The sequence below is a fragment of the Micromonospora sp. C81 genome (assembly GCF_018070425.1).
Lineage (GTDB): Bacteria > Actinomycetota > Actinomycetes > Mycobacteriales > Micromonosporaceae > Micromonospora > Micromonospora zamorensis.
Genome location: NZ_JAGPXS010000032.1, coordinates 1 through 40,661 on the forward strand (window position 1 = coordinate 1; position 40,661 = coordinate 40,661).

At 71.3% G+C, this 40,661-nt stretch carries 41 protein-coding genes; 24 read left to right on the forward strand and 17 right to left on the reverse strand.

What is annotated here, in order from left to right:
• Positions 1–615, forward strand: a 615-nt coding sequence (locus tag KBX46_RS31260) for a hypothetical protein (protein WP_210795605.1), incomplete at its 5' end; no start/stop codon positions are given.
• A gap of 196 nt (positions 616–811) precedes the next feature.
• Here KBX46_RS31260 and KBX46_RS31265 read toward each other — a convergent pair.
• Complete coding sequence (locus KBX46_RS31265; protein ID WP_210795607.1) at positions 812–1,114, reverse strand: hypothetical protein; 303 nt, start codon at positions 1,112–1,114, stop codon at positions 812–814.
• A gap of 116 nt (positions 1,115–1,230) precedes the next feature.
• On the reverse strand, positions 1,231–1,608 hold the full coding sequence (locus KBX46_RS31270) for a DoxX family protein (RefSeq protein ID WP_210795609.1): 378 nt from the start codon (positions 1,606–1,608) through the stop codon (positions 1,231–1,233).
• 179 nt (positions 1,609–1,787) lie between these two features.
• On the opposite strand from KBX46_RS31270, the gene KBX46_RS31275 reads away from it, so the two are divergent.
• A complete protein-coding gene (locus KBX46_RS31275; protein ID WP_210795611.1) occupies positions 1,788–2,672 on the forward strand; it encodes an RNA polymerase sigma-70 factor in 885 nt (294 codons plus the stop codon).
• 24 nt (positions 2,673–2,696) lie between these two features.
• Here KBX46_RS31275 and KBX46_RS31280 read toward each other — a convergent pair whose 3' ends face one another.
• The gene (locus KBX46_RS31280) at positions 2,697–3,899 is read right to left on the reverse strand and encodes a low temperature requirement protein A (RefSeq protein ID WP_210795613.1); all 1,203 of its coding nucleotides are present in this window, start codon (positions 3,897–3,899) and stop codon (positions 2,697–2,699) included.
• Between the two features lie 190 nt (positions 3,900–4,089).
• Here KBX46_RS31280 and KBX46_RS31285 point away from each other — a divergent pair, with 190 nt between their 5' ends.
• Positions 4,090–4,713: a TetR/AcrR family transcriptional regulator gene (locus tag KBX46_RS31285; RefSeq protein ID WP_307871442.1), complete on the forward strand. Its 624-nt coding sequence runs from the start codon at positions 4,090–4,092 to the stop codon at positions 4,711–4,713.
• Between the two features lie 43 nt (positions 4,714–4,756).
• On the forward strand, positions 4,757–5,467 hold the full coding sequence (locus tag KBX46_RS31290; protein ID WP_210795615.1) for an HAD family hydrolase: 711 nt from the start codon (positions 4,757–4,759) through the stop codon (positions 5,465–5,467).
• Positions 5,468–5,895: 428 nt separating this feature from the next.
• Here the strand turns inward: KBX46_RS31290 and KBX46_RS31295 are convergent, their stop codons facing one another.
• The 5 genes from KBX46_RS31295 to KBX46_RS31315 all read right to left on the reverse strand — a co-directional run bounded on the left by KBX46_RS31295 (position 5,896) and on the right by KBX46_RS31315 (position 8,545).
• Positions 5,896–6,174 carry a hypothetical protein gene (locus tag KBX46_RS31295; RefSeq protein ID WP_210795617.1) on the reverse strand — a complete coding sequence of 93 codons (279 nt, stop codon included), beginning with the start codon at positions 6,172–6,174 and terminating at the stop codon, positions 5,896–5,898.
• A 47-nt stretch (positions 6,175–6,221) separates the two neighbouring features.
• Complete coding sequence (locus KBX46_RS31300) at positions 6,222–6,653, reverse strand: hypothetical protein (protein WP_088949126.1); 432 nt, start codon at positions 6,651–6,653, stop codon at positions 6,222–6,224.
• A gap of 186 nt (positions 6,654–6,839) precedes the next feature.
• Positions 6,840–7,544 (reverse strand): VOC family protein, encoded by a 705-nt coding sequence (locus KBX46_RS31305; protein WP_099855597.1) that lies wholly within the window; start codon positions 7,542–7,544, stop codon positions 6,840–6,842.
• Positions 7,545–7,553: 9 nt separating this feature from the next.
• Complete coding sequence (locus KBX46_RS31310) at positions 7,554–7,736, reverse strand: DUF397 domain-containing protein (RefSeq protein ID WP_141912837.1); 183 nt, start codon at positions 7,734–7,736, stop codon at positions 7,554–7,556.
• A complete protein-coding gene (locus KBX46_RS31315) occupies positions 7,730–8,545 on the reverse strand; it encodes a helix-turn-helix transcriptional regulator (RefSeq protein WP_210795619.1) in 816 nt (271 codons plus the stop codon). Before KBX46_RS31315 ends, KBX46_RS31310 begins: the two co-directional genes overlap by 7 nt.
• On the opposite strand from KBX46_RS31315, the gene KBX46_RS31320 reads away from it, so the two are divergent.
• Positions 8,517–8,708 (forward strand): flavin reductase, encoded by a 192-nt coding sequence (locus tag KBX46_RS31320; RefSeq protein ID WP_210795621.1) that lies wholly within the window; start codon positions 8,517–8,519, stop codon positions 8,706–8,708. The two genes, KBX46_RS31315 and KBX46_RS31320, sit on opposite strands and share 29 nt — an antisense overlap.
• 18 nt (positions 8,709–8,726) lie before the next feature.
• Here the strand turns inward: KBX46_RS31320 and KBX46_RS31325 are convergent, their stop codons facing one another.
• A complete protein-coding gene (locus KBX46_RS31325; protein ID WP_210795623.1) occupies positions 8,727–9,125 on the reverse strand; it encodes a hypothetical protein in 399 nt (132 codons plus the stop codon).
• On the reverse strand, positions 9,122–9,445 hold the full coding sequence (locus KBX46_RS31330) for a hypothetical protein (RefSeq protein WP_141910344.1): 324 nt from the start codon (positions 9,443–9,445) through the stop codon (positions 9,122–9,124). The genes KBX46_RS31325 and KBX46_RS31330 overlap by 4 nt, the downstream gene beginning before the upstream one ends.
• 439 nt (positions 9,446–9,884) lie before the next feature.
• Between KBX46_RS31330 and KBX46_RS31335 the strand changes: the two genes are divergently transcribed.
• The 5 genes from KBX46_RS31335 (at position 9,885) to malQ (ending at position 16,347) form a co-directional block, all read left to right on the forward strand.
• On the forward strand, positions 9,885–11,171 hold the full coding sequence (locus KBX46_RS31335; RefSeq protein ID WP_210795625.1) for an ABC transporter substrate-binding protein: 1,287 nt from the start codon (positions 9,885–9,887) through the stop codon (positions 11,169–11,171).
• Entirely contained in the window at positions 11,168–12,163 is a 996-nt protein-coding gene (locus tag KBX46_RS31340; RefSeq protein WP_308159754.1) for a sugar ABC transporter permease, read from the forward strand. Before KBX46_RS31335 ends, KBX46_RS31340 begins: the two co-directional genes overlap by 4 nt.
• Position 12,164: 1 nt before the next feature.
• Positions 12,165–13,007 carry a carbohydrate ABC transporter permease gene (locus KBX46_RS31345; protein WP_088949122.1) on the forward strand — a complete coding sequence of 281 codons (843 nt, stop codon included), beginning with the start codon at positions 12,165–12,167 and terminating at the stop codon, positions 13,005–13,007.
• A gap of 10 nt (positions 13,008–13,017) precedes the next feature.
• The gene (locus KBX46_RS31350) at positions 13,018–14,226 is read left to right on the forward strand and encodes an ABC transporter ATP-binding protein (protein WP_210795627.1); all 1,209 of its coding nucleotides are present in this window, start codon (positions 13,018–13,020) and stop codon (positions 14,224–14,226) included.
• Between the two features lie 114 nt (positions 14,227–14,340).
• Positions 14,341–16,347 carry a 4-alpha-glucanotransferase gene (gene malQ / locus KBX46_RS31355; RefSeq protein WP_210795629.1) on the forward strand — a complete coding sequence of 669 codons (2,007 nt, stop codon included), beginning with the start codon at positions 14,341–14,343 and terminating at the stop codon, positions 16,345–16,347.
• Between the two features lie 10 nt (positions 16,348–16,357).
• On the opposite strand, the gene KBX46_RS31360 is transcribed toward malQ, so the two are convergent.
• Entirely contained in the window at positions 16,358–17,467 is a 1,110-nt protein-coding gene (locus tag KBX46_RS31360; protein WP_210795631.1) for a winged helix DNA-binding domain-containing protein, read from the reverse strand.
• Between the two features lie 154 nt (positions 17,468–17,621).
• Here KBX46_RS31360 and KBX46_RS31365 point away from each other — a divergent pair, with 154 nt between their 5' ends.
• The 4 genes from KBX46_RS31365 (at position 17,622) to wrbA (ending at position 20,158) form a co-directional block, all read left to right on the forward strand.
• Positions 17,622–17,996 (forward strand): hypothetical protein, encoded by a 375-nt coding sequence (locus KBX46_RS31365; RefSeq protein ID WP_210795633.1) that lies wholly within the window; start codon positions 17,622–17,624, stop codon positions 17,994–17,996.
• Between the two features lie 119 nt (positions 17,997–18,115).
• Positions 18,116–18,874, forward strand: coding sequence for a HipA family kinase (locus KBX46_RS31370; protein ID WP_141910337.1), 759 nt, complete (start codon positions 18,116–18,118; stop codon positions 18,872–18,874).
• Complete coding sequence (locus KBX46_RS31375) at positions 18,871–19,239, forward strand: DUF3037 domain-containing protein (RefSeq protein WP_141910336.1); 369 nt, start codon at positions 18,871–18,873, stop codon at positions 19,237–19,239. The genes KBX46_RS31370 and KBX46_RS31375 overlap by 4 nt, the downstream gene beginning before the upstream one ends.
• A 301-nt stretch (positions 19,240–19,540) precedes the next feature.
• Positions 19,541–20,158: an NAD(P)H:quinone oxidoreductase gene (gene wrbA, locus KBX46_RS31380; protein ID WP_088949114.1), complete on the forward strand. Its 618-nt coding sequence runs from the start codon at positions 19,541–19,543 to the stop codon at positions 20,156–20,158.
• 85 nt (positions 20,159–20,243) lie between these two features.
• Here the strand turns inward: wrbA and KBX46_RS31385 are convergent, their stop codons facing one another.
• Positions 20,244–22,166 (reverse strand): anthranilate synthase family protein, encoded by a 1,923-nt coding sequence (locus KBX46_RS31385; RefSeq protein WP_210795635.1) that lies wholly within the window; start codon positions 22,164–22,166, stop codon positions 20,244–20,246.
• A 205-nt stretch (positions 22,167–22,371) separates the two neighbouring features.
• Here KBX46_RS31385 and KBX46_RS31390 point away from each other — a divergent pair, with 205 nt between their 5' ends.
• The 3 genes from KBX46_RS31390 (at position 22,372) to KBX46_RS31400 (ending at position 26,840) form a co-directional block, all read left to right on the forward strand.
• The gene (locus tag KBX46_RS31390) at positions 22,372–23,784 is read left to right on the forward strand and encodes an FGGY family carbohydrate kinase (protein WP_210795637.1); all 1,413 of its coding nucleotides are present in this window, start codon (positions 22,372–22,374) and stop codon (positions 23,782–23,784) included.
• 99 nt (positions 23,785–23,883) lie between these two features.
• Positions 23,884–26,421 carry a nitrate- and nitrite sensing domain-containing protein gene (locus KBX46_RS31395; protein ID WP_210795639.1) on the forward strand — a complete coding sequence of 846 codons (2,538 nt, stop codon included), beginning with the start codon at positions 23,884–23,886 and terminating at the stop codon, positions 26,419–26,421.
• Positions 26,422–26,426: 5 nt separating this feature from the next.
• Positions 26,427–26,840 carry a roadblock/LC7 domain-containing protein gene (locus KBX46_RS31400; RefSeq protein WP_197699692.1) on the forward strand — a complete coding sequence of 138 codons (414 nt, stop codon included), beginning with the start codon at positions 26,427–26,429 and terminating at the stop codon, positions 26,838–26,840.
• An 82-nt stretch (positions 26,841–26,922) separates the two neighbouring features.
• On the opposite strand, the gene KBX46_RS31405 is transcribed toward KBX46_RS31400, so the two are convergent.
• Positions 26,923–28,266: a GH1 family beta-glucosidase gene (locus KBX46_RS31405; RefSeq protein WP_088949110.1), complete on the reverse strand. Its 1,344-nt coding sequence runs from the start codon at positions 28,264–28,266 to the stop codon at positions 26,923–26,925.
• 844 nt (positions 28,267–29,110) lie between these two features.
• Here KBX46_RS31405 and KBX46_RS31410 point away from each other — a divergent pair.
• Entirely contained in the window at positions 29,111–32,017 is a 2,907-nt protein-coding gene (locus KBX46_RS31410) for a glycoside hydrolase family 48 protein (RefSeq protein ID WP_210795641.1), read from the forward strand.
• A gap of 333 nt (positions 32,018–32,350) precedes the next feature.
• On the opposite strand, the gene KBX46_RS31415 is transcribed toward KBX46_RS31410, so the two are convergent.
• A complete protein-coding gene (locus tag KBX46_RS31415) occupies positions 32,351–32,974 on the reverse strand; it encodes a DUF3159 domain-containing protein (RefSeq protein WP_374223705.1) in 624 nt (207 codons plus the stop codon).
• Positions 32,975–33,159: 185 nt separating this feature from the next.
• Between KBX46_RS31415 and KBX46_RS31420 the strand changes: the two genes are divergently transcribed.
• A complete protein-coding gene (locus KBX46_RS31420; protein ID WP_210795645.1) occupies positions 33,160–34,047 on the forward strand; it encodes a phosphatase PAP2 family protein in 888 nt (295 codons plus the stop codon).
• Positions 34,048–34,055: 8 nt separating this feature from the next.
• A complete protein-coding gene (locus KBX46_RS31425) occupies positions 34,056–34,724 on the forward strand; it encodes a maleylpyruvate isomerase N-terminal domain-containing protein (RefSeq protein WP_308159755.1) in 669 nt (222 codons plus the stop codon).
• Between the two features lie 5 nt (positions 34,725–34,729).
• On the opposite strand, the gene KBX46_RS31430 is transcribed toward KBX46_RS31425, so the two are convergent.
• Together KBX46_RS31430 and KBX46_RS31435 are read right to left on the reverse strand one after the other, a co-directional pair.
• Positions 34,730–35,593: a DUF1028 domain-containing protein gene (locus KBX46_RS31430; protein WP_210795647.1), complete on the reverse strand. Its 864-nt coding sequence runs from the start codon at positions 35,591–35,593 to the stop codon at positions 34,730–34,732.
• A gap of 51 nt (positions 35,594–35,644) precedes the next feature.
• Positions 35,645–36,865 (reverse strand): low temperature requirement protein A, encoded by a 1,221-nt coding sequence (locus KBX46_RS31435; protein ID WP_210795648.1) that lies wholly within the window; start codon positions 36,863–36,865, stop codon positions 35,645–35,647.
• Positions 36,866–37,019: 154 nt separating this feature from the next.
• Between KBX46_RS31435 and KBX46_RS31440 the strand changes: the two genes are divergently transcribed.
• Complete coding sequence (locus tag KBX46_RS31440; RefSeq protein WP_088949105.1) at positions 37,020–38,003, forward strand: LLM class F420-dependent oxidoreductase; 984 nt, start codon at positions 37,020–37,022, stop codon at positions 38,001–38,003.
• A complete protein-coding gene (locus tag KBX46_RS31445; protein ID WP_099855557.1) occupies positions 38,000–38,791 on the forward strand; it encodes an SDR family oxidoreductase in 792 nt (263 codons plus the stop codon). Before KBX46_RS31440 ends, KBX46_RS31445 begins: the two co-directional genes overlap by 4 nt.
• Positions 38,792–38,861: 70 nt before the next feature.
• Here the strand turns inward: KBX46_RS31445 and KBX46_RS31450 are convergent, their stop codons facing one another.
• Positions 38,862–39,665 carry a class I SAM-dependent methyltransferase gene (locus KBX46_RS31450; protein WP_210795650.1) on the reverse strand — a complete coding sequence of 268 codons (804 nt, stop codon included), beginning with the start codon at positions 39,663–39,665 and terminating at the stop codon, positions 38,862–38,864.
• Between the two features lie 137 nt (positions 39,666–39,802).
• On the opposite strand from KBX46_RS31450, the gene KBX46_RS31455 reads away from it, so the two are divergent.
• Both KBX46_RS31455 and KBX46_RS31460 read left to right on the forward strand, forming a co-directional pair.
• A complete protein-coding gene (locus KBX46_RS31455; protein ID WP_210795652.1) occupies positions 39,803–39,952 on the forward strand; it encodes a hypothetical protein in 150 nt (49 codons plus the stop codon).
• A gap of 182 nt (positions 39,953–40,134) precedes the next feature.
• The gene (locus KBX46_RS31460; RefSeq protein WP_210795654.1) at positions 40,135–40,596 is read left to right on the forward strand and encodes a hypothetical protein; all 462 of its coding nucleotides are present in this window, start codon (positions 40,135–40,137) and stop codon (positions 40,594–40,596) included.
• Positions 40,597–40,661 lie beyond the last annotated feature (65 nt).

Sequence of the window (40,661 nt, forward strand, 5' to 3'; positions counted from 1 at the left end):
CGCAAGATCCGCGCAACTTCCCTGATGTTGCTGTCTCGGAGCCGCCGAAGGCAGCAACATCAGGGAAAGTGCGCGAATCTTGCAGGTGCATCCGAGCCCCGCCGCTCACGGCGCGAATATGCGCTTCCTTCACTATCGTCATCGGCTGTGGGGGAGTCGGTGAAACCGGTGGGTGAAGTCCACGTCCTCGGGCAGTCGCGGGCCTGGCCCGCCATCGCGATCCCGAGCGCGGCCCTGGTCGTGATGATCGTCGTCGGGGTGCTCTTCGACCTGGTCAACTGGACCGTCATGGCGTTTGGCGCCGCCTCGATCATCGTCGCCTTCACTCGTCGGCGAAACGCGGTGTTCGCTGACGATCTGGGGTTGCTGATCCGCGATCGCGGTGGCCTGCGCCGCTCGTACGCCTGGAATGAGATCGAGCGCATGGGCTGGATGGACGCGGGGATGTGGGGGAGCAGCCTGTCGGTCTACCCCCGAGGCGGTCCCTACGACGTGCCGGGGCCGAACGCGTCGATCAACGTGGGGCGCATCTGGCGGCCCAGGCGTCGGCACCTCGCGGACCCGCTGCCCACGTTGCTCGAAACCCACGGCATCAAGACACTGTTCGACCGCTGACCCCCGCGCACCCCGGCAGGCTCACCGGTAGCCGACGTGGATCGTCGGCTTGCCCTCCTTGGCGCGGGCTCCCACGTAGACGAACCCGGGGTCGAACAACGTCGGAGACAGGCTCTACTCCTCGGTGAGGCCCGTCTCGTGTGCCAGGTTCTCCGGTCTGCCCCACCGCGAACTCGCGTGCAGAACGCGAAACGCGCTAGTCGTCCCTAGCAACCTGCCCGGCGCTCCATCGGTGGCGGCGGAATGCCGCGACTGCGACAGCCACCGCGACGAGCAGTGCGGTGGCGCCCTTCCAGGCACGCTCGAACCACGGTCGGTCGTCGCCGAACGCCGCCTCACCAGCTGTCATGAGCCAGAGGCCCACCCACGCCCACTGCCAGCCGCGTGGCCGGGAGAAATGTTTCGGTGAGTCGGAGCTTGCGCCGTACACAGCAACCGAGGCGCCGATGACGATGAGCAGCGGCGGCCCGAAGCGCGAGACGGCCTCCCACAGGGACACCGAGCGATCATGGCAGCCGTCCCATCAATCCACCAGGGCCGATTCTCGCTGAGGTCTGGGAGGAGCGGGCGCGGATCTGGCGGCCGGGAACGGGTCTCCCGGGTCAGGTCATTCCGTTAGAAGGGCTCGGGTCCGAGTCGGCCCCAGGCCACGAAGGCGGCCAGGGCGAGGTAGAACAGATTCAGCACGATGAACTTCGCCTCGTTGTGACGCAGGTGGGTGATCATCGCGCCGATCATCAGCAGCACCCAGCAGACGGCGGTCACCGGCACCAGCACCGGTGCGATGTCCAGCACGGCGGGCAGGGTCAGACCGACCGCGGCCAGCATTTCGAGGACTCCGAGGGTCTTGACGAAGCCGACACTCGCGGTCGCCGTCCACCCTCCGCCGTTGGCCCGGGCCAGCTTCTCCTTAGGTACGAACGTCTTGGTGATGCCGCCGGCCAGGGCGACTGCGGCCAACAGTCCGGCCGCGATCCACAGAGCCAGGTTCATGATCTTCCTTCCGGTTCGGGTCGAACACGAGACACCGCCGGCCCGCTCGTTGTGACGGCTCGACACGTGACGCGGCGCACGGCGCGGCGGTGTCACACCAGGCGGGGGAGCGGTGTCCTGTGGGCGGCGCAGCCGAGATCGACGAGACTGGAGGCGGCATGGAAGCCGGGGGAGAAGTCATGAGTGAGGGCGGCCCTGCTGTCGACGCGTTCGTCGCACACCGGAACCTGCTCTTCACTGTCGCCTACGAGATGCTCGGCTCGGCCGCCGACGCCGAGGACGTACTCCAGGAGACCTGGCTGCGGTGGGCGGACGCCGACCTCGCGATGGTGCGGGATCAGCGCGCCTACCTGGTCCGGATCACCACCCGCCAGTCGCTCAACCGGCTGCGGACGGTCGGCCGGCGCCGGGAGTCCTACGTCGGCTCGTGGTTGCCCGAGCCGCTGCTGACCACCCCCGACGTCGCCGACGACGTCGAACTGGCCGAGAGCGTCTCGATGGCGATGATGCTGGTGCTGGAGACGCTCGCTCCGATCGAGCGGGCGGTGTTCGTACTCCGTGAGGTCTTCGACCTGGCCTACGACGAGATCGCCCAGGCTGTCGACAAGAGCCCGGCCGCGGTCCGCCAGATCGCCCACCGGGCGCGGGCGCATGTCGCCGCGCGTCGACCCCGGGGAGTGGTTTCCGCGGCCGACACCCGGCGGGTGCTCGACGCGTTCCAGCGGGCGATCGAGACCGGCGACGTGCAGGGCCTGCTCGACGTCCTCGCGCCGGATGTCGTGCTCGTGGGCGACGGCGGCGGTATCAGACAGGCGCTGCTGCGGCCGGTCGCCGGGGCTGACAAGGTGGCCCGACTGTTGGCCAGCAGGCAGTTCCAGGTCGCTGCCCTGTCGCTGCACCCGGCCCAGGTGAATGGCTTCCCGGCGCTGGTGTTCCGATCCGACGGCGAGATCGACACGGTAGTGGCACTGCGCATCGACGATGGCCTCGTCAGCGGGCTCTACGCCGTGCGTAACCCGGAGAAGTTGTCGCACATGCGGAGCGAGAACGCGCTGCGCCGGTGAGCCGCGGCCCTCGGCCCTCGGCAACTAGAACGGAGGCGTGGGCGTCTCCGCTGGCTGTCGACGTGAGCGCCGTGTGTCCGCTGTGACGACGCCGAGCAGCACCACGGCGGCCGCGGCGCCGGCGGTGAGTGGTGCGAGGTGCACCGTCACCGGCACCAGCAGGCCGAGGGCCAGCAGGCCGGCTGTCCGGGAGCGGGAAACCCGGGCGAACACCTGGTATTCCAGGGCCGAGCGTCCGGCGAGGAAGAGCGCGGGGCCGCCGAGGATGGCGATGAGCCAGACCGCCGGGAGGTGCCCGAGCGGTTCGGTGATGAACAGTTCGAAGCCGACGCCGGTCAGCACTATCCCCGCGATCATGACCATGTGGGCGAACGCCATCTCGGTAGCGAGCCGTGCGGCGTTGCGGGAGCGGTCGATGGCCGCATCCAGCACCCCTCCCGCCGCATGGAAGTAGATCCGCCAGAGCAGGACGGTGCTCGCCAGCGCCAGGACGAATCCGCCCGTCTGGTCGGCGTGGAACTCGCTGCCGCTGAAGGCGAGCCCGATGACGAAGATCGCCTCGCCGAGCGCGATGAGGAGGAACTGCTGGTAGCGCTCGGCCAGGTGCTCGGCCGCGATCATCTGGACGCCGAGCCGTTGCGCGCCGAGCCGGGGGGTGGGCCACCCGAGCAACAGCCCGGTGTAGTCGATCAGCACGGCGGCGGTCCAGAGAGCCGCGCGAACCGTGCCGTCGTTGACCAGCCCGCCGACCACCCAGAGCGGTGCGCTCAAGCCGAACCAGAACAGGATCCGGATGGACTGTTGCGGATCCGGTCGGCCGTGCCCGGCGACGTGGAAGTAGACCACTCGGCCGATCTGGAGGGTCACGAAGGTGATGGCGAACAGTGCGGCCCGCGTGCCGAAGCCGTTGGGCACCGCGACGGCCATCGTCATGGAGCCGACCAAGGTCATGACGATCACGGTCTGGACGACCGGTGCCTCCGGGTCCAGCCAACTGGTCGACCAGACCGTCACCGACCAGACCGCCCACAGCGCCAGGAACAGCAGCAGAGCCTGACCGAGGCCCGCGTAGACGCCGCGCTGGCCGTCGGTGAAGTCGGCGATCAGGCGAGCGGAGATCCGGGTGAGGGCGAAGACGAAGACCAGGTCGAGGAAGAGCTCCAGAAAGGTCGCCCGCTGCCGAGTGGCCCCGCTGCGCAGCAGCCCGTCGCTGGACTGCCTCCTCATCGGCCTGCCAAGGGCCGGTGCCGTCGAACGACCACGTGCCCTCCCGTCCCGGTGATCTCCTCGCTCAACGAGCAACGGGTGGGCTGTGGCACGCGGAGAAAGAGCCCGGCCGCAGGGCCTTCCACCCCCCAACAGTCACCAATCCGTCACCGGGCAGCTACGAGGGGTGTGCACCCTTACGCTCGTGGGCGTGCCCGGACCTGCCGAGAAGGCCACCGAACAGGACCGGCGCGACCTCATCGTCGCGGTCGCGCGAGAGCTGGCCGAGGCGGAGGGCTGGGCGGGGGTGACCACCCGACGGCTGGCCGAGCGGGCCGAGATCGACGTCGGAGACCTCTACCGGCACTTCGCGGATCTGGAGGCGTTGCTCGCCGCCGTCGCCGTGTGCGCCTTCGCCGACCTGGCCGCCGACCTGGCGGAGGCGCACGCGGAAGCCGTCGACGGTCCCGAGGGGGCCTGGCCAGCGGTGGCGACCGCGTACCTCGACTTCGCGTACACGAATCCCGAGGTCTATGACGCGATGCTCGCGCTGACCCCCGACCTGGCCCTCGGCGTCGATGGCGTGCCGGCCGCGCCCAGGGCGGTCTTCGCCGAGCTGCGGGCGGCCCTGACCCCGCTGGCCGAGGGGCGTGACCCGGACGTGCTGGCCGAGATGGGCTGGAGCCTGCTGCACGGTGTGGTGATGCTGACCAGGGGTGGGCGGCTGCGCCCCGACGCGCAGGAGGAGCGGGAGACGATGATCGCGGAACGGTTGCTGCGGTGGCCCCGACCGGTGGGCGGAAAGTCGCTGGGTACGTCGGACGATCTGCCCTAAAGTCCCCGATCGTCGGAGGAGTTGATCACGAGGAGCTGGCGGCATGACGGTGGACGCGACGGGGCGGCGGCAGGCGAAGGTGCTGATCTTCGATGCGGACGACACGTTATGGGAGAACAACGTCGTCTTCGAGCGGGTGATCGACGACTTCCTGGCCTGGCTGGACCACCCCACCCTGGACCGGGCCGAGTTGCGGGCCGTTCTCGACGACATCGAGCGGGCCAACGCGGTGGCGCACGGCTACGGCAGCAAGGTGTTCCTGCGCAGTCTGGCGGAGTGCCTGGAGCGGCTGCGCGAACGGCCCGCGACTGAGTTCGAGCGTCAGGAGATCGACCGACTGGCCGTGGCACTCGTCGAACACCGGGTGGAGCTGATGCCCGGTGTGGCCGAGGCGCTCGACGAACTGGCCGTCCGCCACGAGCTGCTGCTGCTGACCAAGGGGGATCAGGCGGAGCAGCAGCGCAAGCTCGACGCCTGTGGCCTGCTGCACCACTTCCGGGCCGCGCACATCGTCGCCGAGAAGAACGTCGAGACCTACCGGTGGCTGGTGCGAGAGCACGGCTTCGACCCGTCCGGTGCCTGGATGATCGGCAACTCCCCGAAGTCGGACATCCTGCCGGCACGGGCTGCCGGGCTCAACGCGGTGTTCATCCCGAACGAGAACACCTGGGTGCTGGAGGACGACGAACTGGACCCGACCGACACCGGCGTCCTGCGGCTGGCCTCGTTCCGCGACCTGCTGCGGCACTTCTGACCCCACCGAAGCCGAACAGCGCCCGCGATCATGATCGTGTTACGCCCACATGCCGGTTTTTCACCCTGGGGTAAGTCACGCCCCGGGCCGTACGGCTCGGCTTGTCCGGCCGTCGTGGCCCCGCCTAGCCTGGGCCGGCGTCCACGACCCTTCGAGGTGTGTCGGGGCGCACCGGCGTTCGGCGGGTGGGCACCGTGGAGCTGAGTGCAGAGCGGCCGGCTGTCCCCGTTGCCGCGCGTGGCCCCGTGCCACGCCCGAGCGGCGGGGCGCCGTAGCTGTTCGCTCCTCTGCCGGACAGCCGGGGGTCAGGGCCGGGTAGTTGCGGACCCGGTCCTGATCCGGCCCACGAATCGGTGCCGGAGCTCATCGGTCAGGCGGACCCAACCGCACCGTTGTGGAATGAGGGGTTCGCGTCGCGGCGCACCAGCTCAGGAAACCTCGCCTCCCCGGACGATCGCCACCGCCACTTTGCAGAACTCGTCCATGTCCGGGTTGAACCCGGCCGCGATGTCGGGATGCAACCCGGAGCGGGTCTCCTCCAACAGTCGCTGGCAGACTTGCTCGACCGGTTCACCGGCGTAACCGCTGCGGATCCGGTCGGTGGCCGCCTGAAGCGCCGAGGTCAGCTGGTCCTCCAGCGGGCCCCGCAGCTTCTGCTGCACAGGGTCGAGCCCGCGGGGGTCGAGCGTGACATGTGGCTCCGACATCGGTGCTCCCTTCGTCGGCGTCCGCGGTACCCCACCGCGGACGTCCGTCAAACCCCGGTCGGTACGGCGGCGACCCGCACCTGGTACGAAAAGTCCTCCGCCGGCTCCTCGTGGTACGACAATCGGCGGATCTGCCGGTCGTCGGTGTAGAGGGCGACGTCCACCAGGACGCCGAGGTGGGTGAGGCCGATGGACGACACCCGCTTCTTGTCCTGCAGGACCGCGCAGACGCCGCCGAGCAGGGTGCTGGCGTCGGCCGTACGGTGCCCGGGCGGGCAGCGCAGGACCAGGTCCACCTCGATCGGCCCGGGCAACGGCGTCCAGCCGGTGCGCTGGGCCGCGGTGAGAGCGGCCTGGAGCAGGGTGCGGACCCTCGTCGCCTGCCGATGCCCGGCGGCGAAGATGGACAACGCTTCGGTCTTGACCGGTGGCAGGCCGCTCACCTCGAACGTCAGGGCGAGAGCGCGGGTGTCCTGCACGACGGCACCTCCTCGTTGGGACGATCCTGCCGAACCGGGGCAGCGGCGGTGGGACGTTCCCGCGATTACCAACCGATCGGGCAGGCTGGGGGTCGGCCGGAGGCGTGTCGACGGCGGCGGCGAACGCGCTGACTGCGGCGCTAGGAAAACGCTAGCTGACGTCGCCCGCGCTCGGTAGTCGGTCGTTCACCCGGTTGGGCGCGGCGTGAAGGCGCAGAACTCGTTGCCCTCCGGGTCGGCCAGCACCCACCACCAGTGGGCCTTGTCGACCGGCTCCCGCAGCAGTGTCGCACCTGCGGCGAGCAGCGCGGTCGGCTCCGGATCGACCAGGTCGACGTCCCAGTGCAGCCGGTTCTTGACCGTCTTCGGCTCGGGCACCCCGGCGAACACCCAGTAGTCCCAGGGGAACCCGGACGCGCCGACCACCCCCGCGTGGGTCCCCTCGTCCTCGACGGTGCCGCCGACCACCCCGGCCCACCAGGTCGCCTGCGCGACCGGGTCGATCGAGTCGACGACCAGCTCGAACGGGCCCGGCCGGGCGCCGTCGCGGGCCGGGAACGCACAGAACGGGTTGCCCTCCGGGTCTTCCAGCACCCACCAGGTCACCTCGCCGCTCGGCTCGCGGACCAGTCGGGCGCCGTCCGCGAGCAGCGCCGCCGGGTCCGCGTCGGCCAACCGCAGATCCAGGTGTACGCGGGTCTTGCCGACCCTCGGCTCGGGCACCCGGTTCACCCAGATCGACTCGGCGTTCGAGCGCGCCGAGCGCGGGTCCACCCGGGTATCGCCGTCGCCGGCATCGGCCACGTCACCGTCGAGCATCCGGGCCCAGAAGGCGCCCAGGGCGAGTGGGTCGGCGGCGTCCAGACAGAGGTCCTTGAAGCGCGCGATCATGTCTGTGGCTCAGTGCTGCTTGGCGTAGCGGATGAACGCCTTCCAGGCCGTCGGATCGACGTGCAGGGTGCCGCCGTCGCGGTCCTTGGTGTCGCGCACCAGCACCACGCTCGGCAGGTTGTCGGCGACCTCGACGCAGGACCCGCCGTTGCCGCCGGACCGGGTCGACTTCCGCCACTGTGGGGTCAACATGCCCATGACTTCGCCACTCCCTTGATCAGCTCGGTTGACTGCCGGCGGGGGAGCGCCTCATTCCGCACGATCTCCCACGTCTTCGCCAGCTTAGCGACGTCGGTCGGTGCATCGACGAACTGCGCCGTGAGCTGGTTGTCGGCGTGAGCCACCCGCTCACCGTCGGGCATCTCGGCGATGATGAACTGACCGGCGAGCCCCAGGTACATCCCAGCATCCACCGGCACGATGTGCACCTGGATATGCTCCGCCGTCGCCAACTGGACCAGGTGCTCGCACTGCTCGACCATGAGACCCGGCTGGTCGAGCACCGGCCGGCGCAGCACCGCCTCGTCCAGCACGGCGATGAGCTGCGGCGGGCGCGGCCGTTGCAGGATCGCCTGGCGCTCCAGCCGGGAGGCGACGATCCGGTCCACATCCTCGGCGTCGAACCGGCCACCGGCCAGCGTCGCACGGGCGTACCGCTCGGTCTGGAGCAGGCCCGGCACGTACGCCAGCTCGAACCAGCGCAGCGTGGTCGCCTCCCGCTCGAACTCGATCCACTCGCGCAGCCAGGCCGGCTCGGCGTCGAGCCGGGCCAACCCGTCCAGCATGCGGAGGAAACGTCCCGCGGTCTGGTGGTGGGTGTCGACCGCCCTCATGTACTCCTTCGTGGGCGGTCGCCCGCCGGTCTCCACCGAGCTGACGTGCGAACCCGAATAACCGATGCCCCTGCCGAAGTCGTCCTGACTGAGCCCGAACCCCGTCCGGAACAGACGCAGTTCCTCCAGTACGTAGTCGGTGACGGTCCCGCCCTGCCAACCGGCCAAGCTCGCTCTGCTGACGGAGTACCGGGCCAACCGGACCGCACTGCTGATCTACCTCGGCACTCTGATGCACGAGGCGACGAACCAGCTCACCCAACTCCACCCGGATCATCCACCGACCAGGATGACCGAGCGCTTCCTCTCCTGGGCCAGAGCCCGGGGCTGACGCTCGGCCCGCTGTTGTTCATCCCGGAAAGTGGATCAGAGGCACCCCGTCGGAGTATCCGGGCCCCTCGCCGGTGAGCACCGCGGCATCGTGGGTCAGGCCCGCAACGGCGGCCGCTGCAAGGTCGAAACGGCGGGTCCTGCGCTGCCAGAAGGTCAGCTCCGGTAGATCCTCCGCCCGCTCGGGCAGCAACGCGCAGGAAGTCAGGGCCAGCAGCTTGTGCAGCAGGGCCAGGTCCTTGCCGGTCGCCATGGTCAACGCCTCGGTCGCTGCGACCACCGGCACCCCGAACCGCACGCCGTCCTCAATCACCTCGTGGACGGGCTCGCCCACGTGCACCGTCCGGAGGACGGCGTATCCCAGCAGGGCCGACCGGTCCAGGATGAGCCGGACAGGTGGTGTTGTCTCTGATGTCATGCGGCGTCGGCGCGGGGCGCAGTGTCGTCGCCGTTCATCTCGGCCTCCATGGCGGCGCGGATCTTGGCGCGCTCCGCCTCGAACCGCTCCGAGGACCATTCGGCCTCGACGCCCAGGCGGCGGGCCCGAGACTCCGCGACACCCTGCTCAGTAACGTGAATGCCGGCGGCGAGCAACAACTCCTTGTGCTGCTCCACCCGCCTGCGCCGACGCACCGACTCGGTGACGTAGGCACTGGCCATGCGGTTGCCCTGGCTCTCCAGGATCTGACTCACGTCCGGGGGGACGGAGATCGTGAAGCGGCGCTGAGGCTCTGTCATACGCGCAGCATACACCTGTCATACTCTTGCGCCTTCTGCCGTCAGGCAGGCCCGCCGTCTCAGCGTGTGATCGACTCGCCTTTCTGAAAGGCGGGGTTCTCTGGCGCGCTGATAGCGCGACTTTCAGGAAGGCGAGTTGATCGTGCGCTGGTAGGGCTGTCGGTCCAGGAAGCCGAGTCGATCACGCCCGGCTGGGGCGGTTCGTTCATGCGGCCGAGTCGATCATGAGCGGTGTCGGGGCGCAGGGCACACAGGGCCGGTCGCTGTGCGCACTCTCGGTGTGACAGCCAGGTTTCGCGACTCCGCAGGTGGGGCAGAGTAGCCGCACGGAGCATCCGGGTCGGGGTGTTTCCGCAGCTCCCTGGCCCGGAATCGTCTCGCCGTGCGCCGGGGCACGGATGGCCCCTCCCCGGTTTTCGCCGAAGAGAGGGGGAGGGCGATGACGGACCCCGAAACGGCTCGACACCGACGCCGGCCGATTGTTCGGCTTGGGGCGGCGGCTGCCACGCTGGCGCTGGTCGCACCGCTGGCCGCGTGCGGCGCCGACGACGCTGGTGGCCCACCGACGCTCAACCTGTACTACCCGCCGGAGCAGAACCTGCAGAAGGTCGTCGACGACTGCAACGCGCAGGCCCAGGGGCGCTACGAGATCGCCTACCGGGTGCTGCCCCGGCAGGCCGATGACCAGCGGGTGCAGATGGTGCGCCGGCTGGCCGCCGAGGACAGCGGCATGGACCTGCTCGGCCTGGACGTCACCTGGACCCAGGAGTTCGCCAGCGCCGACTGGATCCGCGAGTGGACCGGCCAGGACAAGGCCGAGGTCGAGCAGGGCACCCTCGCCGGGCCGTTGGACACCGCCCGCTACGAGGACAAGCTGTACGCGGCACCGAAGAACACCAACGTGCAGTTGCTCTGGTACCGCAAGGACCTCGTGCCGCAGCCGCCGACCACCTGGGACCAGATGATCAGCGCGGCCCAGCAGCTCAAGGACCAGGACAAGCCGTACCGGGTGCTCACCATGGGCGCCCAGTACGAGGGTCTGGTCGTCCTCTACAACACCCTGGCCGAGAGTGCCGGCGGAAAGATCCTCAGCGACGACGGTAAGCAGGCCGTGATGGACGACGGCACGGTGCGGGCGTTGGAGCAGTTGAAGAAGTTCGCCACGTCGGGCGTGACCTCGCCGTCGTTCAGCAACGCCACCGAGGACCCGGTCCGGTTGGAGTTCCAGTCCGGCTCGGGCGCGTTCCAGGTGAACTGGCCGTTCGTCTACCCGGCCATGCAGGAGGCCAACCCGGAGCTGGCCAAGCAGGTCGGCTGGGCGCGGATCCCCGGCATCGACGAGGGCACCCCCAGCAAGGTCACCATCGGTGGCGTCAACCTGGCGGTCAGCTCCTACTCCAAGCACCCGGAGATGTCCTTCGAGGCGGCGCGGTGCATCCGCAGCGCCGAGCACCAGAAGTTCTCCGCCATCAACGACGGTGTGCCACCCACCATCGAAGCCGTCTACGACGACCCGGAGATGACCGAGGCGTACCCGATGAAGGACACCATCCTGGAGGAGCTGAAGGACCCGGCCACCCGGCCGTTGACCCCCGCCTACCAGAGCATCTCCACAGTGATGTCGGCGATCCTGTCGCCACCGTCGGCGATCAACGCACAGAAGACCGCCGACGAGCTGCGTGGCGCCATCGCCGATGCCCTCCAGTCGAAGGGGGTGCTGCCGTGAGTATCAACGCCACACCGACCGGCGCTGATGTCGCCGCCGACGAGACCAGGGAATCCACTGGCCAGCGCGCCACTGTGCCCACCCAACGCGGCGGCCGTGGCAAGGGGCCGTTGAGTGAGAACAAGAAGGCCGAACGCCGGTTGGGTCTGCTTCTCTGCGCACCCGCCGCGTTGGTCATGGTCCTGGTGACCGCGTACCCGATCATCTATTCGGTCTGGTTGTCGTTGCAGCGTTTCGACCTGCGCTTTCCCGACCAGCGCGAGTTCATCGGACTGGACAACTACGTCACTGTGCTCACCAACGAGTTCTGGTGGACCGCGTTCGGGGTGACGGCGTTGATCACGGTGGTCACCGTGGCGGTCGAGCTGGTGCTCGGCATGGGCCTGGCGATCATCATGCACCGCACCCTGATCGGGCGCGGCCTGGTCCGGACCTCGGCGCTCATTCCCTACGGGATCGTCACCGTGGTCGCCGCGTTCTCCTGGCGGTACGCCTGGACGCCGGAGACCGGTTACCTGGCCAACCTGTTCAGCGAGGGCGCGCCGCTCACCGAGCGGGCCAGCTCCTTGGCGATCATCATGCTGGCGGAGATCTGGAAGACCACCCCGTTCATGGCGCTGCTGCTGATGGCCGGGCTGGCGCTGGTGCCGGAGGACCTGCTCAAGGCTGCGTCGACCGACGGCGCGACCGCCTGGCAGAAGTTCACCAAGGTCATGTTGCCGGTGATGAAGCCGGCGATCCTGGTCGCGCTGCTGTTCCGCACCCTGGACGCGTTCCGGGTCTTCGACAACATCTTCGTGCTGACCGCCGGCGGCAACGAGACGTCCTCGGTGTCGATGCTCGCCTACAACAACCTGATCCGGGGTCTCAACCTCGGCATCGGCTCGACGATGTCGGTGCTGATCTTCATCACCGTGGCGATCATCGCCTTCGTCTTCGTGAAGCTGTTCGGCACCGCTGCCCCGGGCAGCGACGACGGGGAGAGGCGCTGACATGGCCACCGGTACCGAAACCACCACCCGGGCGAAGGTGCGCTGGGGGCTGCTGGACGTCCTGGTGGTCGTCTTCGCGCTCGTCCCGGTGCTGTGGATCGCGTCGTTGTCGTTCAAGACGCCGGCCACCCTCACCGACGGGAAGTTCATCCCCCGGGAGTGGACGCTGGACAACTACAAGACCATCTTCGACACCGACCAGTTCGTCCGGGCCCTGGTCAACTCCATCGGCATCGCGCTGATCGCCACGCTGATCGCGGTGGTGCTCGGGGCGATGGCCGCGTACGCGATCAGCCGACTGGACTTCCCGGGCAAGAAGCTGCTGGTCGGCGTCTCCCTGCTGATCGCGATGTTCCCGCAGGTGTCGCTGGTGTCGCCGCTGTTCGAGATCGAGCGGCAACTCGGCCTCTTCGACACCTGGCCCGGGCTGATCCTGCCGTACATCACCTTCGCGCTGCCGCTGGCGATCTACACGCTGTCGGCGTTCTTCAAGCAGATCCCGTGGGACCTGGAGAAGGCCGCGAAGATGGACGGGGCCACGCAGGGGCAGGCGTTCCGGCGGGTGATCGCGCCGCTGGCCGCGCCCGGGTTGTTCACCACGGCGATTCTGGTCTTCATCTTCTGCTGGAACGACTTCCTGTTCGCCATCACGCTGACCTCCACCGAACGCGCCCGTACGGTGCCGGTCGCCCTGTCGTTCTTCACCGGCGAGTCGCAGTTCGAGGACCCCACCGGGGCGATCTGCGCCGCCGCCGTGGTGATCACCGTTCCGATCATCCTGTTCGTTCTCTTCTTCCAGCGCCGCATCGTGTCCGGTCTGACCTCCGGCGCAGTCAAGGGATAGGTGAGTAGTCATGGCTGACATCGTGCTGGACAAGGTGAGCAAGAGTTTCCCGGACGGGACCGTCGCCGTGCAGGACGTCGACCTGGAGATCGCCGACGGCGAGTTCGTGATCCTGGTCGGCCCCTCGGGCTGCGGAAAGTCCACCACCCTCAACATGATCGCCGGGTTGGAGGACATCAGCTCCGGTGAGCTGCGCATCGCGGGGCAGCGGGTCAACGACAAGGCGCCCCGGGACCGGGACATCGCCATGGTGTTCCAGTCGTACGCGCTGTACCCGAACATGACAGTGCGGGAGAACATGGCGTTCCCGCTGCGGCTGGCGAAGATGGACAAGGAAACCATCAACCGGAAGGTCGACGAGGCGGCGAAGGTGCTGGAGCTGACCTTCCTGCTGGACCGCAAGCCGGCCAACCTCTCCGGCGGTCAGCGCCAGCGGGTCGCGATGGGTCGCGCGATCGTCCGGCAGCCCAAGGCGTTCCTGATGGACGAGCCGCTGTCCAACCTCGACGCCAAGCTACGGGTGCAGATGCGCACTGTGGTGTCCCGGTTGCAGAAGCAGCTCGGCACCACCACCGTCTACGTCACGCACGACCAGACCGAGGCGATGACCCTCGGCGACCGCGTGGTGATCATGCGCGGTGGCGCGGTGCAGCAGGTCGGGCCACCGCAGGAGCTGTACGACCACCCGCGCAACCTGTTCGTCGCCGGGTTCATCGGCTCGCCGTCGATGAACTTCCTGCACGCCGCCCTGCAGGACGGCAGCCTGCACACTGCCCTGGGTGACGTGCCGATCGGCGACCGGATCCGTCGGGAACTGGAGTCGGCCGACGCGCCCCGAGAGCTGATCCTCGGCATCCGCCCCGAGCACTTCGAGGACGCCGAGCTGGTCGACGACGACACCCGTCGCCGGGGCATGGAGTTCGAGGCGCCGGTGGACATCGTCGAGTCGATGGGCTCGGACAAGTACGTCTACTTCACCGTGGAGGGCGAGAAGGCCAGCGCCGCCGAGTTGGAGGAGTTGGCCGCCGACGCCGGCGCCGCCGACTTCGCCGGAGGTGGCGGCAACCTGGTGACCCGGCTGTCCGCGGAGTCGGCGGTCGCCGAGGGGCAGTCGCGACGGGTCTGGTTCAACCTGGAGAAGATCCACCTGTTCGACCCGGCCACCGGGCGCAACCTGACCCTGCGCGACGGTCGGGCGGCGGGGGCGCTCGACGACTGACAGCGTCCAGCGAGGTGGGCCGGCGGGTTCGCCCGCCGGCCCTCGCCGTGTCCTGCGCCGCGTGCCCGGTCGTGGCAAGGTGGTCGGAGGTCGAGTCGTGAGGCGGGGGGCGGGATGAACCGACGACTGGCCGCGCTGGCGAACGCGCACGGCGTGTCCACCTGGTACGAGGACTGGCGGCACCGCCGTGTCGAGGTCGCACCGGAGACCGTGGTGGGCGTGCTCGGGCTGCTCGGTGTGGACGCCACCAGCCCGGCCGCCATCGCCGATGCGCTCACCGCCGCCCGTGCCGTCGACCGGGGCGCACTGCCGGAGACGGTGGTGCTCGCCCACGGCACGACCCGGGCACTGCCCGGCCCGGGTGTCGTCACCCTGGAGGACGGCGGCCGCCGCGCGGTCGACAGCGAGCTGCCGGGGGACCTGCCGTTGGGCTGGCACCGGTTGGCCTGCGCCGGCCGCGAGGCGACGCTGGTGGTGGTGCCCCGTCGGCTGCCGGTGCCGCCACGCACCTGGGGTTGGATGCTCCAGCTCTACGCGCTCACCTCGGAACGCTCGTGGGGCATGGGCGACCTCGGCGATCTCGCCGAGTTCACCGGTTGGGCCGGTGACACGGGCGCGGGGCTGGTGCTGCTCAACCCGCTGCACGCGGTCGGGCCGGCGCACCCGGTCGCCGCCTCGCCCTACTCGCCCGCCAGTCGACGCTTCGTCAACCCGCTGTACCTGCGGGTCAGCGACACGGCCGCGTACCGTGCGGCGGACCCGGCCACCCGGGCGGTGGTCGACGCCCTGCGCCCCGACCGTGGGGATCTGATCGACTACGACCAGGTGTGGACCGCCAAGCGGCACGCCCTGGAGCTGCTGCACCCGTACGCCCAGCCGGTCGACCTTGCCGCGGACCCGGCGCTCGCCAGCTTCGCCACCTGGTGTGCGCTCGCCGAGCGGCACGGCAACGACTGGCGTGCCTGGCCGGAGGACCTGCACCACCCGGACGCCCCGGCGGTCGCCGAGCAGCGTCGGCAGCTCGCCGACCGGGTGGCCTTCCACGCCTGGTTGCAGCACCTGTGCGACGAGCAACTGGACGCCGTGACGGCGGCGGCCCGGGCGGCCGGAATGCCGGTCGGCGTGGTGCACGACCTGGCCGTCGGCATCGACCCCGGAGGCGCGGACGGCTGGCAGCTCGCCGACGTGCTGGCCCAGGGTGTGCGGGTCGGCGCGCCGCCGGACGACTTCAACCAGCTCGGCCAGGACTGGGGGCTCGCCGCCTGGCGTCCCGACCGGCTCGCCGCCACCGGGTACGCGGCCTACCGGGACATGCTGCGCCGGACCCTGCGACACGCGGGTGGTCTGCGGGTCGACCACGTCGCCGGCCTGTGGCGGCTGTGGTGGGTGCCGCCGGGCGCCGGCGCGGCCGAGGGCACCTACGTGCGCTACGACGCCGAGGCGATGCTCGGCATCCTCGCGCTGGAGGCGCACCGGGCCGGCGCGGTGGTGGTCGGGGAGGATCTCGGCACCGTCCAACCCGCGGTGACCCGTGGGCTGCGCGGGCGCAACATGCTCGGCTCGACAGTGCTGTGGTTCGCTCGCGACGACGATGGCGGGTTCGTCCCGCCGGCCCGTTGGCCGCGCAACGCCCTCGCCACGATCTCCACACACGACCTGCCCACCGCGCCGGGTTTCCTGACCGGCGAGCACGTCCGGGTGCGCGACGAGTTGAAGCTGCTCGGCACCGACGTGGCGGTGGAGCAGGCCCGGGCCGCCACCGACCGGGAGCGGCTGCTGGACATGCTGCGTGCCGAGAGCCTGCTGCCCGACCCGGCGCCGACCGCCGACCCGGCGTCGCCCGGTGCGGCTCCGACACCCGACGACGGCGAGGTGGTGGTGGCGATGCACGCCGCGCTCGCGGCCAGCCCGACCCGGTTGCTCGGCGTCTCCCTCTACGACGTGCTGGGCGAAGTGCGCCAACCCAACATGCCGGGCACTGTGGACGAGTATCCGAACTGGCGGCTGCCACTGCCGAAAACCGTGGCGGAGATCCGCTCGGATCCTCGGGTGACCCGGATCGTCGACCTGCTCAGCGCCGCCCGCCCACGACGGGCCAACAGGGCCCCGACCGAGGATTGACGCGGCGCGGTCAGGTCAGCCAGTCGAAGCGGGGAGGCAGCCCGAGGAAGTCCGCGTACCGTCCGAGCGCCTGCTCCACCCGAGCCCGTGCCGCGGCGTCGAGCGTCGTCAGCGGCTGGACCGTCACGGTGACTGCGCGGCGGCCGACCTTGCGCTTCCACACGCCCACCACCCGCCCGGAGCGGACCACTGTGGCCTGGAAGATGCCGTTGTTGCCGGGCACCACGGCCGCCTGGTGCGCGGGGTCGAGCATCAACGAGCGGTCCCGGTAGCCGAGCAGGTATTCGTCGAAGCCCGGCAGCACGATCATGTCGTCCAGCGGGGGAGGGGCGGTGTCGGCCAGCGCCGCGTCGACGTGCATCGGCTCGCCGTCGACCCGTACCGTGCTCAGCAGGTCACCGGCGGCGGCCAGGCCGCGCCGCGCGTCGGTCAGGGTGAGGCCCGTCCAGCCGGCGAACTCGCGGGCGGTGACAGGCCCGTGCCCGCGGACGTAGCGGTGGGCGAGCAGGGCCAGCGCCTCGTCCCGTTCCAGGTGGCGTGACTCGGGCGCCCACTCGTCCAGCAGCGCGAAGGTCTGTTCGGTGCCCAGGTTCGGTGCCACGCAGGTCACCCCGCGGACACTCGCGTACCACAGCAGGTGGTAGCCACGCTGGCCGTCGGTCCCGATGCCGGCGGCGCGCAGGGCGGCGAGGCACTGCGCGCGGGTGAGCCGGCCGCCACCGGCCAGGGCGCTGCCGAGGACATCCACCGCCCGGTCCGCGTCGGTCTCGGTGAGCCCGAGCTGCGCGCGCCGGGTCGCCGCGCCAGCCAGCGAGCGTACGCCGGTCAGCTCCAGCATCCAGCGGGCGTCGGCGGGAGGGACGAGGTGAACGGTGCCCCGCATCGGCCAGGTGCGCAGTGCCTCGCGTCGCTCCAGCGCCGCCTGCACGTCGGCGACGCTCTGCCCGGGCAGCCGCGCGCCCAACGACCACAGACCGCTCGCCAGATCCTGCGCCTGCATCGCGCCGAACCACTGGACCACCCCGGCGACGTCGCCGGGCAGGATGCTCGGGTGCGGGCGTAGCAGCAGACTCGTCATCCGCAGATCAAGCGCCTCGGACGCCGTCAGCTCCCTGGTCATCGGACTCCCTTCCCCGCAGGTGGTTGCGCCAGGTTAGGGCACCCGACCGACAGTGGGCCTGCGGCGATGGCCCGGCTGGGCTGGCATAACGGCCCAGGCAGTGGGAAGGCGGTCACCCGGAAGTGCGCGCGCCGCGCGTACGGAAGGGAGTCCCATGACTGCCGCAAGCGAACCGGCCGGGTCGCGGACCCACCGGGCGCCCACCACCGCCGCCAAGACCAGCGCGGCCGCCACCTTCGCACTGGTCTTCGGGGTGGCCGGCCTGCTCAGCGTGCTGACCGCCATCCTCGCCTGGATCGGGCTGGTGCTCGGCATCATCGGCATCATCCTCGGCATCGTCGGGCTGAAGATGGCCCGCCGGCCAGGGGTGACCGGTCGGGGCGTCGCCATCGGCGGCCTCGTGTTGAGCATCCTGGCCGTGCTGATCGGCCTGGGCCTGGCCGCGGGCATCACCACCTTCGTCAACAACGACAGCGCGGTGAATCGCCTCCAAGAGCAGGTCGACGACCTACGCGACAAGCTCGACTGACCCGCCCGCTTCGGCGGGCACGCACCGGTGAGCGTGATGACTGTGAGGCATTTTGATGACTCAGAGGTATCGCGCTCACCGGTGCGGGCCGGGCAGCCGGTCCCAGTAGGGTGGGCGTCGTGCTCCGCCAGGTCACCGCGATCCGCTACGTCACCCCGCTGCGCGAGGGTGGGTCGCTGCCTGGCGTCGTGGAGGCCGACGACCTGGGCACGTACGTGGCGAAGTTCCGAGGCGCCGGCCAGGGGCCCAAGGCGCTGATCGCCGAGGTGATCTGCGGTGAGCTGGCCCGCCGCTTGGAGCTGCGGGTGCCCCCGCTGGTGGTGCTCGACATCGACCCGGTCATCGGTCGGGCCGAGCCCGACCAGGAGGTGCAGGAGCTGCTGCGCAACAGCGGCGGCGCCAACCTGGGGATGGACTTCCTGCCGGGAGCGCTCGGCTTCGACCCGATGGCGCATCCCGTCGACGCGGCGCTGGCCTCCCGGGTGCTCTGGTTCGACGCGTACGTGGAGAACGTCGACCGGAGTTGGCGTAACCCGAACCTGCTGGTCTGGCACCGGGAGCTGTGGTTGATCGACCACGGGGCCTCGCTGTACTTCCACCACAACTGGCCCCGGGCCCAGGCGGCAGTGCACCGCGCCTACCGAGCTGAGGACCACGTGCTCGCCCCGTACGCGTCACTGTTGGCCGAGGCCGACGCCGAGCTGGCCCCCCGGGTCACCCCGGAGCTGCTCACCGAAGTGCTCGCCCTGGTGCCAGCGGACTGGCTGACCGCTGCCGATTTCGAGACGGCCGACGCCGCACGGGCCGCGTACCTGGAGCACCTGTCCCGCCGCGTCGCCCGCACGGCCGACTGGCTGCCGCAGGGGAGCGCCGCATGAGGCATCCCTTCGAGTACGCGCTGATCCGGCTGGTGCCCCGCATCGAGCGCGGCGAGCAGATCAACGTCGGGCTGTTGCTCTACTGCCAGCAACGTGACTTCCTGGCGGCGCGCACGCACCTCGACGCCGACCGGGTCCGCGCACTGGCACCCGACGTGGACCTGCCGGCGGTGGCCGCGGTGCTCGACTCCCTGAACCGGACGTGCGCCGGCGACGGGCCGGCGACCCGGATGCGACTCGGCGAGCGGTTCCACTGGCTGGCGGCTCCGCGCAGCACGATGATCCAGACTGGGCCGGTGCACACCGGGCTCACCGCTGACCCGGCGGCCGAGCTGGACCGGCTGATGGCGGCCCTGGTCCACTGAGCGCGTCCGCCATCCGGTCTGAGCACGCTGGACGGCCCCTGATCGCGCTACGCCAGCGTCGTTGGTGGCGGAGCGCGATCCCCCGTTCAGGTGCCCGGTGCGGGGCGGCGGCTGGTTCCCGCCGGCACCGATGGCATCAGGATCGTCGTCTATGCGGGGCGCAGGGCGAAAACCACCGGGAAGTTGCGGAAAAATTGAGCCCCGCCGATCGGCGGGTGGGATCGTCCGGGCGCCGCCGTTAGAGATCGCGCGCGACGGGTAGTCGCGAGAGCTGACCCGAGACGAGATAGGGGAACATCTGATGGCTGCCCAGACCAAGGTAGCGGTGATCTACTACAGCGCCACCGGCATCACGTACCAGATGGCTCAGGCGGCCTGCGAGGCCGCCGGGGAGGCCGGCGCCGAGGTGCGCCTGCGCAAGGTGCGTGAGCTGGCGCCGGACGAGGCGATCCGCTCCAACTCCGGCTGGCAGGCGCACCGTCTGGAGACCCAGGACGTGCCCGAGGCGATGGTCGACGACCTGTCCTGGGCCGACGTGGTGATCATGGGGGCGCCCACCCGGTACGGCATGGTCGCGGCCCAGCTCAAGCAGTTCATCGACACCACCGGCCCGCTGTGGGCGCAGGGCGCGCTGGCCAACAAGGTCTACTCCGCCTTCACCTCCACGGCGACCTCGCACGGCGGGCAGGAGACCACGCTGACCTCGCTCTTCAACGTCTTCTACCACTGGGGCGGTGTGGTGGTCACCCCCGGCTACACCGACACCAGCCAGTTCATCGCCGGCAACCCTTACGGCGCTTCGCACACGAGCAACAACGGGGAGATCGCCCCGGACGCTGTGGCACTCGGCGCCTGTGCGCTGACCGCGCGGCGTGCGGTGCTGCTGGGCACCGCGCTGAAGGCGGGCATGGCCGGCTGACGGCGGAAACGACCGGTGGCGCGGGCGGGGGCTCTCGGCCCGTCCGTGCCACCGGTCGTTCCAGCCCTACCCTCCGGCGGAGCGACTATGCGCGCCCGCCGGTGGTGGACAGCTCGTCGGCGCGCGGTGCCGGCAGCAGGTCGGTCAGCAACTCGGTCAGCACGGCGAGCCCGTCCGGGCTGAGCACCGACTCGGGGTGAAACTGCACCCCGGCGAAGCCACGTCCCCGGAGGGCGTGCACGGCCCCGTCACCCGGATCCCGGGCCAACTCCACCGGCCCGTACGCCGTGTCCAGCCGGTCCGCCTCCGCGCGGGCGGTGAACGTCGAGTAGAACCCCACCCGCCGGGTTGTGCCGAACAGCGGCACCTCCCGCTGCAACCCCTGGTAGGGCGCGTCCCTGCGGTGCAGCGGCAGCCCCAACTGACCGGCCAGCACCTGGTGGCCGAGGCAGACGGCGAGGGTGGGTCGGCCGGTCGCCAGCAGCCCGCCCAGCAGCTCCCGCAGCGCCACCATCTTCGGCTCGTCGGTGCTGCCCGGGTCACCCGGCCCGGGACCGGCCACCACCAGGTCGTACCCGTCGACCGAGCCGCTCGCGTGCCACGGTCGGGTGGTCACCGCGAGACCCAACGCGCCCAGCTGGTGGGCCAGCATGCCGGTGAAGGTGTCCTCGGCGTCCACGATCAACGCCTGACGGCCCACCAACCCGGGCAGCCCGGGTGCGTCCGGTGCCCGCTGGTCCAACCAGAACCGCGCCAGCGGTGCGTTGCGCATGGCCAGCGCGTCGCGTACCGCGGGGTCGTCGGCCAGCCGCGCGACCGGCTCGCTCCCGCGGTCGGGCGCCGCCGGCCCGAGGCCGAGGGCGGCCAGCACACCGGCGGCCTTGGCATGCGTCTCGGCCACCTCACCGGCTGCCGTCGAGTGCCGGACCAGGGTGGCACCCACCGGGACCCGCAGCCGGCCGGTGGGGGAGATCTCCGCGGTGCGGATCAGGATCGGGGCGTCGAGCGTCTGTCGGCCGGCCTCGTCGTGGCCGAGCAGGGCCAGCACGCCGGAGTAGTAGCCGCGGCCCCGGCGCTCGTGTCGGGCGATCACCCGGCAGGCGTTCTCCATCGGGCTGCCCGTCACGGTGGGGGCGAACATCGTCTCGCGCAGCACCTCCCGCACGTCCCGGGTGCCCCGCCCGGCGAGCAGGTACTCGGTGTGCGCCAGGTGCGACATCTCCTTCAGGTACGGGCCGATCACCTGGCCGCCGTGCTCGGCGACGGTGGCCATCATCTTCAGCTCCTCGTCGAGCACCATGTACAGCTCCTCGACCTCCTTCGGGTCGTCGAGGAACCGCAGCAGCGCCTCCCGGTCCGGGGTGTCACCCGCGCGCCGGAAGGTGCCGCTGATCGGGTTCATCATGACCAGGCCGTCGTCGACGCTGACGTGTCGTTCCGGGCTCGCGCCGACCATCGTCCGGGTGCCGGTGTGCACCACGAACGTCCAGTACGCGCCGCGCTCGGCGACCAGCAACCGGCGCAGCGCGGCCAGCGCCGCCATCAGCGGTGGGCCCTGAACGGTGGCGTGCATGGTGCGGTGGATGACGAAGTTGGCGCCCTCGCCGCGGCCGATCTCCTCGGCGAGCACCCGGTGCACGGTCCGTGCGTACTCCTCGTCGGTGATGTCGAAGGCCGCGTCGATCGTGCGGACCTGCTCGTCGGGCAGGATTGCCAGGGCATCGGCCAGGGCGATCCGTCGATGGTCGCGGACCTGCAGGCATTCCAGCGGGGCGCCGTCATCGACGCAGGCGAAGCCGCGTTCGGAGATCTGCCGGAACGGCACCAGGGCCAGCGTCTGCGCACCGGGTGCGCCCGGCGTCAGCGGGATGTCCGCGAGCCGTTCGACAGTGTCGACCGGGCCGGTGAACAGCTCCAGCTCGTCCGCGCCCTCACGGCGCAGCAGGGCGAAGGGACCAGGGTCGACACCGCTGGCGATGGCGGCGATCAGGTCGGTCAGGTGGGTCATCGGGGTCTCCGTCGGGCTGGGCGCCGCCGTTGAGGCGGCCATCCGGCCGGGAGATCCGGCGGCCGCCTGGAGGGCGGCCGCGTGGATGAAGCTACGCGCGGAGGGTGGCCGCCGGGTCGGCGGGCCACCAACTGGTCAGATGCGCGAGCATGTGATCCACCCTACGCGCCCGTTGCCCTGTTCGCACCGGGTAACTTGACCGGCGATGAACATTCTCGCGCTCGATCTGGGTACCTCCTCCGTCCGGGGGTTGGTGCTGGACGGGGACACCCAGCCGCTGCCCGGTGCCCTGGCCCGGCGCAAGGTCGACCTCGCCATCGGCGACGACGGCACCGGCACGCTGTCCGGTCCCGACTATCTCGCCTCCCTGGTCGAGTGCCTGGACGAGTTGGCCGACGCGGGGCACCTGCACGACGTCGGCCTGGTGGCGGTCTCCGCGCAGTGGCACTCGGTGCTCCCGCTGGACCGCGCCGGTGCCCCGATGGGCCCGGTGGTCACCTGGCTGGACACCCGGCCCGCGCCCGTCGGCGGCACGGCGGGACCGGCCGACCCGGACGGCTTCCACCAACGCACCGGCTGCTGGTGGCACCGCTCGTACTGGTCGATGCGGTTGCCCTGGTTGCGGGAGCAGTCCGGCAGCCCGATCGCCCGGTTCGTCGGTCTGCCCGAGTACGTGCTGGGTGAACTGCTCGACTCGGCACCCATGTCGATCTCCCAGGCCTCCGGGACCGGCCTGCTGGACCTGCGCACCCTGCGCTGGGACGAGGAGGCGCTGACGCTGGCCGAGGCGCGACCGCAGGACCTGCCGCCCCTCGGGGAGCTGAACTGGCACGGCCGGCTGCGGGCCGACCTGGCCGGCCGTTGGCCGCAGCTGGCGCAGGCCCGGTGGTCACCGCCGGTCGGCGACGGCGGCGCGTCGAACGTCGGTTCGGGCTGCGTCGACCCGAGCCGGGCCGCCGTCACAGTGGGCACCTCCGCGGCCGTACGGCTGATGCAGCGGATCCCGGCCGGCGAGCCGATGCCCCGGCTCCCCGAACGGCTGTGGCGTTACCGGGTCGACCACGACCACGTGGTGACCGGCGCGGCGTACGCCTGCGGAGGCAACCTGTTCGCCTGGGCGGACCGGGAGCTGCGGTTGCCCCGGGGCGCGGAGCTGGACGCGGCGTTGGCACTGGTGCCGACGGGCGGTGGCCGACCGGCCGACCCCCGCTTCGGTGGCGACCGGGCGCCCGGCCTGGCGCCGGCGGGCAGCGGTGAGCTGCGTGGCCTCAGCTTCAGCACCACCTCGGTGGACATCCTGGCCGGGCTGATGCAGGGGCTGTGTGACCTGGTCACAGAGGATCTCGCCGTGCTGGAGTCCACCATCGACAAACCGGTCGGTGTGGTGCTGGGTGGGGGTGCCGTGGCGGCGTCGGTGTGGTGGCGGCAGGCCTTCGCCGCCGCGCTCGCACCGCGGCCGGTGTCGCACCAACGCAACCCGGAGATCGGCGCCACCGGCGCGGCACTGGTGGCACTTGGCCGGTTCGGTGACGCGATCGGCCTCGCCGACATCGGCCGGACGGACGAGCTGGTCCTGCCGACCACGGCAGGACGGTCCCACCCGCAGTATCCTTCCTGAACCTCCGCGTTGCCCGGGCCGTTGACAGCGCTCCCGAGCCTGGTTGGATGGACGGCGCTCCCCGGACCGCGGTGGACGCGGTAGGACGGAGGAGGCAGGGTGGCGGTAGGTCCCGAGCCGGCGAACGGCGCGGTGTCGAACCATCGCCGGCGACGCTTCGACGTCCGAGTGGTGCCGCACCGGCGGCGCTCGCCGTTCCGCCTGCGGGACTGGCGGATGAGCACCAAGCTCGCCACCGTCCTGGTGGTGCCCTCGATGGCGTTCCTGCTGCTCGCCGGTGTGCAGACCAGCGCGCTGGTGGGGCGGACGACGGTGTTGAACGACTTCTCCAGCCAGGTCGGCATCGGCCGGCAGATCACCGCCGCCGTGCACCAGCTCCAGCAGGAGCGCGACCGTTCGGCGGGTGAGTTGGGCGAGCTGCGCAGGGGCGGCGAGCGGGAGACCACGGCGACCGACCTGAAGCCGTTGCAGACCGCCACCGACCGGGCTGTCGCGGACCTGCGCCGGGCCGCCGAGCCGCTGGCCGACGCCGACGCGTCCTGGCGGGTGGCCTTCTCCGAGGCGCTGGAGGCGTACGACCAGGTGGTCGACATCCGTCCGGCCATCCCACCGGCGGTGCTCAGCAGCGAGACCATCCTGAGCAACTACCACCGGGCCATCGGCGCGCTGATCGACCTGCTCGCCGATCCGACCCCTGGTCAGGACCAGCCGGCGTTGAACGACGCGGTGCTGCGCTACGTCCAACTGGCCCGGGTCAAGGAGCTCTCCTCCCGGGTGCGGGGCCAGCTCTACGCCGCCGCCCGCGCCGGCGGGTACGGCACCGAGGACCGGGTGCTCCTCACCGATCTGCGCGCCCAGCAGCTGACCGCGCTCGGCGCGTTCCGGGTGGCCGCGACGTCCGACCAGATTCGCCGGTACGACGAGACGTCGGTGGCCCCGATGTTCGTGGTCGCCACCCGGCTGGAGGAGCGCAGCCTGCCAGCCGGCGACAAGGCGCCGGAGGTGCTGCCGTCGGAGCAGTGGTGGGGGGCCAGCCAGCAGCGGCAGGAGCTGCTGCGCCAGTTTGAGGCGGGTGTGCTCGACGACGCCGTGCGGCAGGCCGACGACGCCAGCGACGGGCAGTTGCGGGCCACCCTGCTGGTCGTCGGCGGGATCGTCGCGGTCCTGCTGGTCGCTCTGCTGATCTCGTTGCTGGTCGGTCGTTCGGTCGCCCGGTCGATGCGGTTGCTGCGGAGCCAGGCGCTCCAGATCGCCCAGGTCGAGCTGCCGGAGGCGCTGGACCGTCTGAAGACCGTCCGAGGCGGGGTGCCGGACATCGATGTCGCGCCGGCAGTGGTCCGCTCGCTCGACGAGATCGGCGAGCTGGCCGAGGCGTTCGTGGCGGTGCACCGCAGCGCCGTCACTGTCGCTGTCGAGCAGGCGCTCATGCGCCGCAACGTCAACGCGATGTTCGTCAATCTGGCCCGCCGGAGCCAGGTGCTGGTGGAGCGCCAACTGGAGCTGCTGGACGACCTGGAACGCGAGGAGAGCGACCCGGACCAGCTGGAGAACCTGTTCAAGCTCGATCACCTGGCCGCTCGTATGCGTCGTAACGACGAGAGCCTGCTGGTGCTCGCCGGCACGGACTCCACCCGTCGGTGGAACCGGCCCGTCGGTCTCGGTGCGGTGCTGCTGGCCGCCGCGGCGGAGATCGAGCAGTACCAGCGGGTCCGGATCGAGGCGGTGGCCGACGTGCACATGGTCGGGCACGCCGTCGGCGAGCTGGTGCACCTGCTGGCCGAGCTGCTGGAGAACTCCACCGCCTTCTCGCGCCCGGACACCAGCGTGGTGGTGACCGCCCGGGTCGACTCCGGTGGTGCGCTGATCGAGATCGCCGACCGTGGCCTGGGCATGAGCCCGACGGCGTTGGCCGAGGCGAACGCCGTGCTGGCCACCCCGCCGGCCGCGGACGTCGCGGCGGTGGAGCGGATGGGTCTCTTCGTCGTCAGCCACCTGGCGTCCCGGCTGGGCGTAAGGGTGCGGTTGGACGACCACCAGGGCGGCCTGGTCGCCCGGCTCGCGTTGCCCGCGGTGTTGCTGGCCCCGGCGGGCTCGGTGGAGCTGGATCCGCCGGCGCCGGCCCGGATGCTGGCCACGAGCGCCGCCCGGGGAGTGGCCCGGCAGCCCGGGGCTGTGCGGGAGGCCGTCGCCTCCGGGCCGCGCGTCGAGGCACGGGATCTGCCGGTGGCCGGTCGGCCACCGGGTGTCGCCGTGCCGCGCCAGGGCCGTCCGGTGCCGGTGCGCGCCGAGGACGTGTTGACCCCGGCCAGCGCTCGCGACAACGGCGGGGGCTGGTGGTCGCGGCAGGATCCGTCCGCGCCGGTCGTGCCCGCGCAGCCGGTGCCACCGGCGATCCCGGTCACCGCCGGTACGAATGAGCGAGGGCTGCCGATGCGGGTGCCGATGGCACAGTTGAGCGCGGTCACCCGCTCGGCACAACCGACGTCGGCACCGACCCGCACCGACCCGGACCCGGAGGCGGTCGGCGGCATGCTCTCCCGGCTCTACAGCGGAGTGCGGCGCGCCGAGGCCGAGGACACCACCGAGATACCCGTGCCACCGTCCGGGGGGCACGACGAAGGGGGACGACGACAGTGACGACGTTGAGCCAGGAGGCGCGTGACCTGAGCTGGCTGGTGAGCGCGTTCGCGGAGCGGGTGCCGGGCGTGGCGCACGCGGTGGTGGTCTCCTCCGACGGGCTGCTCGTGGCGCTCTCCGACCACCTGCCCCGCGACAACGCGGACAAGCTGGCCGCGGTGACCTCCGGGCTGATGAGCATCACCGCGGGCGCGGCCCAGATGTTCGACGGCGACATCGTCAAGCAGACGGTGGTCGAGATGGGCCGCGGCTACTTCCTGGTGATGCAGGTACGCGACGGTTCGATCCTGGCCACGCTGGCCGCCGGTGACGCGGACATCGGTGTGGTGGGTTACGAGATGGCCCGGCTGGCCAAGCAGGCGGGGGAGATGCTCACCCCGGCGCTGCGGGCGGAGTTGCAGCAGGCGCTGCCCCGCTGACCGACCCCGGCGCTGGGTCCCGGACGGTCACCGGCTCACCGGAGCCGAGCCGTCCGGGCCCGGCTGTCCGGGAGGCGGCCGCTCAGAAGCCGCCGTCAGCGATCACGGAGCGGTACCAGGTGGCGCTGCTCTTGAGCACCCGCCGCTGGGTCGGGTAGTCCACGTAGACCAGTCCCCACCGCTGGTCGTACCCCTCGTTCCACTCGAAGTTGTCCAGCAGTGACCAGACGTGGAAGCTCTCCAGCGGCACGCCGGCGGCGATGGCCCGGTGTGCGGCGGCGAGGTGGTCCCGGAGGAAGTTGATCCGACCGGCGTCGTGGACGGTGCCGTCCACGGCCAGCGTGTCCGGTGTGGGCAGCCCGTTCTCGGTGACGGTTAGCGGGATCGGGCCGTAGTCGCGGGTGACCCGGGTCAGGATGTCGTACATGCCGTCGGGGTAGATCTGCTGCCACTCGGCTTCGGAGGTCGCCCAGCGGTGCTCGGTGCCGCCGTCGGCGGTGACGTAGATGGGCGTGTAGTACTGCACGGCCAGCAGGTCGATCGGTGCGGAGATGATCGCCAGGTCGCCGTCGCGGATGCCCTGGACCATCCGGCTCTGCGGGCCCAGGTCGGCCAGCACGTCCTCCGGGTAGCTGCCCTTGAACAGGGAGTCGAGGTAGAGGCGGTTCTCGTAGCCGTCGTAGAGGCGGGAGGCGGCTGCGGCCTGCGGCGAGTCGTCAGCGGGGTAGCAGGGGTGCAGGTTGAGCGCGGGGCCGATCCGGCTGGCGCTGCCGGTGGCGCGCAGCGCGCTGACCGCGAGCCCGTGCGCGAGCTGCAGGTGGTGGGCGACCAGGTAGGCCGCGTCCGGGTCCTGCCGGCCGGGGGCGTGGTGGCCGACGAGGTAGCCGTTCTGCACCACGGTCTTGGGCTCGTTGATGGTGAGCCAGGCCGGCACCCGGTCGCCGAGGGCCTCGAAGACCGCGTCGGCGTAGTCGGCGAAGCGGAGGGCGGTCTCGCGCGACTCCCACCCGTCGGCGTCCTGCAGGGCCTGCGGGAGGTCCCAGTGGAACAGGGTGGCCATCGGGGTGATGCCGCGCTCGTGGAGGCCGTCGACGAGGCGGCGGTAGAAGTCGAGTCCGCGCTGGTTGGGTGCGCCGGTGCCGTCGGGCTGGATCCGTGGCCAGGAGATGGAGAAGCGGTAGCTGCGCAGCCCGAGGTCGCGCATGAGGTCGAGGTCCTCGGCGTACCGGTGGTAGTGGTCGGCGGCCACGTCGCCGGTGTCGCCGTTACGGGTGCGCCCTGGGACGCGGCTGAAGGTGTCCCAGACGGACTCGCCGCGCCCATCCTCCTTGGCAGCGCCCTCGATCTGGTACGCGGAGGTGGCCGCGCCCCAGCCGAAGTTGTCCGGGAAGCGCAGCGGGCCGGCGGGCCCAGTAGGTATCGACATGGATTCTCCTCATGGATACGGGGCCACCGCCGAAGGTTCGGGAGCGCTCCCATGATAGGGCAGGCGCGGCCGGCCGGTCATCCGGCCGTCGAGGCGGCCGGTGCTGGCGTGGTGGAGGCGGGTCTGGCCCCGAGCAGCGAACGAGGCCGTCCGGGCGGCGCAACGCGCCTGTCCCGTCGGCCTCTTTTCCTATCGTGTACGGGGGTTTAGTGTGGGGACGGGGGAGGGCAACCCCCGTCCCCACCGTAACTGCACACACACGGGCGAGATTTGGGTCCTGCCGTGCGTGTCGCGCGGGAGCCGGGCCACGCGAGTGGCTCTGGTTCCACCTCCCTCCATGTGGCGGGACGATGGCTGACGACGGCGTCCGGGCTGGCCCGTCGTCGGCCCTCGGTTCTGGTTCACCGGGCCCGTCAGAGACGGCCCCGGTGATCTTCTACTTGGAACCTTGTCGATGGAAGCGCTCCCATCGACCGATGTTGCGACTGTAACGCCCGTCACGCCTTTGTGAAAGACCCAAAACGAGATCGAAACAAGGAGCTGATCCGCCGCCGCGCGCGCTTGTTGTGGGAGCGCTTCCATGGCACACTGTCGATTCGACGCGACAGGAGCCACATCGCGTGAGTGCGGGTCCACCGAGGGCAGCCGGCAGCACCACCTCCGGTCACGGTCACCCGAGCGCAGCCGGCGGGACCCCCTCCCGTGCGGGCCGCACCGCCCTACCCCGGCCGGGCCCGGGGAAGACCACCTTCCCGGCGCCTCGAATCCCCCGCGGACCACCACCCTCGCGGGCAGGCGCCTCGCCGGGGACCATCCCGGCCTGGTCCGAGGAGACACCGCGCACATGAGACAACTGGCAATACGCCGGCGCGTGGCGCTCGCCGCCGCCGCGCTGCTCGCCATCGGCGGGGTGACCCTGCCTGCCGGCGCCGCACAGGCCGCACCCGCCTGCGACGTGGTCTACGCGACCAACGACTGGAACACCGGCTTCACCGCGAACGTCACCATCAAGAACCTGGGTGACCCGGTGAGCAACTGGACGCTCAAGTGGACCTTCCCGACCAGCGGTCAGCGGGTCACCCAGGGCTGGTCGGCCAAGTTCAGCCAGACCGGCAGCGAGGTCACCGCGACCAACGAGTCGTACAACGGCAACCTCGCCACCGGGGCCTCCACCACCATCGGCTTCAACGGCTCCCACTCGGGCAGCAACCCGAAGCCCACCTCGTTCACCCTGAACGGGACCCCCTGCAACGGCACCCCGGCCAACCAGCCGCCAACGGTCTCGCTCGGCCTGCCGACCGGGCCGTTCACCGCTCCGGCCGACGTGCCGCTGACCGCCACCGCCAGCGACCCGGACGGGACGATCAGCAAGGTCGAGTTCTACCGCAACGGCCTGCTGATCAACACCGACACCTCCGCCCCGTACGCGTACACCCAGGAGGACCTGCCGGCCGGCAGCTACACCGTCCAGGCCAAGGCGTACGACAACGCCAACGGCATCGGGGTCGACGAGAAGGCGTTCACCGTCGGTGCCGCAACCGGCCCGACGCTGGTCGCCACACCGTCCGCGGTGAGCGTCGCCGAGGGGGGCACCGCCACCTTCAACCTGAAGCTCAGCGCCGCGCCGACGGCCAACGTGCCGGTCACCCTCACCCGCACCGGCGACACCGATGTCACGGTCTCGCCGGCCACCGCCACGCTGACCCCGAGCAACTGGAGCACCGGAGTCACCGTCACGGTCGCCGCGGCGGAGGACGCCGACACCGCCGGCGGTGCCGCCACCATCACCGCCTCCGCCACCGGGCTCGCCTCGCTGGCGGTCACCGCCACCGAGATCGACAACGACACCCCCGGCGGCGACAACACCTACATCGCGAAGTTCCTCGACCAGTACGGCAAGATCAAGAACTCGGGTTACTTCAGCCCCGAGGGCGTGCCGTACCACTCGGTGGAGACGCTGATCGTCGAGGCGCCCGACCACGGGCACGAGACCACCTCGGAGGCGTTCAGCTTCTGGCTCTGGCTGGAGGCCTACTACGGCAAGGTCACCCAGAACTGGGCGCCGTTCAACAACGCCTGGACGGTGATGGAAAAATACATCATCCCCACGCACGCCGACCAACCGACCGCCGGCTCCGCCGGCACCCCGCAGTACGCCGCGGAGTACAACCTGCCCAGCCAGTACCCGTCGGCGCTGAACCCGAACGTCCCGGTCGGACAGGACCCGCTCCGCTCGGAGTTGCAGTCCACCTACGGCACCGGCGACATCTACGGCATGCACTGGCTGATGGACGTCGACAACACCTACGGCTTCGGCCGCTGCGGTGACGGCACCACCAAGCCGGCCTACATCAACACCTTCCAGCGGGGCACCCAGGAGTCGGTGTGGGAAACCGTCCCGCAGCCCTCCTGCGACACCTTCAAGCACGGCGGTCAGTACGGCTACCTCGACCTGTTCGTCAAGGACACCGGCGCCCCCGCCAAGCAGTGGAAGTACACCAACGCCCCGGACGCCGACGCCCGCGCCGTGCAGGCCGCGTACTGGGCGCTGACCTGGGCCAAGGAGCAGAACAAGCAGGCCGACGTAGCGGCCACCATCGCGAAGGCCGCCAAGATGGGTGACTACCTGCGGTACGCGATGTTCGACAAGTACTTCAAGAAGATCGGCAACTGCGTCGGGGCCAGCACCTGCCCCGCCGGCAGCGGCAAGGACTCGGCGCACTACCTGCTGTCCTGGTACTACGCCTGGGGCGGCGCGTACGACGCCAGCCAGAACTGGTCCTGGCGGATCGGCTCCAGCCACAACCACTTCGGCTACCAGAACCCGTTCGCGGCCTGGGCGCTGACCAACACCCCGGAGCTCAAGCCGCAGTCCGCGACCGCGGTCGCCGACTGGACCAAGAGCTTCGAACGGCAGCTGGAGTTCTACACCTGGTTGCAGTCCGCCGAGGGCGGCATCGCCGGTGGCGCCACCAACAGCTGGGACGGCAGCTACGCCCAGCCGCCGGCCGGCACCAGCACCTTCTACGGCATGTTCTACGACGTCGACCCGGTCTACAACGACCCGCCGTCGAACCAGTGGTTCGGTATGCAGGCCTGGTCGATGCAGCGCATCGCCGAGCTGTACCAGCAGACCGGCAACGCGAAGGCCAAGGCGCTGCTGGACAAGTGGGTGCCCTGGGCGATCGCCAACACCACCCTCGGCACCAACTGGTCGATCCCGTCGGACATGGCGTGGACCGGTCAGCCGACCACCTGGAACCCGTCCAGCCCGCAGCCCAACACCGGCCTGCACGTCGAGGTCATCAGCAAGGGTCAGGACGTCGGTGTCACCGCCGCCTACGCCCGGATCCTGATCGCGTACGCGGCCAAGTCCGGCAACGTGGCGGCGAAGGACACCGCCAAGGGGCTGCTCGACGCACTGTCGGCCGCCAGCGACGCCAAGGGTGTCTCCACCACCGAGAAGCGTGGCGACTACCGGCGCTTCGACGACGTCTACAACGCGTCCACCGGGCAGGGCCTCTACGTCCCGCCGGGCTGGACCGGGAAGATGCCGAACGGCGACACCATCGCCGCCGGCAAGAGCTTCCTCGACATCCGGTCCTTCTACAAGAACGACCCGGACTGGCCCAAGGTGCAGGCGTACCTGGACGGTGGCCCGGAGCCGAGCTTCAACTACCACCGGTTCTGGGCACAGGCTGACGTCGCCATGGCGTACGCCGACTACGGCAGCCTGTTCCCGAACGGCTGAGGCGACCCGGGGTGGGTGGCGTGGACCGCCCACCCCGGCTCCGCCCGGGTCCGGGGAACGCCGGACCCGGGCCGGCGGACGGCCTGACACCCACGGTCAGGCCGGGGTGAGCCAGCCATCTGGCCGACGCAGCGGATCGGCTGGCCCACCCCACCGCCCGGACTGGAGCCAGCCGCGAAAAAGCCCAGAAATTCGGGCCGTCACGGGATCACGCCGAAGCACACGACGGAGTAACGTACGTCACCGGAGAGGCCGCTCCCCCCGTGGCGGCCTCTCCACTTTATTGCCCCGCCACCGCCCACTCCGGACCGTCGCCAACCGATCCCCTTCGGGTCAGCGGGGCGGTGCGACCGGGTCCACGGTGACCGGATGACGCAGACCCGGGTGCCCGGCCGGCAACGACCGCCGCAGCACCACCCAGCTCAACGCCAGCGCCGCGGCGACCAGCGGCCAGGTCAGGGCCACGCGGGTCACCACCAGCGCGAGCACCTGCCCGCCCAGGTAGAGCGGCACGAACACCGCGACCCGCAACACGTAGGTCGCCGTCCACACCCAACTGGCCCGGCCGTACCCGCGCAGCAGCGCCGGGTCCCGCCGCCACCGGGCGCGCTGGCCCAGCACCGCCCCGACCAGCACACCGAGCAGCGGCCAGCGCACCACGATGCTGACCGCCCACGCCAACGCGCTGGCGGCGTTGGAGAGCACCTGGAGAAGGAAGAAGTTCTCGGCCCGGCCGGTGCGCACCGCGATCAACGCCGCGACACAGACCGCCAGCAACCCGATCAGCACCGAGCGCGGGCGGTCACCGCGACGCAGCCGTACGCCGGCCACCACCGCGCCCACGGCGAGCGCCGCGCCGACCCCACCCCACAGCGACTCGCCACCCAGCAGCCAGCCCACCGCGAACGCCAGCGGTGGGAGCGTGGCGTCGATGGCGCCGCGTCGCCCGCCCAGCAGATCCGTCAGCGACTCCGGCCGGGCCGGCCCCGGGTCGGCATCCGTCCGCTGGTCCGGGCCGGGTACGGCCCGCCCGCTGTCGCCCTCCGGTGCACCGCCCACCACCGCCTCCTCGTCTCAGGCACAACCTAACCGGCGGCGGTCGGCGGGCCACCGGTCGGTCGGCCACGACCGGCCGCTACGGTGTGCGGATGCGCGCGACGGCACGGGGTTGGACCGCGGTCTGGTTGGTCGTACTGGCCCTCGTCCAGGCGGCCGCCTTCCTCGCCGTCTGGCGGGTGGCCGTGCACACCGAGATCGGTCAGTGGGTGGACACTGTCGCGCTGACCGGCAACCGGATCGGGCAGGACACCATCGACGGACCCGTCAACCGGATCCTCAACGCGATGTCGGTGGTCTCCCTGGTCGCCGCCACCGCGATGATCGGGTTCATCGCGCTGATCCGGGGGCGGATCGCCCTCGCCATCACCGCGACCCTGCTGATCGCCGGGGCGAACGTCTCGACCCAACTGCTGAAGCACGGGCTGAGCCGGCCCGACTTCGGCCTCGACCCAGAGCGCGCCGCGGTGGGCAACAGCCTGCCCAGCGGGCACACCACTGTGGCCGCCTCGGTAGCGATCGCGCTGATGCTCGTCCTGCCCCGCAAGGTGCGAGCGGTCGGCGCCTTCATCGCTGCCGGCTACGCCGCCATCGCCGGGGTCGCCACCCTCTCCGCCGGTTGGCACCGGCCCAGCGACGCCGTCGCCGCGTACCTCGTGGTGGGTGTCTGGGCGGCCCTGGCCGGGCTGGTCCTGCTCGTCTTCCAGCGGGAGCAGGCCGAGGTCGCGCCCGGCGACGCGCACCGGGTCGCCGCGCTGGTGCTCGGGGTGGGCGGTGTGCTCGCCCTGGTCGCCTGTGGGCTGGCCCTGGCCTGGCTGATCGAGCTGCGGGACACCGGGCCGGACGAGCTGAGCCGGCGCCCATTGTTCATCGGGTACGCGGGCAGCGCGGCCGGGATTGCCGGCACGATGGCGGTGGTGATGGCGCTGGCGCTCACCGTCGTGCACCGGCTGGTGCCTCGGGTCAAGGGCTGAGCCGGCCGGTGGACCCGGTTCGCGCGGCGTTCTCCGCCGAGTGCGCGCGGCTCACCGAGATCCTGGCCGAGCTGGTCGACGCCGACCTCGACCGTCCCACCGACTGCCCGCCGTGGACCGTCCGGGAACTGATCGCGCACGTACACACCGGCGTCGGCCGGCTGACCGGCATGCTCGCCGCACCGGCCCCGTCGCGCGCCGAGGTGGACGCCGCCGGCTACTTCGGTGGGGCGAAGTTCACCCCGCAGGTGGACGCCGACCGGATCGACGGCGGGCGGCGCGACGCCGCGCAGGTGGACCGCGCGGGGCTGGCGAGCGCGTTCGACCGAGCCTGGCGTGCCGCCGACGCGGCGGTCGCCGCCGCACCGCCCGACCGGGTGGTGCGAACCCGCCACGGCGACGCGATGCGCCTCACCGAGTTCCTACGGACCCGGGTCGTCGAGGTGGGCGTGCACGGTCTGGACCTGGCCGCGGCGCTGGGCCGGCCGCCGTGGCTCACCCCACCAGCAGCCGCGGTGATCGCCGACCTGCTCACCGGCGGACGCCCGGTGCCGGCCGAACTGGGTTGGGACCGGTTGACCCTGATCCGCAAGACCACCGGCCGGGTGGCGCTGACCGCACCGGAACGGGCCGCGGTCGACGCGGCAGGCTTCCGCTGGCTCGCCTTCGGTCGCTGACCCGGTCAGCTCGCGGAGCGGGGCGCGGGGACGTGCGGGGCGACGCCGCGCAGGTGCGTCAGGACGACCGGGTCGATCCGCCCCGGCACCAGCCGCTCCTCCAGGTTCTCCAGCCCCGCCCAGGAGATCAACGCCGCCTCCGTCCCGTCGTCGGTCACCGGGTGGCCCAGCGCCGTGAGCAACGCCGCCACCTCCTCGGCCACCGCGCCGCTGAGGTCGAGCAGGGTGGCCGGGTCCGGACGGCTGAACAGCATGGTGTGCACGGCGAGCAGTCGACCCAGCTCGGCGACCGGATCAGGGTGGTCGTCCACGCGAAGGTCGACCACCACGTCGCTGGTGCCGCCGTACCCGCCGCCTCGCTCGACCACCAGCAGACCGGCGCTCTGCCTGCCCCGCCGGTCGCCGCCGGCCTGGTCGCCGGCCCGCAACGCGGCCACCAACCGCTCGGCGAACGGCAGCGTCGACCCGGCGAGCCAGGCGTCGCCGAGCGCGTCGACGACCTCCGGGCCGGTGAGCACGTTGCCCTGCGCGGCCCAGCCGTCGCCGGTGCGCCCGCCGGCCCACGGATGGCAGGCCGGCCCGGTCCAACTCGCGCCCGCACCGCTGGCCCCCACGACGCCGAGCTGGCGGTGCTCCCGCTCCGGGTCGGCCGCGACCAGCCCGGCCACCACGTCGGCGGCGGCCACACCGGTACGCAGCAGGGTGAGGCCCTGCGGGCGGTACGCCAGGTTGACGTGCGCCTGGGTGGCCAGTGCGCCCACCTCGGCGGCGGCGGCCGGCACCAGCGCCCCGGCGGCGAGGAACTTGCTGGCGACGGCGACGCCGTGCAGGCGGCCGTCGGCGGAACGGGCGACGAGCGAGAAGGTCACCCGCCGAGACTATCCGGCCTCGGCGGCCTGACATCCCCGTGTGTCGATGGGTCAGAACGGTGGTGCGGCGGCCTCCGGCGGGGCGCCTCGTGCCCGGCGGGCGTCGATCACCGCAACCGTCGCCAACACCACCACCCCGACCGCCGTGGCGATCACACCGGGCAGGTGCAGCAGAGGCACCGACGCCGCCACCAGCACGGTGAGGGCGATCCACCGGGACGGGGAGACCCGCCCGAACACCTCGTACTCCAGGCGGGCCCGGCCGGCCAGGAACAGCGCCGGCCCACCGAGCACCATGGCCAGCCACGCTCCCGGGATCCGCTCCAACGGATGCTCGATGATCAGCTCGTAGCCGATCGCGGTGGCGGCCAGACCGATCACCATCACCAGGTGGGTGTCGGCCGCCGAGCGGCCGATGTTGGCGGGGTGCCGGGACTTCACCACCGCCTCGCCCAGGATCCGCCCCGCCCGCTGGACGTAGATCCGCCACAGCAGGATCGAGGTCGCCAGCGCCAGTGCGAACGCCCACACGTGTCCCGCCTCGTACGACCCCGCGCTGTACGCGAAACCCGCCACCAGGATGGTCTCGCCCAGCGCGACGAGGAAGAACTGCTGGTACCGCTCGGCCAGGTGCTCCCCGGCGATCTCCCACTTGGAGACCGTCGAGCGGCCCAGCCCCGGCACCGGCCAGCCACAGCGGGCGGCCACGTACTCGATGACGAGCGCCGCCGACCAGAGCACCACCTGCGCGTTGGTGGTCAACATCGCACCACCGATCCAGAACACCCCGCTGAACGCGAACACGACCGCCATGCGCACCTTCAAGCGGCGGTACGGGTGCGCTCCCAACGCGATCGACAGGATCAACGGCCGGGTCACCTGCGCGATCACGTACGCCACCGCGAACATCAGCGCCGTCTCGCTGAACGCCCGGGGAATCGCCACCCCCATCACCATGCTGCACACCAACGCGGTGATCACCACGGTCTGCAGGGGCACCTTGTACGGGTCGTAGCGGCTGGTCGTCCACGCGGTGCCCTGCCAGACCGCCCAGAGCGCGAGAAGCAACAGCAGTGTCTTGCCGCCGCCGGTGACCGTGCCCCAGCCGTGCTCCCGACCCGGATCCTGGGTCAGGTCCTCGAACGCGCGTGCCGAGATCCGGGTGAGTGCGAAGACGTACACCAGGTCGAAGAAGAGTTCCAGGAAGGTGGCCCGGCCGGGATTGGTCGCCGCAGGGACCGGCTCCAGGCGTCCCGCTGCCCTGGAACCCATGGTCAGCGGCCTGCGCCGTTGGTTCGGTCCACCTCGAAGTCGTAGCACCATCGGCAGTGGGCACGGCCGGGAACCGGCGATTCTGCCCAGTACGGGGATCTTGCTCGCGTGCCCCGTCAACAGGCACGATCGACCGGTGACGAATCGATGGGGCATGACGGTGCCGCTGGGCGGCATTCCGCTGGCCGACCACGCTGCGGTCTACGCGACGCTCGACCGGGCCGGGTTCACCGACGTCTGGTCGTCCGAGGTCGCCGGGGCCGACGCGTTCACCCCGCTTGCCCTCGCAGCCGCCTGGCAACCTCGGCTGCGGCTCGGCACCGCCATCACGCCGGTCTTCACCCGGGGCCCCGGGCTGCTGGCGATGAGCGCGGCGGCGTTGGCCGAGGCCGCGCCGGGTCGGTTCTCGCTCGGCATCGGCGCGTCCTCGCCGGTGCTCGTACGGGACTGGAACGCGGTGCGGTTCGACGAGCCGTTCCGGCGCACCCGCGACGTTCTGCGTTTCCTGCGCGCCGCGCTGCGCGGCGAGACCGTCGACGAGGTCTACGAGACGTTCACCGTGCGCCGGTTCACGCTGGAACGACCGCCTGCCGTGCCGCCGCCGATCCTGCTCGCCGCGCTGCGCCCGGGGATGCTGCGGCTGGCCGGCGCGGAGGCCGACGGGGTCATCCTCAACTGGCTCAGCGCCGACGACGTGCCGCGTGCCCTCGCCGAGCTGGGCGAGCGGCGCCCCGGCTTCGAGGTCGCGGCCCGGATCTTCGTCTGCCCCACCGAGGACGCCACGTACGCCCGCGCGCTGGGCCGCCGGCTGATCACCAGCTATCTCACCGTTCCCGCGTACGCCGAGTTCCACCGCTGGCTCGGCCGCGACGAGGCGCTCGCGCCGATGTGGGAGGCCTGGGCCGCCGGTGACCGGCGTGGCGCCAGCGCGGCGGTGCCGGACGACGTGGTCGACGCCCTGGTGCTGCACGGCTCGCCGGAGCGCTGCCGCGCCCAGGTGCGCCGCTACGCCGACGCGGGCGTGGACGTACCGATCTTCGCGCTGCTGCCCACCCCCGAGGTGACCGCCGGCGGCGCGAGCGCGCTGACCACCCTCATCGCCCAGCTGGGCACCGACCCCGTAGGAGCGTCCGCGTGAACCTCACCGACCGGATCGTGGTGGTCACCGGCGGCGCCGGCGGCATCGGGGCCGCGCTGTCGCGCCGCTTCGCCGCGGAGGGGGCCGCCGCCGTGGTGGTCGCCGACCTGGACGCCGACGCGGCGGACGCGGTGGCTGAGGCCATCGGCCCGATCGCGCATCCCATCGCCCTCGACGTCACCGACGAGGAACAGGTACGCGAGCTGGTCGCCGACACCGAGGAGCGCTACGGCCGGATCGACCTGTTCTGCGCCAACGCGGGGGTGACCACCGGCGGGGGAGTGGAGGTCGACGACGCAGGCTGGGACCGGGCGTGGCGGGTCAACGTGCTCGCCCACGTCTACTCGGCCCGTGCGGTGCTGCCCGGGATGCTCGCCCGGGGTGGCGGGCATCTGATGCACACCTGCTCGGCGGCGGGCGTGCTGACGGCGGTGGGCGACGCCGCGTACACCGCGACGAAGCACGCCTCGGTGGGGTTCGCGGAGTGGCTGGCCATCACCTACCGGGACCGCGGCATCCGGGTCAGCGCGCTCTGCCCGCAGGGCGTGGACACCCCGATGCTCGCCGGAGGGATCGTCGAGGGCCACCTCGGCGCCCGGGTGATCGCCGCGTCCGGTGCGGTGCTCACCCCGGACCAGGTCGCCGACGCGGCCATCGCCGGGTTGGCCGAGGAACGTTTCCTGATCCTGCCGCACCCGGAGGTCGCCGACTACGCCCGCCGCCGCGCCGAGGACCCGGACGGTTGGCAGGCCGGCATGCGCAAACTCATCCGCCGCCTGACGGCCTGAAGGCTTGAGGGCTTGGCTGCCTGACGGCTTGGCTGCCTGACGGCTTGGCTGCCTGACGGCTTGGCCGCCGTCAGCGCGGTGGGACGCGTCCGGCGGCCAGGAGGTGCGCGCTCGATCCGAGCAGCGTCGGCTCGGTGCTGTAGAGCCGGGCGAGATCCAACGCCGCGGCGAAGACCGCGTCCTGTGCCGGCCCGCCGGCCGCCGCCTCCGCCGCGGGCCACGCCGGGCCCTCCACCCCGTGTACGACGACATCGGTCAGCCCCGCCGCCGCGCACTCGTCGGTGATCTCCTCGACCCGGTGGAAGTAGGCATGGGTGAAGCCGATCCGTGGATCGTTGGTGCCGTCGGTCAGCAGGGCCCTGGCCTCGTCGAGCAGTCGCTCGTCGAGGCGTCCGGTGGCGGCGAAGTCCAGCGGGCCGGCGAACCGGGAGATGACAGCGGCCACGACGTGACCACCGGGACGCGTGACCCGGACGGCCTCCCGCAGCGCCCGTAGCCGGTCGGCGCGGCGCACCAGGTGGTAGAGGGGCCCCAGGAGCAGCGCCACGTCGTACCCGCCGTCGGCGTCGGGGAGCGCACGCGCGTCGGCGACCCGCGCCTCGACGGGAGGCTGCCCACTGCGCGCCTGCTCCACGTGGCTCGGCACGAGGTCGACGAGGCGGACCTCGTAGCCGTCGACGGTGAGGGCCCTCGCGTACTCGCCGGTGCCCCCACCGATGTCGAGGACACGGGCACCCGGGCCGGGCAGGAGGTCCCGCAGGAGCTGCATCGTGCGGGTCCACTCCAGTCGTGCCTGCGGGCGGGCGGACAGCCGCTGGTCCTCGCGGTAGCGCAGGGTGTAGTAGTCGACGATCTCGCTCGTGTGCTGGTCCACCCCCTGATGCTCATCGTTGCGCGGACGAACCGCCAGCGGGTTTCGGCTCCAGCGCCATGGTTCATCCCCCGGCTGCGGGAGCGCATTCACCTCCGCCGGGGAAGAGGAGCGCGTCCATCGCCACCGATCATCGGTTCATGGATGTCAGTGGCTGGTCGTCAGGTTTCGGTTTTCGCGGGGACCGGTACGGCCACGAGCACGGAGTGCCGACCGCCGGGGCGGCCGACCCGACCAGACGGTGGGCGGCGGCCTGCGTCGTCGGTGCGATGGCCCGCCGTTCGGTGTGAGCCGCCGGCCGGACCAACCATGGCCCACGCCTCGACGACCTCGACCTTCGACGATCGGAGCGCTCATGAAACACGCTGACCCTGGCCCTGAATGGGCTGCCGCCCCCTCACCCTGGGCGGTCCTTGCCGCCTACGCCGTCCCGCTCTGCGTCCTGCCGTCGGCGATCTGGCGACTGTCCCTCGTGTTCACCGACGATTCGGCCACCACCTGGTACATGGTCTTCCTGTCCGTCCTGTCGATGGGGTTGGCCCTGTCGACACTCGGGCTGGTGTACCGCTGGGGGCAACAGGTGCCGCACTGGGTGCCGCTGCTCGGGAGGCGTTCGATCCCGGCCCGCCCGGTCGTGCTCGTCGCGCTGATCGGCGGCTCGCTGCTCGTCGCCATCTGCCTGTATCTGTTGCTGAACAGCATGTTCCATGTCGTGGACCGCGGCTGGGTGGGGATAGGGCGCGACGAACCGGCACATCCGGCTCCGGGCTGGGAGGTGCTGCGCTACTACGCCCCGTTGGTCGCCTGGGGTCCCCTCGTCATAGCCGTGGCCGTCGACTACGGCCGCCGCGCCCTGCGCCGATCCCCCAAGCCGCCACCGACGATCAAGAGGTTCGCGTCAGGAACGGGCCCCGAAATGACGCAAACCTCTTGATCACCGGGGGAGGCCGGGGCCGGGGCCGGGGCCGGGGCCGGCCGGGGGTGGGGTGGGGGTGGGGG

Excerpts from the sequence above, each read along its gene's own strand:
- KBX46_RS31270 (WP_210795609.1), bottom strand. The coding sequence starts at position 1,608 with ATGAACCTGGCTCTGTGGATCGCGGCCGGACTGTTGGCCGCAGTCGCC.
- KBX46_RS31275 (WP_210795611.1), top strand. The coding sequence starts at position 1,788 with ATGAGTGAGGGCGGCCCTGCTGTCGACGCGTTCGTCGCACACCGGAAC.
- KBX46_RS31280 (WP_210795613.1), bottom strand. The coding sequence starts at position 3,899 with ATGAGGAGGCAGTCCAGCGACGGGCTGCTGCGCAGCGGGGCCACTCGG.
- KBX46_RS31290 (WP_210795615.1), top strand. The coding sequence starts at position 4,757 with ATGACGGTGGACGCGACGGGGCGGCGGCAGGCGAAGGTGCTGATCTTC.
- KBX46_RS31295 (WP_210795617.1), bottom strand. The coding sequence starts at position 6,174 with ATGTCGGAGCCACATGTCACGCTCGACCCCCGCGGGCTCGACCCTGTG.
- KBX46_RS31305 (WP_099855597.1), bottom strand. The coding sequence starts at position 7,544 with ATGATCGCGCGCTTCAAGGACCTCTGTCTGGACGCCGCCGACCCACTC.
- KBX46_RS31310 (WP_141912837.1), bottom strand. The coding sequence starts at position 7,736 with ATGTTGACCCCACAGTGGCGGAAGTCGACCCGGTCCGGCGGCAACGGC.
- KBX46_RS31325 (WP_210795623.1), bottom strand. The coding sequence starts at position 9,125 with ATGACATCAGAGACAACACCACCTGTCCGGCTCATCCTGGACCGGTCG.
- KBX46_RS31330 (WP_141910344.1), bottom strand. The coding sequence starts at position 9,445 with ATGACAGAGCCTCAGCGCCGCTTCACGATCTCCGTCCCCCCGGACGTG.
- KBX46_RS31335 (WP_210795625.1), top strand. The coding sequence starts at position 9,885 with ATGACGGACCCCGAAACGGCTCGACACCGACGCCGGCCGATTGTTCGG.
- KBX46_RS31345 (WP_088949122.1), top strand. The coding sequence starts at position 12,165 with ATGGCCACCGGTACCGAAACCACCACCCGGGCGAAGGTGCGCTGGGGG.
- KBX46_RS31350 (WP_210795627.1), top strand. The coding sequence starts at position 13,018 with ATGGCTGACATCGTGCTGGACAAGGTGAGCAAGAGTTTCCCGGACGGG.
- malQ (WP_210795629.1), top strand. The coding sequence starts at position 14,341 with ATGAACCGACGACTGGCCGCGCTGGCGAACGCGCACGGCGTGTCCACC.
- KBX46_RS31360 (WP_210795631.1), bottom strand. The coding sequence starts at position 17,467 with ATGACCAGGGAGCTGACGGCGTCCGAGGCGCTTGATCTGCGGATGACG.
- KBX46_RS31365 (WP_210795633.1), top strand. The coding sequence starts at position 17,622 with ATGACTGCCGCAAGCGAACCGGCCGGGTCGCGGACCCACCGGGCGCCC.
- KBX46_RS31375 (WP_141910336.1), top strand. The coding sequence starts at position 18,871 with ATGAGGCATCCCTTCGAGTACGCGCTGATCCGGCTGGTGCCCCGCATC.
- wrbA (WP_088949114.1), top strand. The coding sequence starts at position 19,541 with ATGGCTGCCCAGACCAAGGTAGCGGTGATCTACTACAGCGCCACCGGC.
- KBX46_RS31385 (WP_210795635.1), bottom strand. The coding sequence starts at position 22,166 with ATGACCCACCTGACCGACCTGATCGCCGCCATCGCCAGCGGTGTCGAC.
- KBX46_RS31390 (WP_210795637.1), top strand. The coding sequence starts at position 22,372 with ATGAACATTCTCGCGCTCGATCTGGGTACCTCCTCCGTCCGGGGGTTG.
- KBX46_RS31405 (WP_088949110.1), bottom strand. The coding sequence starts at position 28,266 with ATGTCGATACCTACTGGGCCCGCCGGCCCGCTGCGCTTCCCGGACAAC.
- KBX46_RS31410 (WP_210795641.1), top strand. The coding sequence starts at position 29,111 with ATGAGACAACTGGCAATACGCCGGCGCGTGGCGCTCGCCGCCGCCGCG.
- KBX46_RS31435 (WP_210795648.1), bottom strand. The coding sequence starts at position 36,865 with ATGGGTTCCAGGGCAGCGGGACGCCTGGAGCCGGTCCCTGCGGCGACC.
- KBX46_RS31440 (WP_088949105.1), top strand. The coding sequence starts at position 37,020 with ATGACGGTGCCGCTGGGCGGCATTCCGCTGGCCGACCACGCTGCGGTC.
- KBX46_RS31455 (WP_210795652.1), top strand. The coding sequence starts at position 39,803 with ATGGATGTCAGTGGCTGGTCGTCAGGTTTCGGTTTTCGCGGGGACCGG.